This window comes from Pseudomonas sp. NKUCC02_KPG (assembly GCF_019345465.1).
In the GTDB taxonomy this organism is placed as follows: Bacteria; Pseudomonadota; Gammaproteobacteria; order Pseudomonadales; family Pseudomonadaceae; genus Aquipseudomonas.
On the sequence record NZ_JAHKRC010000012.1, the window covers coordinates 1 to 56818 of the forward strand.

Consider the following 56818-nt stretch of genomic DNA (forward strand, 5'->3'; position numbering starts at 1 on the left):
GGCTGCGAGCTTTTCAACATCAAAAGCTCGCAGCCTGCGCCAGCGACTACCGGTTTAGTAACCGCGTTCGAAATCCACTTCGCCACGCAGTGCTTCACCCGCCTGAAACGCCCGCAAGTTATCGACAAACAGCTGCACCATCATCGGTGGCGAGGTGGGTGCCGAGCTGTGGCCTGTCAGCAGCAAGCCCCATGCAGTCCAGAACGGATGCTTGGCCGGCAACGGCTCCTGACGGCAAACATCAATCACCGCGCCCGCCAGATGCCCCACTCGCAAGGCTTCGACCAAATCGGCATCCACCACCGCTACGCCGCGTCCGGCATTGATGAACACGGCATTGGGATTGAATTGCGCAAACAGCGGCGCATCGTAGACGTCATGGGTGTCTGCGGTATTGGGCAGCAGATTGATCACGTAATCCATCTGCCCGACCATGCGCGGCAAGTCGCTCAACACACCCACTTCCTTGAACGGCGCCAGTTCACGGGCGGTGCTGGCAATGGCATACAGCTCAACACCAAAGGGCAACAGAAACTGAGCCACGGTCTGGCCGATATCCCCGGCCCCGACGATCAAGACCTTGCGCCCGACCAGGCTCTGGCCCATGCGGTTATCCCACTTGCGCTCGACCTGGCTGACCAGGCGGGCCATGACTTCGCGCTCGTGACCGAGCATGTAAGTCAACACGTATTCAGCCATCACCTGACCAAAAATACCCACCGCGCGAGTCAGACGGTATGAACGGGGCAAACCTTCAGCCAGTAACGGCGTGATCCCCGCCCAGGTCGACTGCAGCCAGTCCGGCGTGTGGCCCTGGCGCAACAGGGTCGCCAACAGGTCCGGCTGCCCCAGCCACACCTGGCACTCGCCAGCCATGCGCGACAATTGCTCGGAGTCGCCGCTGGACTGAACCTCCAGATCCGGCGCGATGCGTTGCAGAAGTTGGGTGTAGAGCGGGTAGTCTTTCTCGGCGATCAGGATGCGCATGTTTCTAACCTTTCTAAACCGCTGCCAGCACCCGTCGCCGAGGTTTGCCTCGGAGCGTTCGGCCACCGCCAATCTTAATGAGTTCGTTTAAGACAGGTGCCCGGAACCGGACACCTGGCGCTGCACTTACATCGGATCGTTGCGACGCAGCAGCTCTTCGGGCAAGTGCTCGATATATTCGTCTTCGGCCGGAGGCATTTGCAAGTGGTAGCCCTGGGTTTCCAGGTTTTCCAGCACCTTGTGAATGTCCTCGCGCGACAGGGTACGCTCAGGGCTCAGTACCAGGTCAAAGGCATGGAATGGCTTGCCGAAGGCAGCCAGCAAGGGTTCCGGCACGCGCTCCAGGGCATCGGCCTTGAGTACATAAAGATACATTTCGTTGCGTTTGGTGCTGCGATAAATAGAGCAAATACGTTTCAAGACTGTTCTCCAGCGGTGGCCAGGCAATCGAGCAAGGCCTGGCCCATCAGCTCACGGCGCCAGCCGCGCAGTGATTCCGGCAATTGGTAAGGGCCATTGGGAAAGCCGCTTTTCAGCAGGGCTTCCAGGGTTTTCTTGCGCAGCATCAGTTCCGGCGCAATGTTCAAACGCTCGGCCTGGGCCTGACCGATGGCACGCAGACGCTTGATCTGCAGCGCCGCCTCGACCGGTAACGGCTCGGGTACGGCGGGCGGCCATTGCTCTGGCGGTAGACTGCCAGCACGCTTGATCAGATCAAGCAAAAACTCGCCATCCTGACGCACGGTACGCGGGTGCATGTCTTCGATCCGCGCCAGCGCGACCAGATTGTCGGGCTGCGTCTTGGCCAGAGGCCATAACGCGTGCTCACGTATCACACGGTTGCGCGGCAGATCCCGGGCACGGGCTTCGTGCTCGCGCCAGGCGCAAATTTCACGCAACACAGCCAACTGATCCCGTGACAATTTCCAGGCCAGCTTGGCTTCGCGGTACACCTCGTAAGGGTCTACTTCGCGGCGCAGGTTGGCGACAAGCTCGGCACCATCTTCCAGCACCCAGCTGTATTTTTCGTCAGACAGGCGTGGAAACAGCAACTTGTAGACTTCAGCCAGATGCACGGCATCTTCTGCGGCATAGCTGATCTGGGTTTCAGACAGCGGACGCTGCAGCCAGTCGGAGCGGGTTTCACCCTTGGGCAGGTCGATATCCAGCACTTCCTTGACCAGGCGTGAATAGCCCATGGAGAAGCCAAGGTTCAGGTAGGCTGCTGCCAATTGGGTGTCGAACAAAGGCACCGGCAAGCTGGAAGTCAGACGCAGCAACACCTCAAGATCTTCGCTGCACGCGTGCAGGACTTTGACGACCGACGTGTTTTCCAGCAAGTCAGCCAATGGCTGCCAGTTGTCGATGGTCAACGGGTCAATCAGGTAAGCCCGCGTGCCGTCGCCAATCTGGATCAGGCCGGCAATGGGGTAAAAGGTATCGACCCGCATAAATTCGGTGTCGAGGGCTACGAACGGCAATTGTTGCCATTCGGCGCAATGTTGGCCGAGGCTATCGTTGTCGCGAATCCAGTGAATATCGATGGCCACACGGCTCTCCCTTGAAGAATGGCGCGCAGTATATATCGCCCTCAAGTATTTCCGGACATCGACTCGTCATGTTGTGTGCGAAAAAACTTACAAAAGTTAAGTCAAAAACCTGCATCCACTTACCGTTATTACCGGTAGGTTGCCTGACTTCACGCCCATACGATTTGTTACAACACATTATGTGACAAGCCGACAGGACCGGATCGTGACGACACGAGTAGATTTGCGCCCTATAAAAACCGAGGAAACTCCAATGAAAATGTCCTGCAAACTGTCAGCAATGACTCTCTCGCTGGTAGGTCTTTGTGCCTTTGCCAATGCTGCACTGGCTCAAAACCCTGAGCCCGCGCTGGATGCCGCAGTGCAAGACGGCGCCAGAAAGGTGATGCAAGCGTACGCAGTACCCGGTCTGGTTATCGCCGTGAGCGTTAACGGCAAACAACACTTTTACAACTTCGGTGTAGCGTCAAAGGCCACCAAAGAACCCATGAGCCCGGACACTCTCTTTGAAGTCGGCTCCATCAGCAAAGTGTTTACCGCCACCCTGGCCACCTATGCCCAAGCCAAAGGCCAGCTATCACTTAACGACACCGTTGCCAAATACGAGCCTGAGCTCGAAGGCACGCCCTTTGGCAAGATTACGCTGACCCATCTGGCCACTCACACGGCTGGCGGATTCCCGTTGCAGCTGCCTGACAGCGTGCAGAACCAAAGCCAGTTGATGAGCTATTTCAAAGACTGGAAGCCGGTTTACCCGACCGGCACGCAGCGCAGCTATGCCAACCCCAGCATTGGCATGCTCGGCCAGATTGCAGCCAAAAGCATGAACATGCCGTTTACCCAGGCGATGGAGCAGCAACTGTTCCCGGCACTGGGCCTGCAAAGCACCTACCTGACGGTGCCCGCGGACAAAATGGGGGTGTATGCCCAGGGCTACAACAAACAGGATGAACCCGTCAGGCTCAACCCCGGCGTTCTGGGCAACGAAGCCTACGGCGTAAAAACCACTGCCCGCGACCTGATTCACTTTACCGAGCTGAGCCTGGGCCAGGGCGATGCCAGCCCCACCATTCGCCAGGCATTGGCTGACACCCGTGTCGGTTACTATCGCATCGGGCCTGTGATTCAGGACCTGATCTGGGAACAGTACGCTTACCCTGTCGAACTCAAATCGCTGCTGGTGGGCAACTCGGACAAAATGGCCTACGAGAACAATGGCGCCATCGCCCTCAACCCGCCCCTGGTGCCACAGCAGGCGGTGTGGATCAACAAGACCGGGTCAACCAACGGTTTTGGCGGGTACGCGGTGATGGTGCCGTCCGAGCAGAAATCGATTGTCATCCTGGCCAACAAGAACTACCCGAACAGCGCACGTGTCGAGTTGGCGTACGAGATCTTGAAAGCGTTGAACTAAGTATCTTTGCGCAAGATATAGATGCTGCCCATGCCAAAACCGGGCAGCACCTCATACTGCTTGAGGATGCTGAAACCTGCCTGTTTGAACTGAGTTTCAATTTCGCCCCTGCTGACCACGATACGTTGCGGGTCATTGACCGGCTCTGTCCCACGACCAAGAGGCACTGACAGGATCAGGCTGTCGCGACTGACCCGGTGCAGCTCACGCAAAATGACCAGTCGATGGTCACTGTCGCGCACGTGGTGGAACAGCTGCATGCAAAAAATGCAGTCCACCGCGTTCTCGGAAATATCGATGGAGAACACCGAGCTTTGAAACAGCTTGATGCGCGCCAGCAAACTGGCTGGATGGTGGGTCTGGGCGTGATTGAGCATGTCTTGCGACGAATCCGAGGCCAGGATCACCCGATTGCCGTGCTCGGCCAATACAGGCCAGAAACGCCCGGCACCGCAGGCCAGGTCCAGGACCAGCCCGGGTTCCCCCGCCACTTTCAACGCACGGCGAACCAGACGCTTCTCGCGCCACAACGCCAACCTGCGAACAAACCCCTGGGGCTGAGCCTGCAGGCAAACCTTCGCATGCTCGCGGTCATAACGCTCGGCGAACTCATGCTCAATATGGGTAGAAGGTGGCTGCGATGACATGGCCCGCGAACTCTTGTGTTTGATGATGTTCGACACGGAGGTTAGCGGGACACCAGTGAAAAAATTGTCACAGAAGCATGAAAACCACAGGGATGAAGCAGTTTCGTTGTAGCCGCTGTCGACCCTGTGTTCACGCCTGCTGCAAATACCAACGCCAGTCCTGCTCACCCACCTCACCCATGAACTGTCGGTACTCCGATTTCTTCACGGCCAGGTACACCTTCAAGAAGGCTGGCCCGAACGCCTCTTTCGCCCACTGCGAGCCATCCAGCGCCCGCAAGGTGGTCAGCCAGTCGTTCGGCAGCATTTCGGTGGCCTGGGCATACCCGTTGCCTTCAATCGGCGCGCCCGGATCGAGCTGCTCGCGAATGCCACGATGAATACCGGCCAGAATGGCGGCGGCGGCCAGGTAGGGATTGGCGTCGGCGCCACAAATACGGTGTTCTATATGCCGCGAGTACGCCGGACCGCCCGGGACCCGCAAGCTCACCGTGCGATTGTCCACGCCCCAGGTCGCGGCCAGCGGCGCATAGCTGTTGCTTTGAAAACGGCGATACGAGTTGGCATTGGGGCAAAACATCAACAACGAGTCGAGCAAGGTACTGAGCATCCCCCCAACCGCCTGCCTGAGTAATGGCGTACCGTCCGGCGCCTCACTGGCAAACAGGTTGTTGCCCTCCTTGTCGGCCAGGCTCACATGCATGTGCATGCCGGTTCCGGCCAGATCATCGAATGGCTTGGCCATGAAGCAGGCAACCATCCCGTGCTTGTGCGCCACGCCCTTGACCAGGCGCTTGTAGCGCACGGCCTCGTCCATCGCTTGCAGCGCGTCGCTGCGGTGCTCCAGGGTGATTTCCACTTGCCCCGGTGCGTACTCGGAAATCGCCGTGCGGGCCGGGATCCCTTGCAGCTTGCAGGCGCTGTAAAGGTCGGCCAGAAACGGCTCGATTTGCTCCAGCTCACGCAGCCCGTACACCTGGGTAGCGCGCGGACGCTGACCATCGGCATCGCGCGCCGGTTGCGGGCGGCCATTGCTGTCACGCTGCTGATCGAGCAGATAAAACTCCAGCTCTGCCGCCATCACCGGGTAGTAACCGTCCGCCTTGAGGCCGTCGATCACCTTGGCCAGCAAGTGCCTGGGGTCGGCCACGGTGGCGGGCATTCCCTGCTGCGGGTGCATGCTGACTTGCACTGCCGCCGTAGGAATCAAGCGCCACGGCATGCGCTGCAAACTGCCGCTGACCGGGTAAGCGCGGCAATCGATATCACCCACATCCCATACCAGCCCGGTGTTTTCCACATCATCACCATTGATGCTCAACCCCAGAATTGTGCTGGGCAGCGGCCGTCCGCTCTCGTACACCGCCCGCAATTCGTCGCGGTGCAACAACTTGCCCCGGGGCACGCCGTTGTTATCGATGATGAACAGCTCGAACATCTCGATGTCCGGGTGCTGTTCCAGAAAATCCAGGGCTTCTTGTAGCGGGGCAAACGTGGTGGAGGCACTCATGGCAATACTCGTAGATTCGTATCAGGCAGGCGCCCCCCTTGAGGGTACGCGACAGTCAGGATTTAACGGCTAACGAGCATCCGGCGGGCGGGCATGGCGGCAGTGAAACAGGGCCCAGAAAGCCAGTTCTGAGGGCAGGCATGGCACACGCCGCACGGCAGGAGCGCGCGACTGCCGTTGGCACTGAATACTGCTCAGACCACGCCTCATACCTGCAACCGTTGCCAAAAAGGGAACCCAGCCTCACACGGCTGGCCCGCTTGTTTAAATGCAGGGTTTTATACCTTTGGTTACACCTGCGCTAAACATTCCCATCCCGCAGGCCGGTGAACGTTTCAAAGACCGGCAAGGTCGCATGCAGTGTCTATCCTGCTTGATCCACCTTACTGCTTCGAGGAGCCAGCCCCATGACCAGAACGGTTGCCGATTTCATCACCGAAACCCTGCAGCAAGCCGGCGTAAAACGCGTGTTCGGCGTGGTGGGCGATTCACTCAACGGTTTTACCGATGCCCTGCGCCGCCAGGAGCAGATCGAGTGGATCCATATGCGCAATGAGGAGTCCGCTGCTTTTGCCGCCGGGGCCGAGGCCCATTTGACTGGCGAGCTGGCGGTATGCGCCGGCAGTTGCGGGCCGGGCAACCTGCACTTGATCAATGGCCTGTTCGACGCCCATCGCAGTGGTGTACCGGTACTGGCGCTGGCCGCCCATATTCCCGGCAGTGAGATCGGTATCGATTACTTCCAGGCCACCCACCCCGAAAGCCTGTTCAAGGAATGCAGCCATTACGTCGAACTGGTGTCCCACCCCGAGCAGTTGCCGCAGATTCTGCAGCGGGCCATGCGCGTGGCCATCGCCAAACGCGGGGTCGCGGTCGTCGTGATTCCCGGCGATGTGGCGCTGCAAGTCACCGAGGCCAAAGTGCCGCAATGGATAAAGCCTGCCCAACCGCTGATTTGCCCTGCCCCGGCCGATATCGACCGGCTGGCGTCGTTTCTCAATGATGGCAAGAAAGTCACGCTGCTGTGCGGCGCAGGCTGCGCCGGTGCCCATAGCGAAATCCTGGCGCTGGCCGAGCGCTTGAACGCGCCCATCGTGCATGCCCTGCGCGGCAAGGAACATGTCGAATACGACAACCCCTATGACGTCGGCATGACCGGACTGATCGGCTTCGCCTCGGGTTACAAGGCGATGATGAACTGCGACACCTTGTTGATGCTCGGCACCAATTTTCCGTATCGCCAGTTTTACCCACAGCACAGCTACATCGCGCAAATCGACTTGCGCCCCGAAGCCCTGGGCAACCGTTGCCCGCTGCAATTGGGCCTGCTGGGTGATGTGAAGCTCACGCTACAGGCGGTGCTGCCCAAGGTGATGCAAAATCCCGATCACGAACACCTCGATGCCGCCTGCGCCGACTACAGAAAAGCCCGCGAAGACCTCGATGCGCTGGCTGAAAGCAGCCCCAACAGTTCGATCATTCATCCGCAGTACCTCAATCGCCTGGTCAGTGAACTGGCGGCAGAGGATGCGATTTTCACCTGCGATGTCGGCACGCCTACCGCATGGGCTGCCCGTTATTTGAAGATGAATGGCAAACGGCGCCTGATCGGCTCGTTCAATCACGGCTCGATGGCCAATGCCATGCTGCAGGCCATCGGGGCGCAAGCGACATTTCCTGATCGTCAGGTCATTTCAATGTCTGGGGATGGCGGATTCACCATGATGATGGGCGACTTTCTGACCCTCAATCAGGTGGGTTTGCCGGTCAAGGTCATCGTACTCAACAACGGCACCCTGGGCTTTGTGGAAATGGAAATGAAAGCCGCGGGCTTCCCGGATGTGGGCTGCGACCTGAAAAACCCGAACTTTGCGGCAATGGCCCAGGCCATGGGCGTGAAAGGGATACGGGTTGAGCACCCGGCACAGCTGGAAGCCGCACTGCGAGAAGCTTTCAGCCATGATGGCCCCGTGCTGGTGGACGTAGTCAGCGCCCGCCAGGAGCTGGTCATGCCGCCGACCAAAACCTTCGAGCAGGCCAAGGGGTTCAGCCTGTTTATGCTCAAGACAGTGATGGACGGCCGCGCACGGGAGCTGATCGATCTGGCCAAAGTCAATTTGTGGCGTTGAGCAACTCTGTGGGTACTCTGTTGCCGGTCAAACGCGTTCCTCTAGTGGCTGCGCGTAAAACAGGTATTTCGAGTACATCTCCAGCGTTTGTGTCCAACTGAAATATGGGTTTCGCCCCTAGGGCGAGGTGGGTGGTACTCGCGATCCGTAGCATCTGACGACGAAACCTGTAGTCGCTGAGGAGCGAAGCGAGGCTGCGAGGGGTTGCGCAGCGACCCTGCTTGAAGGTCCTTCGGCCCTTATCGCAGCCTGCGGCAGCGACTACACGTGGTGTTCAGGCCTTGGAAATCAGTCATTTCGTACGACGTTTCGCTTTCATTCTCATGAAACATCCGAGAAGATTCCGCTCGCTTGCGCCTGTCCATTTCGGGGAATAGTCTCGGCCAATCGCTGCAAAATCAGCGGTCGGGTTTAGTCGCCCGGTTTAGTACACGGCGCAAGGCGCCACCTCCGCAAGGCGCTTTTTTTCGGCCTGCAAATTATGGTGGCCGTGCGCAGGGCGCCCTTGTGGCGCGCCGGGTTTTCCGTGTACTCCGGTCGACTAACCTGCGCATGGCTGCCACCCATTCGTTTAGTCGCGACAAGTGACAGCTCCCTAAAAAATACGGAGTTGTAACGATGAAAAAAATCACCCCCGATCCCCCTGCTTTACCCCTCGATGCTGCTGACAGTCACGACCCGTTGCTGGACCGTGCCGCCGTCGAACGTGCGCTCAATTACTACCTGCAAAACCATAAGCCTTATCGCCCTATGGGCACGGCCATGCTGGCCATCCCGAACAGTGTCAATTCAGAAGCGGCTTTGGCCCAGGCGTCAGACTTGTTGCGCTGTGCGGGTGCCTGCGCGAATGAGGCGGGGAATGGCTTGAGCGGGCCTGCGCGCGATTTGGTGTTGTCGGTCATGCACCTGGTGGAGCTGGCCAAGGGCTATGTCGACAAGTCGCTGGACACACTGGCAACGCACTGAAGCAGCACGCGCCTGATTGGCGACAGGCGCGTCATTGCTCAATGACGGAAGGGTTTCTGCAGCAGCTGGCGCAGGAACACGGCTACAGCTGCCACGGATTGCGCTAGTAAATGCTTCGGTAAATGGCCTCCACGTCTTGCTCGGTCATGTCACAGGGATTGCTGTCGATCAGCCGACGAATGCCCACCACCACGTCACTGGCCATCACCGGCAATGATGCTTGATCCACGTTCAAATTCGACAGGCGCTGCTCCAGCCCACTGGCTTTGACCAGCCCCTCGACGGCCTGGACAAACGCTTCGGCGGCGCTGGCCTCATTGTCAAAATCCTGGCCTGGCAGCAGGTGCGCGGCCAGTTCGGCGTAGTGGCGCTGAGCGCTGGCCAGGTTGAAACGGATCACCGGCGCCATGACCAGGGCATTGGCGTGGCCATGAGGGATATGAAAACGTGCCCCCAGCGGGTATGCCAGCGCATGGATGGCCGCCACCGACGCATTGACGAACGCCATGCCTGCCATCAATGAACCTTGCAACATGGCGGTACGCGCTTCCAGGTCCTGTCCGTTGGCCAGAACCTTGGGCAAGTTGGCACCCAGCAGTGCCAGGGCCGCGGTCGCCAGACCATCGGAGATCGGGTTTTTACGGGTGCGACTGGTGTAGGCCTCGATGGCATGCACCATCGCATCCAGCCCCGTAGCCGCTGTCACTTTCGCTGGCAGGCCGAGGGTCAGTTGCGGGTCGAGAATCGCCACATCCGGCAGCAATTGAGGCGAATAAACCGCCTGTTTACGCTGTTGCACGTCGGTAATCACCGAGACCCACGTCACCTCGGAACCGGTGCCCGAGGTGGTAGGCATCAAGACCAGCGGCGTGCGTTGGCCCAGGGCCTTGTCGGTGCCGTACAAGTCTTCCAGGGGTTGCTCGCTGTTGATCAGCAACGCCACCAGTTTGGCCGCGTCCAGGGAACTGCCACCGCCCAGTCCCAGCACCCCATCGGCCTTGAACCCTTGCGCCTGTTTCACTGCCCGTTCAACCAGCGCCGATGACGGATCGGGCGCGACCTGGTCAAACACCGCCACTTCGCAACCTGCCGCCTCAAGCACTTTGCAGGCCTGCCCGGCAAAGCCCAGGCTGACAATGCCCGGGTCACACACCAGCATCACACGCTGTGCGCCCAGGCCTCTGAATACGTAACCGACTTCCTGTAATGCCCCGACTTCACAGACGATACGCGGCACACTTCTGAATTCATGATTCATGACTAACTCCTGTAATAAGCGTGCCTACAGCACCGAGGCGTAAATGCCGTAGATGTCGTCGCGGTCAAGCGGGCGCGGGTTGTTGATCAGCAGTCGCTCGACTTTCAGCGCATCATCGGTCAACCGGTCAAGGTCCTCAGCCGTGACACCCACTTCATGCAGGCGCTGGGCAAATGGCATGCGCGCCACCAGACCGGTCATGAAATCGATAAAGCCATCGCAAGCCTCGGCCGCACTGGCAAACCGCTGGCCCGGCAACACCGCCGCGGCCAGTTGTGCATAGAGCGACTCGGCAGCTGAGCGATTGAAGTTCAGTACGGGCACCAGCACCAGGGCATTGCTCAACCCGTGGGGCACATGGAAATGTCCGCCCAATGGATAGGCCAGCGCGTGCACCGCCGCCACCGGGGCATTGGCGAATGCCATGCCGGCGAGCATCGAGCCCAGCAGCATGTCCGATCGCGCCTGCAAATCACCGGGTTCGGCCAGCACCCGGTCCATGTTGGCCGCCAGCAAGGTCAGGGCCTGAACGGCCAGCCCGTCGGACAACACGTTCTTTTTGTGCACGCTGGTGTAAGCCTCGATGGCATGCACCATCGCATCGACCCCGGTCATGGCGCTGACCGCGGCGGGCAGGCCAACCGTCAGCCGTGCATCGAGCAAGGCGATGTCGGGGTACAACAAGGGGCTGACCACGCCCTTTTTCTCATGGCTGGGGGTGGTGACAATCGCCACCGCCGTCACCTCCGAACCTGTCCCTGCCGTGGTCGGAACCTGAATCAGCGGCAGCCGTGGCCCCTTGGCAAGGCCAATGCCGTAGATGTCCTCCAGGCACTGTGTCTGACCGCAGAGCAAAGCCACCAGTTTGGCCGTGTCCAGGGAGCTGCCGCCGCCCAGACCGATAACCGCCTGAGCACGACATTGACGCGCAACATCAACCGCGTCCTGCACCGATGCCGCAGGCGGATCGGCCTGCACTTCACTGTACAACGTGACCTGCAATCCGCTGTCGCGCATGGCCTGCAGCGGTGCATCCAGCAGCCCCGCACGCAGCAGGCCCGGGTCGCTGATCAGCAGCACGCGCTCGGCTTTCAGTTCGCGGCACAGGGTGCCAAGGCGCAGCGCACCATCGATTTCGCAGATCACCCGCGGTGTGGTTTCAAAGATGAATTTTGACATTGTGGTCCCTACCCTACGGTCACGCTGCCGCGCTCGATGCGAAACAACGCATCGACCAGATCGGCAGAGTGAGTGTCATCAGATTCAGAAATCAGTACGCACAATCCTTCCTGACCCAGCTTGGCAATCACCTCGCTCAAACGCCGGGACAGCACCGGCGCCACACCTTCGAAGGGCTCATCGAGCAGCAGCAACTTGTTGCCCGGCATCAATGCCCGCGCCAGTGCCACCAGCTTTTGTTGCCCGCCGGACAATTGCATGGCCTTGCGGTCACGAAACTGGGCGATTTCCGGGATCAGGCTGTAGACCCACTCCAGGCGGCGCTGGCTGTCGGCCAACTTATTGGCCCAGACCGGCAGCAGGATATTTTCTTCCACGGTCAACGACGGGATCAGGCGACGGTCTTCGGGCAGGTAGCTGATACCGGCACCGGCGCGGGTAAACCCGGGCAGGCCGCGCAGGTCCTGACCGGCAAAGGTGATCGAGCCGGAATCGGCGTCGAGCAGGCCCATGATGGCGCGGATCAGGGTGGTTTTGCCGGCACCGTTGTGACCGATCAGGCCAACCATCTGGCCGCTTCCCACCTGCAGGGACACGTCATGGAGGATGGGCACGCCTTCGATCGAAACGTGCAGATTGCGAATATCCAGACTCATTGCGCTGCCCTCTTGTGAGCGTTCGGGCCACCGGTCACAAACTCTTGCACCCGCGCGTTGGCCAGCACGGCCTCGGGTGCGCCATCGGCCAGGACTTCACCGCTGTAGAAAGCCAGAATCCGCGACACATAGCGGCGCACCACGTCCATGTCATGTTCAACGAACAGCACCGTGACCTGATGCTGGGCGACAACCCGCATCACCGTGTCCATCAATGCGGTTTTTTCCTCGGCGCTCACCCCGCTGGTGGGTTCGTCGAGCAGCAGCATTTGCGGATCACCGATCAGCGCCATCGCAATGTCGATCAGTTTGCGCACGCCTTGGGGCACGGCGGTGACCGGCGTGTCGCGCCAGCGGCTGATGTCGAATTCAGCGAGAATCGCATCTGCCTGGGCGATGCGGGATGCATTGCGCATGGGCGCCAGCAACGACGGAAACGGGCTTTGTGCGGCCGATACGGCGATGAGCAGGTTGTCCAGCACGCTCAATTGCGGGAACAACTGCGCCACCTGGAACGAACGGGCCATGCCCGCCCGGGTGATTGCCCGAGGGGTGTGGCCGATGATGGACTGGCCGTTGAACAGAATCTCGCCACTGCTGGGTTTCAGGTAGCCGGTGACCATGTTGATAAACGTGGTCTTGCCCGCGCCGTTGGAACCGATCACGCCGACCACTTCGCCTTTGTGGATGCGAACATTCACATCCTTGGCCGCCGTGACGGCGCCGAACGATTTGCACAGGCCCTTGGTTTCGAGGATGCAACTCATGCTTTTGCTCTCCGTGCTTGCCCGGTGAACAGGCTCCACAAGCCTTTAGGCAGAAATACGATGATTGCCAGCAGGGTGAACCCCAAAATCATCTGCCAGCTGTGTGGCACCAGTTCGATGGCGTAGGTGCGCACCACGGCAAACAGAATGGCTGCAATGAACGGTGCTGCAACATGGGCGGTACCGCCCAGCAGCGCGATAAAGACGAATTCGCCCGAAGTGATCCAGTAGGCCATTTCAGGGTCGATGTGCCCGGCAGACAAGGCCATGAAACCACCGCCCAATGCCGACACCGCGGCAGCCGCAACGTAGTTCATGTACAGCACCCAGCGTGGGGACTGGCCCAGGTATTCAACCCGCACTTCGTTTTCACGAATGGCTTCGCACATCATCCCGGCGCTGCTGCGGCTGTAGCGATGCAGCAACACCGCCAGCACTGCCGAGCAGGCAACGATGATGACAAACAACGCCAGCGGCGCCTGCCCTGAAGCCGGGGTCCAGCCGAACAGGGTCCAGGCCTTGACGTTGAAGCCGTCGGTGCTGCCCAGCGCCGAGCTTTTTACCAGCACGCCGTAGAGGATCATCGAGAACGCCAACGACAGCATGGCGAAGAAAATCTCGCGGTAGCGGGTCATCAACAGCCCCAGCAGCATGGCCAGCAACACTGCGGCGCCCACTCCGATCAGCAACAGCACGGCCAGATCGGTGATGTCCAGAAAATGCCCGCTCATGCCCACGGCATAGCCGCCCACACAAAAGAACAGGCCCTGGCCAAACGTCACCAGCCCGGCGCGCATCTGCATCACCACGCCTTGCACCACCATGGCCTTGGCCAGGGCCATCGTCAGCAGGAACACCAGCCATTGCGGCGCGATTAACCCGCCCGCCGCCAGCAGCACGGCAACGCCGAGCAGAATCAATTCGGTTTTACTCAGGCGCATATCAAATTTTCCTCGCCAGTACACGGCCGAACAGCCCTTGGGGACGCACGGCAAGTACCAGCGCCATTACCCCGTAAATCACAAAGAGTTCGAACTCCGGGGCGTAATGCACCGCCGCGGCCCGGCTCAAGCCCACCAGCAATGCGCCCACTGCGGCGCCTTCGATGCTGCCCATGCCGCCGATCACCACCACGGCAAACGCCAGCACGATGATTTCCACCCCCATGCCCGGCACCACCGAAATGGCCGGAGCGGTCAAGGCACCCGCCAGCGTGCCGAGCATGGTGCCCAGCACAAAAACCAGGGTGAACATGCGCCGCACGTTGACACCCATGGCCATCGCCACTTCGCGGTCGTGAATTACGGCGCGCAGCACCTTGCCCTGGTGTGTGCGCTCCAGCCACAACCACAGGCACAGCCCCAGCACGGCGGAAACGCCGACCAGCATCAGGTCGTAATTGGAGACTTTCAGTCCGGCCAGGGCGCTGCGGCCCATCTCGGCGTAAGGCTGATAAGCGAAATAAGGGTTCACGCCCCAGATCATCTTCATGGTGTCTTCAAGCACCAGCAGCAGGGCGTAAGTGATGATCACCATCAGCACTTCGTCGCGCCCGTACATAAAGCGCAACAGACCTCGCTCGATGATCAGGCCGACGATCAGGCCCGCCACCAGCGCGCAGCCCAGCATCAGCAGATACCCGGCCCAGACCGGGCCGATGCCGTTGTTGAAATACCAGCCCACGAGCGAGGCAGCGGTGTAGGCACCAATGGCATAGAAACTGCCATGAGCCATGTTCAGGATGCGCATCACCCCGTAAATCACCGTGAGCCCGGCGGCGACCAGAAACAGCCACGAGGCATAGATGGTGCCGTCAATCAGCACCGCGAAAAGACTCATCATAGAGGTCCTACCTTGGGATCAATCACGCAACCGTTGCTGTAGTCGCTGCCGCAGGCTGCGATCAGGCCCGCAGGGTTCGCGCCTTGTGAGAAGCGAAGGTCCTTGGGCCCTTATCGCAGCCTGCGTCAGCGACTACAGGTGTGTGGGGATCAGTTGCACTGAGCGCCAGGGAAGCCCGCCTTGATCCACTCCAGCGCAGTGGTGCCATCAGGCGGGGTCACGCACTCACCGGAAAAGGCGATGACGTTTTGCACGCTGCCCTTTTTATTCGCCGGGTCGTACTGGTACTCGCCGTAGGCAATGCCCTGCATGGCCTGATGACCATCGGCGCGAGCCATTTGCACGGTGCCGGACACTGACTCGAAGGTTGAGCCCTTGAACGCCGTGGCGATTTGCAGCGGGGTCGGGATTTTCCCGGACTCGACCTTGGCGTTTTCAGCCGCGTGCTTGAGGCCAAGGATCGCCTGGGCCATTTTGCTTGCCGGGTAAGTCGGGGCGGTCTTGTAGGCCGCCACGTACTTGTCCTTGAACCAGCGATTGAGTTCGTTATCCGGGGCAAAGGCGCCGAACGGACCACGACCGCCGATGATCATGCCGTTGGGTGCCTGATCCTTGTAGCGGTCGATGGCCGACTCGCCGCAGGTCAGGACAGCCGTTGCATCTTCGAGCAGGCCACGGGCGTTGGCTTGCAGCACCAGGGCCTCCATGTCGCCACCCCAGAAGCTGGAGTGAATGATGTCCGGACGCTTGACCGAGATCGCCGAGATCTCAGCGCCATACTGCCCCTGGAATACCTTGGGCATCTGCGATTCGACCACCTTGGCCTTGGGCATCAACTGCTCCATGGAGTGGGTGAAGTCATTCCAGCTGTCCTGGCCCCAGGCGTAGTTTTGCTGAATGCCGGCGACTTTCTGCGCGTCGGGACGAACCTTGGCCAGGTATCGCGCCGCGCCGATGTTGTCCACGGCCGCATCAAGGCTGGTGCGGAACACGTACTGCGGGGTTTTGTCTTCCTTGAACAACTGCGACGTACCGCAGTCGTAGAACACCGTCATCGCGCCCAGCTCTTCCGCCACCGGCGCGATGGCCAGGCAGTCGCCGGACGAGATGTAGCCCACCACCGCATCGACTTTCTGGCGCTGCACCAGATTGCGGAACTCCTCGACCTGCTTGGCGGCCCCACCCGCCTCGTCGATGATCACCACCTCGATTTCAGCGCCATTGATCCCCAGCTTGTCGTAGGGCGCAGGAAGCTGGCCCTTGTTCAGGCCTTCGACCAGCACCTTGGCCGCATTGGCCGACGGTTCGCCAAACGGCCCGGCAGCCGGGCCAGACAGGAAGGTCACGATACCAATGCGGAACTTGCCGTTTTCAGCCGCCTGCACACCCGTACTCAAGGACAGGGCCAGACCGGCAGCAGTGATGGCGTATGCCAAAGGGTGTTTCAACATGCTTTTCTTGGAATTATTCATGCTTGGTTCTCAATGGATGAGTGAGCGGCTAAGGCTCGTCAACGGGTTTTCGTGCGGCCAGTCGCCGCTTCAGCGTGGCGCTGTCGAGCTGTAGCTCTTGCGCCGAGTACACCGACCAGTTACCCAGCATCAGTTGGGCAGGCGGGTAAGCGGTCGTGGGCACCGGCGAGCCAATGGCCTGGCTCTGCTGGATCTGATGGGTGACGGGATCGATGCGCGAGTACGTACCGGGCGGATCTTCCGGCAAGGCGATTTCCAGGCCTTCCAGTGCACGGATCAGCGCCTGGCTGTCGGTCACGCCCCCGGTCTTTTCAAAGGCTTTGGCCAACACCATGACGCCGGTGTAGGCGCCCTGTGCGGCATAGGTTGGATAGCGTCCGCTCAACTGATGAAAGCGCTCGACAAACGAGCGGTTGCGTTCGGTTTGCGGCCAGTTGTTGTGGTGCCGGGCAGACAGGATCAGCCCCGCCGGGGCCTTGTCACCCAGGGCAACCAAAAAGTCGAAATTGGCCCCGGTGTCGAAGTTGGCCAGGCGCGAGGTCTCCAGCAAGCGGGAACCGGCCGCCTGCTTGACGAATGCGTGGAAGTCGCCGCCCCAAATGGCCGAGACGATAATGTCGGGTCTGGATTGCTCCAGCGCGGTGATATAGGGCGAGTAATCCGGCTCATACAGACGCGGCCATAGCTCGATCACGTCGTCGAACTTCACGCCCAGCTGGTTCAGGGCGGTGTGCAGGTCATCCCGCGACACGTGACCGTATTCGTAATCGGGGCCGATAAAGGCCAGGCGCTTCCAGCCGGTCTTTTTCTGCAGTGCCTGCAGATAACGGGCTCCGGCCGCCATTGAGGTCCAGGTGTCGTTGGTCACACGGAAGTAGTAAGGGTGGCCGTTTTCCAGGGTCATGCGCGAAGACGCGTGATCGGTGCCGATCATCAGCACTTTTTCCTGGCGGGCCAGTTGGCTGACCGCCAGCGCCACCCCCGACGAGACCATGCCGCACAGCACCTGCACGCCGTCCTTGTGGATAAAGCTTCTGGCCAGGCTGACACCGTACGAGGCCTTGGACTGGTCATCATCAATGATCACCCGCAAACGCGGCACGGGCTCACCGGCCTGCTGGCGGGCCTGCAATTCATCGAGGGCGACCTGAATCCCGACAATGCTGTCTTGCCCGTAGATGGCCGCACGTTCGGTCATCGGATACAGGCAACCCATGGTCAGATCGGCCTGGGCCGCAGGCACGCCGAGCTCCAGCCGACCGACCTCGGCACAGGCAGACGAACCAATCAGCAGACCAGCCAAAGCCGGGGCGCAAAAACGCCATGAACGCATCGGGTGCATAAATTCCTTGGGGCGTTGAAAACGCCTCTTGTTGAGCAGCCAGAGGGATAGAGCAAAGGGTGTGCCAAGCGCCACCCTGTAGCCGCAGCAGCCGGACACAGCCTTCGGCAGCGGCTACGGATGGGGTGTTTGATGCCTGTTGAGCGCTATCCGCTCAACATGCGCGCAACCCTGAGCGGTTAGCGCTCGGGTGAGCGCTCAATGCCCAGGCGTTGCAGGCGGCGCTTGAGGGCGTGCCGGGAAATCCCCAGCAATTGCGCGGCCAGGCCTTTGTGGCCCGCCGTGCGGGTCAGGGCATCAGTGACCAGTTCACGCTCGGCACGTTCGAGCTGATCACCCAGCACCAGGGCCGTGTTGTCGGGCAATGGGGATTCTTGCAACTGCGCCGGCAGCATCCCGGCACTGATCCCTTGCCCCGGCAAAAGAATGGTCAGGCGCTCGACCAGGTTCTTCAACTCGCGCACATTGCCCGGCCAGCGATGACGGCGCAGCCGCTCGACGCAGTCAGGCAAAAACCGGATCGGACTCACGCCCTCTTCCAGCGCCTGGCGCTGGGCAAAGTACTGGGCCAGAAGCAGCAGATCATCTTCGCGTTCACGCAAGGCCGGAATATCCACGGTGATCACGTTCAGGCGATAAAACAGGTCTTCACGAAACCGTCCCAGGCGGACATCGTCGGCCAGGTCCCGATTGGTGGCAGCCACCACCCTGACATCCGCGCTGCTGGCCTGGCTGGCACCCACGGCGCGGTAGTTTCCGTTCTCCAGAAAATGCAAAAGCTTGGCTTGCAGACTCAACGGCAGTTCACCAATTTCATCCAGAAACAGCGTCCCGCCATTGGCCTGGCTGACCAGCCCGGCACGCTTTTGATGGGCACCGGTGTAGGCACCCTTTTCGGAGCCAAACAGTTCAGCCTCAATCAACTGTTCCGGCAAGGCCGCGCAGTTGACCTCGATAAAGGCGCAGCCAGCACGTGAGCTGTAGCCGTGAAGGGCCTGGGCCACCAGGGTTTTGCCCGTGCCGGACTCGCCCAGCAGCAGGATCCGCGTTGCCGAACTGCGGGCAATCCGCTGCACGGCCCCATGCAATGCCAACATGACCGCGCTCTGGCCTTGCAGGCCTGCCGCCAACTCCCCACTGGCGACCGGCTCCGGCCCATCAAGGGCCAGGGTGCTGCTGATGGTGGCGAGCAAGTCATCCAGTTCAAACGGCTTGGTCAGGTAATCGGTCGCACCGCCCTTGACCGCCTGAACGGCCGCACGGGTATCCCCATGGGCAGAAATCATGATCACCGGCAGCAGCGGGCTGCGCAGGCGCAAGCCGTCCAGAGTGGCCATGCCGTCAATCCCCGGCAGGCCAAGATCGAGCAGGACAATGTCGATGTCATCCAGGGCATGCTGCAGTGCCGCTTCGCCACTGCCGGCCGTGCTGATGCGCATGCCCTCCTCACGCAAGGCATAGCTGAGCGAGCGCACCAGCGCTTCTTCATCGTCGACGATTAAAACGTGAACATCGGACATCAGCGACTCACTTCAATTCGTACTCTGTTGGGACGTGTCCTGCTAGCAGGGGGGATGGCGGCATCGGGCAATCCAGTATCACCCGAGTGCCCTCGCCCACGGTGCTGGCGATTTCCATTCGGGCGCCGTTGGCCTCCAGCAACTGCTGGCAAATGCTTAGCCCCAAGCCGGTGCCACGGGCCTTGAGGGTGAAAAATGGCTGGCGGATATTCTGCAAGTCAGCGGCCGATATACCGCAGCCCTGATCAGTGACCACCATACGTACCCGCCCTTGCCAGGGCTCGGCGTCAAGCCGGACAACCTGCCCCTCGCTGCTGGCCTGCAAGGCGTTCAAGCATAAATTGAGCAACACCTGCTGGGCCTGATCCGGGTCGATATACACCTGCAAGTCCGGTGGCGCAGCGCACTGAAAATCAATGTTGCGTGCCTGCATCTGGGGCCCGACCACGTGCGCGGCGTGGGCAAAAAGCTGCGCCACCGACACCTCTCGCGGCTGAGCCGGGCGCGGCCTGCCGTACTCCAGCAAGTCATTGGTGACCCGTGACAGGCGGTCGATTTCCTTAACCAGATCACTCAGCAGCAGGCGTCGTTGCGGCTCTTGCTCCCGGCGCAGCAGGGCCTGAACGGTAGTTTTCATGGTTGCCAGCGGATTGCGCACCTCATGGGCAACACCGGTGGCGAATGTACCGAGCACCGCGAGGTTTTCGGTGCGCACGGTTTTTTCCATGACCTGGGCCAGGCGCTCGGCCATCACGTTGAACGCCCGGGCTACATGGCTGATTTCATCGTCACGGGGCTGCCGGGCCAGACGGTAGGTCAGGTCGCCCATGGACAGCTGGTGGGCACCTTGAAGCAGCGTACTGACCCGTGAACGCAGTTGCCGGGACAGGGTGAAAAACACGATCAGGATAAAACCGATGAAACCCGCAGCGACCCAGTACAGCCACCACCGGGCATCGTTGAGCGGCTTGAGGATTGCTCCCGGCTCCACGCTGAACACCAACTGCCAGCCCGGCAGAATGACCGGTCCTTCATGCCATTGGGTCGGGGCCTTGACCTGACGGCCAGTGGGGTCGACAAACTCGCCTCCGGGCACGCGCAACAGCGGCGCAACCACACCGCTCATGCCTGCACTGACCAGCAGTTCGGTCAAGGACGCCAGGCGTAGATGCAGCGCAATCCGTACCCGCTGGTTGGTGCGGCCGTTGCGCACGCTCTTGCGGATCAGAAAGCTGCCCGAACCTCCCGCCTTGGGCAGCAGCGGGCCAATGACCTCCACATCCCCCACCTTTTGCACCGCCAGACCCGCGATGGACCAGTGCTCACTGCCCCAGTAAGGCTCACCGGAGGCAGACTGGCCTGGCAATACCTTGACCAGCCGGTCCTGCTCATCGAAAAACAGCACCCCGTACATGAAGGGCAAGTCCCCCTCCAGCTTGAGCAACGAATCCACGTCACTGATCAGGGGTGACGGGTCGGCGATAAAATCCGGCATGTTGGGGTGATTCGACAGGGCCGAGAGCTGGTAAAAGCGGTCATCCAGAAACGATGACAAGCGGTTTGCCGTCGACAGCGCCTGAGCGTCGAGCCGCTCACCGGTCAGGCGGTTGAGCAGATCCTTGGCCAATTGCTCGTAAAGAACGGCAAGGGTGATCAGCGCAATGCTCATCACAAAAACCGAAAGCAGGGTATAGCGCGCCACCAGGCTTCGGTGTGGCCGGGCCAGCCAATGGAGCAGCGCATGGAAAGAGGCATTGAGGGTCATGGTGTGCTTGATTGTTTTTTTAATGGCACCAGCATAGGGATCGACCCTGCGCGCTGTCCATGACAAACAGACCTTTGAGTTGCGATCGGGCACCCCTCTCGATTAATATACGTTTCATATACATTTCATATTGAGCATTCAGATGGGCATCGTAAAGATCTCGGACGCCACCCATGAAAACTTGCGGGTCGCCAGCAACGCACTCAACCGTTCGATCAATGCACAGGCAGAGCACTGGATGCGTATCGGCATGTTGACCGAATTGCATCCCGACCTGGATCACAACCAGATCTGCCGCTTGCTGATACAGGCCGAACTGCAAGGCGGTCTCGATTTGAAGCACGTGTGCGAACTGGCTGATGCCACTGCGGGAGCAAATCAATGAGAAACAACGTCGTTATCAATAGCCCGGCACAGATTGCCCAGTCCAAGGTGGCGGGCAAACTGGCCGCCGAGGTGCTGGCCATGATCGGCGAACACGTGAAGGCGGGCGTTACCACCGACCAGCTCGACCAGATCTGCCACGACTACATCGTCAATGTGCAGAAGGCCATTCCGGGCAACGTGGGCTACCACGGCTTTCCGAAAACCGTGTGCGCGTCGGTCAATGAAGTGGTGTGCCACGGCATTCCTTCGAACCGGGTGCTGCAGGACGGCGACATCGTCAATATCGACATTGCGGTGGTCAAGGATGGCTGGTTCGGCGACACCAGCCGCATGTACTTCGTCGGCGAACCCAGTGCCGCCGCACGGCATCTGGTCAAGACCACCTACGACGCCATGTGCGCCGGTATCCGCATGGTGCGCCCCGGAGCAACCCTGGGCGATATCGGCCACGCCATCCAGACCCTCGCCGAGAAAGAAGGCTTCAGCGTCGTGCGCGAGTACTGCGGCCACGGCATCGGCAAGGTCTATCACGACGAGCCGCAAGTGCTGCACTACGGCTATCCGGGCCAGGGCATGAAGCTCAAGACCGGCATGATTTTCACCATCGAGCCCATGCTCAATGCCGGCAAACGCCATGTCAAAACCCTGCCCGATCACTGGACCGTGGTCACCAAGGATGGCGCGCTATCGGCTCAGTGGGAGCACATGGTCGCCGTGACCGACGAAGGCTTTGAAGTATTGAGCCCGTGGCCGGACACGATGGCCGACTACCCCGCCATCGTTTGACGGGCACTGCATAGGGACGGCGATATGGCGGTTGAAAATTACGAGCAATTGGCAATCTTCTCGGTCGTCGCCCAAGAGCGCAGTTTTACGCGCGCCGCGGCCCGGCTCGGCATATCGCAACCAGCACTCAGCCGGGCCATGCGCCAACTGGAGGAGCGGCTGGGGGTCAGGTTGCTGGCGCGGACAACCCGCAGCGTTGCCCCCACGCAAGCGGGGGAGCACCTGTTGCAGGTGATTGCGCCACGCTTCGACGAGATCAACAACGAACTGGCGCTGCTCAGCAAGTTCCGCGACAAACCTGCGGGCACATTACGCATCACGGCAGGGGAGCATGCCTCGATCGCGGTCCTGCAACCGGTGCTGGCTCAGCTGTTGCCTGACAACCCCGACTTGAACATTGAAATCATCGTTGACTACGGCCTGACCGATATTGTCGCCGAGGGCTTCGACGCTGGCGTGCGTCTGGGCGAACAGGTAGCCAAGGACATGATTGCCATGCGCATCGGCCCCGATATGCGCATGGCCGTGGTCGGTTCCCCCGCGTACTTCAGTCGCTACCCCACGCCGGTGACCCCGGCCGACCTGGTGTCACACAACTGCATAACGCTGCGCATGCCCACCCACGGCGGCCTGTTTATGTGGGAGTTCGAGAAAAACGGCCAGGCGCTCAAGGTGCGGATAGAAGGCCAACTGGTGTTCAACAACATTGCCATGCGCCTGGAGTCGGTCCTGCAGGGGCTGGGCCTGGCCTATATGCCGGAAGATGTGGTGCGGCCCCATGTCGAGCAGGGCCGTTTGATCCGCGTGCTGGAGGACTGGTGCGAACCCTACTCTGGCTACCACCTCTATTACCCGAGCCGTCGTCAGTCTTCCCCGGCCTTCACCCTGTTGCGCGAAGCCCTGCGCTACCCCGACTGACGCGCTGCCAGTTGCGCGTCCAGCGCCTCGACGGCGCTCCGGGCGGCATCTCCATCACCGCTTTCGGCCAATACCTGGCTCACCTCGCGCAGTTGCGCCTCGCTCAGACCCACCCGCAGGCTTGCGCCCATGTGTGAGCGCAGTTGCGGCTCAACCCCGGGCGTGGCAGCCAGTGCTCCGACGGTCGCCAGCTCGCGGCTTTGCCAGTCCAGATTGTCGCGTTCAAAAATGTCGCCGAACAAATGCGCCTGCAGGTACTGGTTGATCACCGGAGCAAAGTCAAACAACGGGCCCTGTACCGGTGCACCTGAAATACGGGTCTGGTTGGCCTTGCCCGCCGCCAGTAACTCGTCGCCGGTGGGGATCACACGTTCCGGCTCACGCCCCGGCGCATCTTCAATGCCACGTTGCTGACGGGCCTGCAGCACCTTCATCAACTCACCTAGGGCGTTGAGGCTGCGCGGAAAACCGGTGTAGGCATATAACTGCACCAGGATCTCCCTCACCTCGCTGACCGTCAGACCCGCATCGAGCCCCTGATTCAGGGCACGATCAAGCGCTGGCATATTACTGCTGGCCATCGCGGCGGCGATCAGGGGAATCGCGCGCTGGCGGGGCGACAGGCCCTGCTCGACCACCCCGCCGGCAGCGGGCGAATCCCCGGCCGGTTGGGCTGCTTGAGCCCAGGAGGTGGCCAGGCCCAGGCTGAAGGTAAACGCCACGGCCAGCATCGCAGATGCCTGGAATTTAACGGGCCCGGTATTGTTCATCCGTGACTTTCTCCATCCAGGTCACGTTTTTGCCGTCCACCGTGCCGGTGACGGCCAGGTGGGTCATGGCACCGTCTGGCGCTGCGCCATGCCAGTGTTTGATGCCCGGCGGGCAGACCACTACGTCGCCCGGGTAAATCTGCTGCACCGGCTTGCCCCACTCCTGCGTCAGGCCTGCCCCGGAAACCACCACCAGCCGCTGCCCGGCTGGATGAGTGTGCCAGGCCGAGCGTGCTCCAGGCTCGAACGTGACATAGGCACCCGATGCACTGATTTCATCGCTGGCAGCAAACAAGGGATCGACGCGCACCACTCCTGAAAAATAATCCGCTGGCCCCGGCGACGGGGCCTGAGTGTCGCCACGGGTGATCTGCTGCGTGCGGGCCCTGTCACTACCGCCAGCGGCGGCGTCAGTCAGGGGCACCGCTGCACACAGCGCAAGCGTCCATAGTGTCCTGTTCATGCCTGCCTCCCGACTCAGAGTGTCCTGGCGTAAAAATCGGCCAGCTGGTTGATGGCTGCGTCGACATATTCAGGCACCCAGTAGGTCTGGATATGGGTCGCGCCCTCGATCTTGAACAACGTCTTGTCCTGGGTGCCCGTAGCCTTGGCGAACGCCTGCTCGGTCATGTACAGCGTGTCGGCCTTGCTGCCGGCAATCATCAGCAGCGGCGTGTTGAGCAGTTCGAGCTGGTTGGTGGCATCGAAGCTCATCAGGTCCAGCAGGCTGCTCAGGGTGTATTTGAAGGTCGAGTTGGGGTGGGCATGGGTCTTGCCGTAATACTCGAAGCCTTCGCGATACAGGTCGAAGGGCAGCTTGGCGATTTGTTCGTCGGTGAGTTTGACATCACCGGTGTACACCACCTCCCCGCCTGCCGCTTCCTGGGCACGGGCTGCGGATGCCTGTTGCAGACGCTCCTGGATAGTGTCCAGTTGCGAATCCATGAAGCCATTACGGCGAACCAGCCCGGAGTTGAACATGCTCACGGTGGCAATCGACTGGAAGCGTTTGTCGCTTTGCCCCGCCTTCAAGGCATAGCCACCGCCGCCGCAGATGCCCAGCAGGCCAAGACGCTGAGGATCAACACCGGGGTAACGGGCGATGAAGTCAGCCATGCCATGGATGTCTTCAACGCGGTTGGCAGGTTTATCCACATTGCGCGGCTGACCGCCACTGGCCCCCTGATAGGCGGCATCCGCAGTGATGGTGATGTAGCCCTTTTCAGCCAGGCGCTGGGCATACAGGCCCGCCACCTGCTCCTTGACTCCGCCGTTGGGGTGAGCAACAACAATGGCCGGGTATTTTTTGTTGGCATCGTAGTTCGCCGGAGTGTACACATTGGCGGCAATATCCAGGCCGTTGAGCGTGTAGGTAACCGGATGAATGTTGACCTTGCCCGGCTCGTTGCGGGTGATTGCGCCAGCGTAGGTCAAGGTAAACGGGTTCGCTTTGTAGTCGCCCGCCTCGGCGGCGGACATACCGACCATTGCGGCCATTAGCGTGGCTTTAAGCACCGTAAACGTCATAAAAATCTCCCCGTCAAAGTGAAACTTCTGTAGGAAACGGCCGCCATAGACGTGCGCGTATTCAATATAGAAGTAACTTAGCGGCTGGGAGTTAATTGATAAACGGCGCTTACCGGATAGCACTTATATCAAGCATGCATAAATGCCCCACCCTGGCCTGATCTGCACAATGGCGCTACAACCCTCCTTGCACTTGATCCAGCCGCTCGCGCAAGAACTCGATCAATGCCTGCACCGGCTGCGAGCGCTGGCGGTGCTGCGGATAGACCGCCGATAACGCCAGCGGCGCGCAGCGGTAATCGTCCAGCACCCGGACCAATTGCCCGCTCTCCAGCGCCGAGCCGACGATAAAGGTCGGCAGGTAGGTAATCCCCAGCCCGGCGACGGCCGCATCCTTGAGCAACTCACCATTATTGACCCGCATGCGCCCGCTGACGTTGAGGGTCAGGGGCTTGCCCTGCCCTTCGAAACGCCACTGCACTTGACGGCCATGACCGTAGGGCAGGCAATCATGCTCGTGCAGCTCCTGGGGTTTGAGCGGTGTGCCCCGCTCGGCCAGGTAGGCCGGGCTGGCACAGTACACGCGATCGATGCTGGCGATACGGCGGGCAATCAGGGTCGAGTCTTCCAGCACGCCGATGCGCAAGGCCAGGTCATAGCCTTCGCTGAGCAAGTCCACTGGCCGGTCGCTGAGGTCCACCTCTACGGTCACGCCGCTGTAGCGCTGCAAAAACAACGGCAGCAGGCAGCCCAGATGGGCCATCGCAAAGGACAGCGGCGCACTGACCCGCAGGGTGCCGCGCGGCTCGCTGGTCTGGCCGGCGATGCCCTGCTCCATGTGCTCGACGTCGTTGAGCAAGCGCATGGCCGACTCGTAATAGGTCTGCCCCAGGGGCGTGACGTCCAGTCGCCGGGTAGAGCGGTTGAGCAGGCGCACGCCCAGTCGCGCCTCCAGTTGCATCAATCGTCGGCTCACGAATTGCTTGGACAGGCCCAGTTGGTCGGCCGCCGCCGTGAAGCTGCCGGAGTCCATGACCTGGCAAAAAATACGCATGTCTTCAAAGGGGTTCATTGTCACTACCTGGTGGACAGTTAAACCCTTTATAGCGGCTTTTTCCCTTTTCAACACCCGTCTATTCTCTGTGCACGGTCCCCCTCTCTCGCCTGCTTTCTGAAACTGGAGTTTGCCCATGTCCTTTCTCCTCGATCACCCGCTGTCCTGGGGTGCCGTGCTGTTGGTGATCGACACCGCACTCTGGCATCTGGCGCCGTTCAAGCAACGTGTCACCCGGGTGGGAGTGCGTCTGGCGCTGTTTGCGATGTTCAGCGCGTTGATCATCAACGCTGGCGTCAGCCCGTTGCAGGCCCCGCTGTTTACCGATGACCGGGTGGAGCAATTGGGGGCGACGGCGCTGGGAATTGTGTGGTGGCTGTACGCGGCGCGGGTGCTGACCGAAGTGATCGGCCTGGTGCTGATGCGCCGCATCGGTCACAGCGGCCGCCTGCTGCAGGATGTGATTGGCGCCCTGGTGTTTCTGGCGGCCATCGTCGCCGCAGCCGGGTACGTGCTGGAGTTGCCGGTCAAAGGATTGCTGGCGACGTCCGGGGTGGTCGCCATTGTGGTCGGCCTGGCCTTGCAGAGCACCCTCAGTGACGTGTTTTCCGGCATCGTGCTCAACACCACCAAGCCGTATCAGGTGGATGACTGGGTGGTGATCGACGGTGTCGAAGGCAAGGTGCTGGATATCGACTGGCGCGCCACCCACCTGCTGACCAGCGCGGGCAGTACGGCGGTCGTGCCCAACTCGGTGGCGGCCAAGGCCAAGATCGTCAACCTGAGCCGGCCCACGAATCTGCATGGCGTGTCGATCAGCATTCAGGTGCCCAACCATGTTCGCCCCCGCCGGGTGCTCGATGCACTGGAGCGCACGCTGCAGGGCAGCAGCAGCCTGCTGCTCAATCCTGCGCCCAAAGCGGTGCTCAAGGAGGCTGGCGAGATCATGTCCGAATACGTGGCCAGCGGGTTCATTGCCGACTTGGCCAGAAAAAGTGAAGTGCGCAACCAATTGTTTGACCTGGCCCACCGACACCTGGAAGCGGCGGGTATTTCACGCCAGCCTGACGCGATAATCGAACCCGCGGGCCGGGCGCGGGCCTTGCTCGACGAGGTGAAAGTCTTCCGTTCCCTGAGTGAGCAAGAGCGGGACCAGATCGCCCTCTCCATGGTTGCCCAGCAATACGCGGCCGGTCAGGTGGTGCTGGCGCTGGACGAGGTGCCGGACAGCCTGATGGTCATCGCCACCGGAGTGGTCAGCGTGACCGTGCCCGACGCAGCGGGGCCTGTTGAAGCCGGACGCATGGGGCCGGGAGAGATCATGGGCGAGGAAAGCATTCTCACGGATTCGCCGTCCCAGGCGACCTTTACCACCTTGACCTCAAGCATCATTTATCGGCTCGACAAGTCTGTGACCCGCGAATGCATGGCGCAGCGCACAGAGGTAGGACGGGCGTTGAACAGGTTGCAGGCCGTGCGCCAGCAAAGTAGCCGCATGGCGCTGATGGCCGCGCCGGCACCGGCCATCAAAGGCGGTTTTTTGAGTTGGTTGCACAGGCGCTGAGAAGTGAGGGTGATATCTGTAGCCGCTGCCGCAGGCTGCGACGGGTTGCGAAGCGACCCTCGTTCCAAAACCAAACGAAGGTCCTGCGGCCCTTATCGCAGCCTACGGCAGCGACTACAAAAGCAACGGAGCTGCCTTACTTGGCGGTCAATACCGAATAGCTGTTCATCAGGTTGCGGTAGTTGGGAATGCGCGGCGACAGCAGGTTCGCCAGGCCTTCCATGTCATTGCGCCAATCCCCTTGCAGCTCGCACGCCACCGAGAACCAGTTCATCAACTGTGCACCCGCTGCCGTCATTCGCGCCCAGGCAGCCTGTTGTACGGTTTCGTTGAAGGTGCCCGACGCATCCGTCACCACAAACACTTCATAACCTTCAGCCAGCGCCGACAGCGTCGGGAAAGTCACGCATACATCCGTCACCACACCCGCAATGATCAGTTGCTTGCGACCGGTCGCCTTGACCGCCTTGACGAAGTCTTCGTTGTCCCAGGCATTGATCTGGCCAGGACGCGGGATGTACGGGGCGTCCGGAAACTGTTCCTTAAGCTCCGGCACCATCGGGCCGTTGGGGCCGTTTTCAAAACTGGTGGTCAGAATGGTCGGCAGTTTGAAAAACTTGGCCACATCGCCCAACGCCAGCACGTTGTTCTTGAATTCGTTTGGCGAGAAATCCTGGACCAGCGAAATCAGACCGGTCTGGTGGTCAACCAGCAACACCACAGCATCATCTTTGTTCAGGCGCTTGTACGGAACAGTGCTCATGTGAAACTCCTCGATAGATAGGTGTTACGGGATCAAAAGGCGAAACAGGAGCAGCCAAAGGCGCCCCAGAATCCGGCAAAGTCGCTGACCGGTGCATTCGACAAACGTGCTTTTTCATGGCCATGGGCATGCACCGCGCATGGCCCGCTGCATTGGTGGACCTGTGCCTGCAGCGGCGCACCCGGGCGCCAGTGGCCGGGGACTTTCACCACCGGCGACCAGTCGGGCAACACCGGTACGCGGGCCGGGCCAAGTTTTTCGAAGTCGCCGGCGGCATACACCACCTTGCCGCCCACCACGGTCAGCACGGACTCGATCCACTTGATGGCTTCTTCGTCGACGCTGAAAAAGTCCGCGCTCAGGGCCGCCACGTCTGCCAACTGGCCGACCTTGATCTGACCCTTTTTGCCCTGTTCGGATGAAAACCAGGCGCTGCCGTGGGTGAACAGCTCCAGCGCAGTGAGCCGGGGCAGGCCTTCGGCGTGCAGCTCAAGACCACCGACCGTGCGACCGCTGACCATCCAGTAGAGCGAAGTCCACGGGTTGTAGCTGGACACGCGGGTGGCATCGGTGCCCGCCCCCACCGGCACGCCTTCGGCCAGCATGCGCTTGATGGGTGGCGTGGCTTCGGCCGCTTTGGCGCCGTATCGCTCGACGAAATACTCGCCCTGGAACGCCATGCGATCCTGAATCGCAATGCCGCCGCCCAGGGCCCTTACCCGCTCAATGTTATGGGGGGTGATGGTTTCGGCATGGTCGAAAAACCACGGCAAGCCATTGAACGGGATATCGCGATTGACTTTCTCGAACACGTCGAGCATGCGACTGATGGATTCGTTGTAAGTGGCATGCAGGCGAAACGGCCAGCGCTGCTCCACCAGGTGGCGCACCACGGGCTCCAGTTCGTCTTCCATGGTTTGTGGCAAGTCCGGGCGCGGCTCAAGGAAGTCCTCGAAGTCCGCTGCCGAGAACACCAGCATTTCCCCGGCGCCGTTGTGCCGCAAAAAGTCATCGCCCTGGTGCAGGGTGACACTGCTGGTCCAGTTCTTGAAATCGGTCAGTTCTTCCTTGGGCTTTTGCGTAAACAGGTTGTAGGCAATACGGATGGTCAATTGCTGGTCTTTGGCCAGTTGCTCGATGACCTGGTAATCATCTGGATAGTTCTGGAAACCACCGCCCGCATCAATCGCGCTGGTGAGGCCCAGGCGATTGAGTTCGCTCATGAATTGGCGGGTGGAGTTGACCTGATACTCCAGCGGCAGCTTCGGCCCCTTGGCCAGGGTCGAGTAGAGGATCATCGCGTTGGGCCGCGCCACCAGCATGCCGGTCGGATTGCCGTTGGCATCGCGCACAATCTCGCCACCCGGCGGGTTCGGGGTATCGCGGGTATAGCCAGCCACTCGCAGCGCGGCACGATTGAGCAGCGCCCGGTCGTACAAGTGCAGGATAAAGACCGGAGTGTCCGGGGCCGCCTGGTTCAGTTCCTCCAGGGTGGGCAGGCGCTTTTCGGCGAACTGGAATTCGTTCCAGCCGCCGACCACGCGCACCCATTGCGGAGTCGGCGTGCGATCGGCCTGATCCTTGAGCATGCGCAACGCATCGGCCAGGGATGGCACGCCTTCCCAGCGCAGTTCGAGGTTGTAGTTCAGGCCGCCACGGATCAGGTGCAGGTGCGAGTCATTAAGGCCCGGGATGACACAGCGCCCCTTGAGGTCGATGACTTGCGTGCCCGTACCGCGCAGGGCCATGGCCTGAGCATCGGTGCCGACGGCCACAAAGCGGCCGTCGCGGATGGCCACGGCACTGGCATGGGGGTTTTCGCGATCGACGGTATTAAATTGACCATTGAATAAGATCAGATCGGCGTTCATCGCGGTTCCTCGGGTTCAGTGGCAGCAGTCAGCCAGGGCGCGAACACACGCGTCGCCATTGGCATAAACAGATAAACCACCGAAACAACGATGGTCAGCGTGATCACAAAGGTGGCGACCACGTACTGGGAGAAAAAAGGGCTCAAGCCCAGCAAGGGCTTCCAGATCAGCGGCACCAGCAAGGTATGGGGAAAAATCACCATCAGCGTCAGCACGGCCTGCTTCCAGCGGGGTGGTGGCGTTCGGGACTCGGTGTGGGGCGCGAACCAGAATTCGTTGACCGGATTGACCTCGGTCTGGTCACCGTCCGCCAGCATGGGAGTGGCTTCGTTGACCAGTTCGCGGCGTTGCGACGAGTCCAGCCAGCGCTGCATGGCGTCAGTGGAGCAAAAGCGCAGCACGCAGGTATAGGTGTCCAGACCGGCACTCTTGCCGGGCACGACATCCACCCCCAGATGCCCGTCCCACTGCCCGGCGATGCGCACGATCTTGCGCAGCCACGCGTTGTAGGGCACTTCAAAACCGGCCTTGACCCGATGCTTGACCACCAGGGTCACAACCTCATCGAAAGCCCGGGTCGGCGGATTGATCTCAGTGGATTCAGACATGACGCAAGGCTCCAACCCTATCCAGTCGACTATTCCCTGCAGACACTTCAACCGCGGGAACGAGAGGCTCGCTCCCACGGTGGATCGCTACAGAGTTGAAGTGAAGCAACGCGTATCAGCCCTTGAGAAACGCCAGCAGATCGGCATTGAGCTGATCCTTGTGGGTATCCGTCAGCCCGTGGGGGGCACCGGGGTAGATCTTCAGCGTAGAACCTTTGACCAATCCTGCCGACGCAATGCCCGCAGCTTCGATAGGCACCACCTGGTCGGCGTCGCCGTGGACCACCAGGGTCGGTATGTCGAACTTTTTCAGGTCTTCGGTAAAGTCGGTTTCAGAGAACGCCTTGATACAGTCGTAGGCGTTTTTGTGGCCGCTGGTCATGCCCTGCATCCAGAACCAGTCGATCATGCCCTGGGAGGGTTTGGCCCCCGGTTTGTTGAAACCAAAGAAAGGGCCGCTCGCGAGGTCGATGTACAGCTGCGAACGGTCCGCCAGTGACGCCTGGCGAATCCCGTCAAACACCTCAAGCGGCAAGCCGCCAGGGTTGGCCTGGGTCTTGAGCATCAAGGGCGGCACCGATGAAATCAGCCCCGCCTTGGCCACCCGGCCCGTACCATGACGACCGATATAACGCGCCACTTCACCGCCGCCGGTGGAAAAACCGAACAGCACGGCATCCTGCAGGTCCAGCAGCTCGATCAACTGCGCCAGGTCATCGGCGTAGGTATCCATATCGTTGCCTGCCCACGGCTGGCTGGAGCGCCCGTGGCCGCGGCGATCATGGGCGATCACCCGATAGCCCTTGGACGCCAGGAACAGCATCTGCGATTCCCAGCTATCGGCGTTCAGCGGCCAGCCGTGGCTGAACACCACGGGCTGCCCCGTGCCCCAGTCCTTGTAGTAGATTTCGGTGCCATCGCGGGTGGTGAACGTACTCATGGGGCGGTCATCCTTGTGCAAGTGCAAAGAGTTCTCATCTATCTTGGCAGGCATCGATGACAGCACAACTGCTCTGGTAGGAGCGTTACGGCCATATCGGTGCCCACCACGGACAGTAGAGGCTAGCTGAACTGCTCGCGGTACTGAGCCGGGGTCAGACCAAGCTTTTCATTGAACAGAAAACGCATGTGCCTGACGCTGCCGAAGCCACTTTTGAAAGCGACTGTTTTCAGGGGCAACTCACTGGTCTCCAGCAGGTTTCTGGCCCGGTCTATACGCGCGCCCTGAAGAAAATCCATGGGCGTCATGTTGACCTCACGGGCAAAAACCCGGGCAAAGTGTCTGGCACTCATACTGGCCAGGCTGGCCATGGATTCAATGCTGAAAGCCTGATCGAGGTGTTCGAGCATATGGTTCTGAACCCGGGTTATGGGGGTTTCCTGGGGGCCAACCGAGGCCATCAGTGGACTGAACTGCGCCTGGCCGCCCTGACGCTTCATGACCACCAGCAGGACTTTGGCCACGTCCAGGGCGATTTTTTTGCCGTGGTCATTGGCGACGACCGACAGCGCAAGATCGATACCGGCCGTGACGCCGCCAGAGGTAATGAGATTGCGGTCCTGCACGAAAATCTGGTCGACCTCTACCCGGGCCGAGGGGAAGGCCTTGATCAGCCGCTCGGTGTAATGCCAATGGGTCGTGACGCGATAGCCATCCAGCAAACCGGCAAAGCCCAGCAAGAATGCCCCGGTGCAGATGGACCCGTATTGTCCGGCCCGGGTCACGGCGCCCTTGAGCCACTCCAGCAATGCCTGCGGTTTATCGTTGTAGGCCCCTGGGCCACCGGGTACCAGCAGCAAGTCATAGTGCCCGCTGGCCTGGTCAATATGCCGATCCGCCTGCAGCTTTACGCCATTTGAGGCGCGCAGCAGGCCGGGCTCGGTAGCCAGAGTGGTCAATTCATACTGCTGATCCGGCTGTAGATAGCGGTTGGCAATCGAGAACACCTCCATGGGCCCCGCCATGTCGAGCAGCAGAAAGTCTGGAAACAACACCATCGCCACGGTTTTCATAAGATAGATTTCACTGTAGGCAGCTGCATGAGCGAGTCCGCTGTGGATAAACAATAGTGCGCCGCATCCGGGCCACTGCAAACGCGCAGTTCATGAGCGAGCGTCGGAAAAATCATACGTGATAAATCCGCTAAAATTGTCAACTACAGAGAGACACTGTTTCAGTTTACATCTACTTAATTTACTGATCAGTAACCATTAACCTTCTCCTCACTCGGACGAATCAACGTCCACACAGGAGATGTCATCATGCTGACCCTTCGCAAAGCATCCGATCGCGGCGCCGCCAACCATGGCTGGTTGAAATCGTTCCACACCTTCTCATTTTCCAACTATCGCAACCTGGATGAACAAGGCTTCTCCGACCTGTTGGTGATCAACGACGACCGCGTGGCAGCGGGTAAAGGGTTCGGTCAGCACCCCCATCGCGACATGGAAATTTTCTCCTACGTGCTCGACGGTGCGCTGGAACACAAGGACACCCTGGGCACAGGTTCAGTGATCCGCCCGGGTGACGTGCAATTGATGAGCGCCGGCAGCGGCGTGGCGCACAGCGAGTACAACCACTCGCACAACGAGCCTGTGCACTTTTTGCAAATCTGGATCGTGCCTGACGTCGGTGGCGCCAAACCCCGCTACCAACAAGAGCACTTCACCACGCAAAAGAAACGCGGACGCCTGCAACTGATCATCTCGCCCGATGGCGCCGATGGTTCGCTCCACGTACGCCAGGATGCCCGGGTGTATTCAGCCCTGATAGACGGCCAGGAAAGCGCCACGCTGGAACTTGCCGCCGACCGCTACGCCTATGTGCACGTGGCACGTGGTAGCGTCGAACTCAACGGCATGGCACTGCAGGAAGGCGACGGTGTGCGCGTGCGCAAGGAGCAACGGCTGACCTTGGACAATGGCAGTGACGCCGAGGTGCTGGTATTCGATCTGCGGGCGCAGGAATTGCCGCAGATGCCTTGACGGGCTGAAGCTGGGTTATGCGTACGATCAATGGCGTCGCTAACAAGTCGTCTGGGGTGCTGCCGGTGATAAAACACGCTGGCGGTACCATCATTCGAGCATTGCTTGCGAAGGAGAGTGCTATCAAACATTCTTATAGCAGCAGGCGCACGGCTTATTAACAATCCAGCCTACCTAAACTCGTCTCTTTATAGCCGCACGACAAGACGGTCAGCACTGCAACTTCATTTCTTACTCTGCCAATTCACGATACTTCTGAGGCGTCATACCAAACCAACGCAACGACGCCTTGTGGAAACTGCTCTTATCACAAAAACCCAGAGTCGCGCATATATACTTCAAGTTGTAAGCCGAATCCTTCAACAAATGACGCGCCAGCTCTTTTCGAGAGGCCTCAAAAATAGCCGTAAAGGTAGTTTCTTCACGCTGCAAATAGTTTTGCAGTGTTCTAGCGCTCATCTTCATGGCTCTCGATACCGTTTGAACGGTAGGAATACAGCCAACCAACAACCCATCAGATACGATTTTTTTAATCCTGGATGACATGAGCCCACTGATTGAATTTTGCAAATAAACATTCAGCACATCCGTGTGCACGACATTCAATGTCGGCGAGGCAGATATCAAAGGATAATCATACACTTCCCTCCTGAAAAGCAGACTATTCGACGCTGAAGAAAAGGTAATATTTTTCCCAAATATTGCTTTTAATGCATTTAAGCCCACCGGCTCAGCATATGTAAATTCCGCAGCGACTGGTTGAACAGCCTGATTGGGGACTAGCCACTGCATCAAGCCTAAGAACACTGACGCCCCTGAATCAATGAACACTCTTGGTGGTTTATCACCCACTTCAAAACCTAGAACCTTAAGGTATTTTCCGCGAAACTCGACTTTCAAAAAAGAGCCATTGCTAATTAATGGATGGTACGTCACCAACCGCTCCAGCGCATGCCCTAATGTTGAACATGACATCACCGCGTACCCGAGAACACCCAACATTGCGGGGTGTGCATTACCGAATGCTTTCAAACCAAGATCTGGATCCTCCACCTTGGCCGTCAAATCATTTAACCATTCATACACCCGTACAATATCTATATATTCACCAGGCCCCAGCACATCCACATCAAAGCCGTCTTTACTCGAAAAGTGATAACCAAGTGCATGACCAAGTAACCGCACATACGCCTTACTAATATTAAACATCTACGACACATCCCTGATATAAAATACTGCAAGCTCAGAGCAGAGCAGCTTACATGACACATTAAATCTTTGATGACGGGGTCTTGGACGTCAATAGTGCATGCGCTCATGGACACCACTCTATCGCCCCAGAACACTTATCATCCAAACAGAAACGTGCCACTATACCGTTGATAAAGCTGGATCCAATACTTTAATTTAAGTAGCTCATATTAACGATGACACTCAATCCAAAGCGAAATCAACACAAAGGATGGGTATGGGCCTTCAAAAAGATAAGGTCCTATCAATTCTCAATCACCACCGCTTTTTTTCGAGCGACTCTCTACCTCTTGACAGGCGACACCGGCATATTTGGACGCAAGGACAGCTACACAAAGTTTCGAATAAAACGGTGAATGTTCAATCCAGATAACGATTTGCACAGTGACACAAACCACTTAGAACTTATCAAACGGCGCACTTATAATGAGCCAACACCCTCAAGTCATAGTGATTGCGAGTGGCAAAGGTGGGACGGGCAAAAGTACCTTATCGATCAACCTCTCAATGGCGCTGGCAGACCTTGGAAAACGCGTTGCAATTCTCGACGCTAACCTGGAACTTCCCAGCATTGCTACGCTTTTGAACATTTCACCTGACTATACCATTACAGATTTAATCGAAGGGAATAGCTCCCTTCGAGAGGTCATCTATAACGGACCTAAAGGCATCAACTTGATTCTCGGCAGCAGCCTGCCGAAATCGATGAAACATTTATCGACGGCTCATCACTTTGGCATCGTCAACGCGCTCAGCACAATTTCCAAAGAACTCGACATCCTTGTCATTGACACAGCGCCCGGCATTAACAAGTGCACGCTTAACTTCATCCGCGCCTCACAAGAAATTTTGCTTGTCACCTGCAGCGAACCAACGGCCATCGCCAGCACACAGGCCCTTATACATATACTGCACAGCACTTACGACTTACACAACTTCAGAATACTGATCAACAAAGCCCTTGACACACATGAAGGTCAAAAAGCTTTCAACACCCTTCAACAATTAAACAAGAACAACGATGTATTTCTGAGTTACGCCGGGTACGTTCATGAACATAAATCATCCCGAATGGCAGCCAGTAAAGGCAAGGCTTTATATGACATGTTTCCCAAATCAGACTTTGCTCATGACATTAAAAAAATAGCCAAATCAATTGAAAAATGGCCCCTGCGCGAAACACCCACAGGCCACATAGAATTCTTTTTGGAATCCCTCATCCAAAAATCCCAGACCGTATAAACACACCGTAAAACACAGACTTTTTCAGGATGAAAACTCACATGACATGGACGTTCAAAGACCGCTTCAACTCTGACAAATTTATTACGGTTAACGATGATTTTCCCAGAATTTTAAAACTACTGGGAGAAACGTTTCAAGACTTTCGCCACCACAACTGCATGGGCAGGCCAGCACAAAAAAAATTAATATCCAGCCGAGGCAGTGGGTTTGCCAAGGCTATCTATATCCACACACAGATCAGTTACTGCCTGGGCACCCATGACTGCCTGGAGGACGCTGAATATGAACACTACTGCACGACCGTCAAGAAGCACTTCATTGACGTTCATCCCCTGTTTGCCATGAGAGCATATGCTGAATGCATCTCACTCATCAGCAGCGATAATGAATCAATTAAACAGACACCACTAAATAAATAACTCAACCGCCTCACTGATCACATATGAAAAGCATCTGACTCCATTCCGGAATGGTCTGTGGTGCGCCGCAATATCAGACGCTCATTGATGATGTGCTCATCGCGCTCTTCAAGGTGACATACACTTTAAATGCTCATCTTACGGCGCGGTCGACATGGCGCCCGGTTTTCTCGCCGCGTGCGATAGCCGTTTCAACCGTGTCAAGGTGCCTTGGGGTAAAGAACGTGTGGACTCTCTTGAGTTGAGGTGACGCCAAGGGGGATATGGGCCAGAGTAGTGGCTGGCTTCGCTTTTGAATGTCCTGCCGCTTAGTTGCTCGCCAGTGCATCTATGAACGCTTTAGCCAACATTTCGCTGGAGCCGCTATGGCTCAACAGCAGCTTTGATTCTCTGCACGCTGAGTGCTTTTTTGTCGGAGTTCTGTGACATGTCTGGTTCCAATATCGATAAATTCAATGAGCTGACCGGCAAGGTGCTGGGTGAGCTGTATCTGAACTTCCCTGTGCCCTTCAACCTGACCGCAGAGCATTTTGTTGAACCGGCAATGGAGTGGAGTGAAGAGCGTCAAATGGATCTGCCCAGCAAAGAGGCTGAGTTTTTTATCGCGACAACGGGATGGCTGATCAACGCGGGGTACATCAGCGGCGGGCTGTTTTCCAACACCCATGTCTCGGATGCCGTACTCACTGTGAAAGGCCTCGAAGTTCTAAACGCAACCCCGCGCAGCCTGACTCATGCCCACTCCCTGCGCGAGCAATTAGCCGAGATTGCCAGAGAAGGCAGCAAGGAAAGCGTTAAGGGGTTGCTTGCCGAGGAACTCATCACGGGTGCAAAAATCATCGCCCCTGCCGTTGGGCTCCTCTGACTTCAGCGCCGCTTGAGATAAACGCGGCTTGAGCTGCGTCGTTGAGGAAGCCGAGAGCCATCATCACGTTGTAGACCTTGGCTTCATAGCTCATTAATAGCGCCTTCCATTGGCACATGCAGCGCTAGCCCAAAGTTGGCAGGTAGTTATTTGAGCTTTTTGCCCTCAAAAGGCCCCTACTTTATACCCGCCCACGAAAAAGCCCCTGAAATGTTTGACCATTTCAGGGGCTTCGTCTTGTTCAATAATGGCGGAGAGATAGGGATTCGAACCCTAGGTACTGTCGCCAGTACAACGGATTTCGAATCCGTCCCATTCGGCCACTCTGGCATCTCTCCAACGGCGCGCATCATAACGCGGTTTCTGATTATGGCAAAGCCTTTTTTCAAAAAAACCGCGTGCTATCAGTTGCTTGCGCGCCTTTACTGCTTAAAGCGGGACGCCGAGGCGGTTTGCAACTTCTTCGTAGGCTTCAATGACGTCGCCCAAACCCTGACGGAAGCGGTCCTTGTCCATTTTCTTGCCAGTGGCCTTGTCCCACAGACGGCAACCGTCCGGGCTGAATTCGTCACCCAGGACGATGGAGCCGTCATGGAATACGCCGAATTCAAGCTTGAAGTCCACCAGCAGCAAGCCAGCGTCGTCGAACAATTTGTTCAGTACATCGTTGACCTTGAGCGACAGTTCTTTCATGCGAACCAGTTGCTCGGCAGTGCCCCAACCGAATGCCACGACGTGGGATTCGTTGATGAACGGGTCGCCCTTGGCGTCGTCCTTGAGGAACAGTTCAAAGGTGTACGGGTTGAGCTTCATGCCCTCTTCGACACCCAGGCGCTTGACCAGGCTGCCTGCCGCGTAGTTACGCACAACACACTCGACAGGGATCATGTCGAGCTTTTTGACCAGGCACTCGTTGTCACCCAGCAGTTTGTCGAATTGGGTCGGCACGCCGGCTTCTTCGAGTTTCTGCATGATGAAGGCGTTGAACTTGTTGTTCACCATACCTTTGCGATCAAGCTGTTCAATACGCTTGCCGTCGAACGCCGAGGTGTCGTTGCGAAACAGCAGGATCAAGCGGTTTTCGTCGTCGGTCTTGTAAACCGATTTCGCTTTACCGCGATAGAGTTCTTCACGTTTTTCCATGATGGGCTCCGCATGCTAAGTAGGTGGGCTAGGCGATTGTGCGCCAGTCGAGCCCTGAATCTTGATCGGCCAGTTGCAGCCAGTCCGGGTCGCACCCTAGGGTGTCGACAAAACATTGCCGGGCCAGCTGCGGCAGGTTGTTCTTGCTGCTGAGGTGTGCCAGTACAAGGTGTTGCAGATCTTGCCAGCCCAACTCGGCCACCAGGCTTGCAGCCTGATGGTTGTTCAAATGTCCTTCCTGGCCCCCTACCCGCTGCTTGAGAAAAGCAGGGTAGTGACCACGGGCAAGCAGGTCGCGGCAATGGTTTGCCTCGATCATCAGCGCATCCAGGTTGCGGTAGCTGTCCAGTACCCCCGCGCAATACGAGCCCAGGTCGGTCAGCAAGCCAAACCGCCGCTTGCCGTCACTGAACACGTACTGGGTGGGTTCCTGAGCATCATGGGCCACAAGGGTCACACTGATAGTCAACGCCCCGACTTGCAATGTCTGGCCACCGGCAACGTATCCGGCCGGCTCCAGGGGCTTGCGCATCCCGCGCTGAGTGCCACGACTCATGTACACCGGCAAATTGTAGCGCCGAGACAGCAAACCCACGCCATGCACGTGGTCGGCATGTTCGTGGGTTACCAGAATCGCGCTCAGCTGGTGGGCGCTGACGCCCAACCTGGCCAGGCGACGCTCGGTTTCTCGCAAGGAGAAACCGCAATCGACCAGTACATAAGTGTTGTCGCTGGTTATCAGCGTGCCATTCCCTTGGCTACCACTGCCGAGAACGGCAAAGCGCATGCAATCAACCCAGGTTGTCTTGGATAACGCCCAACACTTTGCGCGCCACTTCTGGCGAGGCAACGGTGTTGATGTTTTCTTCGACAGTCACTTGTACGCTGTCACCGACCTTGCTCAGGCGAACCTGATAGCGCTGGGCACGGGCTTCAACTTCTTCCTTGTCCGGCTTGCTGCCGAAGAGACCGGAGAAGAAACCAGGCTTCTCGTCCTTCTTCTCGGCTTTTTCGGCAAGGTTGATGTAGTACAGGCCCAGGGTGCGGTTGATATCTTCAACGCGCCATTCGCCCTGCTCAAGCGCGCGACCCACACTGGACCAGGCGCGATCGAGGTCTTCGGTCAGCGTCAGCACCGGGTTGCCGCTGCCGTCTTCGCTCAGGCTGACGCGCGCCGGGGTGTCGAAATCACGTGCTGCAAGCAACGATACCGAACCGCCCTTCTCGGCGTTACGGTTCATGCTGATGAGCATCTCATCAACCAGGGCTGCATCCAGACCGGTGTTGACCGAACGGGTGGCGAAATCGACGTCGGCAGTGCTGCCGGCCGGGCGGTTGGCACTGACGACATAGATTTCACTGGTGTTGCGCTGCACACCCGGCTCGATGCGAACCCGCAGGCGGGTCTCGCTGTCGGCGGCCAGGCCGCTGCTGCCCACATGGCGGGCCATTGGAGCCGAAAGCTCGTCAGCACGCTGCCAGGTGGTTGTGAATTCGCCGGTTTGCGGGCGCTGCTCGTCAATGCTGAAACCGTTGTCCTGGAAGAACTGCATTGCCACCGGCCAGACTTCGGACGGAGAGCGCTGCGCCATCACCCAACGGCTGTCGCCGCTTTTTTGAAGGCTGAAGTCACTGGCACTGGCGGTTACAGCCAATGGCTGTGGACGCGGCACCTCAAATTCGCCCTTGACGTTGTCGTCAGGCACGTTGCCAGGGATCGGCAACAGCGGGACCAGGCGTTTGTCAGTCTGGACACCGGGTGGCAACTGCATGGGAGGGGTTTGACGCGCCTCCAGATAATCGCTGCCACGGTCACGGAAATACCCGTCTTGACCCCACAGCCAACCGCAGCCGCTGGTGCTGGAAATAATCACGGCTAGTGCGGAAAGTCCGGCCAATCGCTTCATGCGTAGTGCTTCCTCAATTAAACCAAGACACCGGACTGGCGCATTGCCTGACGCAGTGGTTCGTGGCAAGGCTCGCTGAGCCAGGTGAGAGGCAGACGGATACCGTCCGACATCAAGCCCATTTCATGCAGCGCCCATTTCACGGGGATAGGGTTGGATTCGATAAACAGGGTTTTATTGAGCGGCATCAGCTTTTCGTGGAGCGCGCGAGCAGTGACGGCATCGCCACACATCGCAGCGGCGCACAGGTCGCTCATGTCTCGTGGCGCAACGTTGGCGGTCACCGAGATATTACCCTTGCCGCCGAGCAGGATCAGCTCGACTGCGGTCGCGTCGTCACCGGAGTACACCAGGAAGTCGCTGCTGACGCCTGCCAGGATGGTCGGTACGCGGGTCAGGTCGCCGGTGGCTTCCTTGATGCCGATGATGTTCGGCACCGTCGACAGGCGCACAACGGTTGCCGGCAGCATGTCGCAGGCGGTACGGCCCGGAACGTTGTAAAGGATCTGCGGGATATCGACCGCTTCGGCGATGGCCTTGAAGTGCTGGTACAAGCCTTCCTGGGTCGGCTTGTTGTAATACGGAGTCACCAGCAGACATGCGTCGGCGCCAGCGGCCTTCGCATTGGCGGTCAGTTCGATCGCTTCACGCGTCGAGTTGGCGCCCGTACCGGCAATCACCGGAATACGTCCTGCAACCTGTTTGACAACGTGACGAATCACTTCGATGTGTTCGTTCACATCCAGAGTTGCCGATTCACCTGTGGTGCCAACGGCAACAATGGCGTTGGTGCCCTCTTGCAGGTGAAAGTCCACCAGTTTGCTCAGAGCGTCCCAATCAAGACGACCTTGTGCATCCATGGGTGTGACCAGTGCCACCATACTGCCCGCAATCATGCAACCGCTCCTGCCGGAAAAAGAGAGCCGTAATGGTACTGGCGCCATGACCCTTGCACAAGCAACAGCGCGCCCGATGAGCATTCCCCTTAGCGTTGCTTTTCGCTACCCTTCAGCCTTTGATTGGTACTGATGTGTGCGCAAGTCTGTTTCACAGGCCTTCAGCAAGCGCCCAAAGCCCCGCCCAAACGCCGCCGAGCGCGGTTTGCAGAGCCTGCAAACCGCCTGTAACGCTGTATTGGCGGGCTTCGGCGCTCAAGTGTCGGCTGATATTCAGCTCGCTCCCCATCGACCGTACTGACCGCTCATCGTTTTAGGAAGGCTGCATGTCCACCCCCACAGTCCGCGAACAATTCCTTGTCATCAGTGCCCTTGGCGCCAACCCAATGGAGCTGACTAACGTCCTGTGTCGCGCCAGCCATGATAATCGCTGCGCCGTCGTAACCTCGCGCCTGACTCGCCACGGCGAATGCAGTGCGCTGATCCTGGAAATAACAGGCAGCTGGGACGCCCTGGCGCGCCTCGAAGCCGGCCTGCCCGCGCTGGCCAAAAAACATGCGTTCAGCGTCAATGTTGTGCGCAGTGCCGCCCTTGAAACTCGCCCGCAAGCACTGCCCTACGTAGCCTATGTGAGCTCGGCCTACCGCTCGGACATCATCAACGAGCTGTGCCAGTTCTTCATGGACCACAACGTAGAGCTGGAAAACCTGACATGCGACACCTATCAGGCTCCACAAACCGGCGGCACCATGCTCAATGCCACGTTCACCGTGACCTTGCCGGCCGGCATACAAATCAGCTGGCTGCGTGATCAGTTTCTGGACTTCGCCGATGCGCTGAACCTGGATGCACTGATCGAACCGTGGCGCCCACAGAACCCGATGTAAGGAAACCGACTCAATGGCCGTTGCAATTGACCAACCCGTAGACGACTTCCAGATCCCGGCAACCAGCGAGCAGACCGTCACTTTGGCGGGGCTCAAAGGCAAGCAGGTGGTGATTTACTTCTATCCCAAGGACAGCACGCCGGGCTGCACCACCGAGGGCCAGGGTTTTCGTGACCATTACGCCGAGTTTCAGGCGGCCAACACCGAAGTGTTCGGTGTGTCCCGCGACAGCCTCAAGTCCCACGAGAACTTCAAGGCCAAGCAAGGTTTTCCGTTTGAGTTGCTGAGCGACAAGGACGAAGCCCTGTGTCAGCTGTTTGATGTGATCAAGCTGAAAAAACTGTACGGCAAAGAGTACATGGGCGTTGATCGCAGCACATTCCTGATCGACAAGGACGGTGTGCTACGCCACGAGTGGCGCGGCGTGAAAGTGCCGGGGCATGTCGAGGCGGTACTTGAGCAGGCCAAGGCGCTGAATAACGGCTAAGCAAAACTCTGTGGGAGCGGGCTTGCTCGCGATTCAGGCGACGCGGCTTGTCAGGCAAACCGCATAGACCTGTCGCGAGCAAGCCCGCTCCCATATGAATCACAGCGTATTACTGACGCACCAACCGCACATTCTGGAACTCGACCGCTTCGGTGCTGCGGTACGGGTTGATATCCAGCCCGCCACGGCGCACATAGCGCGCATACACGGTCAACTTCTCGGGCTTGAGCAAACGCTGCAAGTCGAGAAAGATCCGCTCCACACATTGCTCGTGGAAGTCCGAGTGCTGGCGAAAGCTCACCAGATACGCCAGCAAACTGGCGTGATCCAGCGCCGCTCCACGGTATTGCACCACGACAGTGCCCCAGTCAGGCTGACTGGTAACCGGGCAGTTGGATTTGAGCAAGTGGCTGTAAACGCTTTCTTCCACGACCTGTGAGCCATCGCACTGGAGCAACTCAGGACGGGGCTGTTCGTAATCGCTGACCGAGATATCCAGGTCATCAATGCAGATACCCGGCAAAACGCCTACGCCATCGGCCTGGACATCATTCAAGCTACGTACGCGCACGCTGACAGGCTTGCCGGATGCTGCGGACAAATCTGCCTGCAATGTGGCTTCAAGGCTCGGCGTATCCGCAAAAACGCTCTGGTTCAGGGAGTTCAAGTACAGCTTGAACGACTTGGACTCGACGATATTCGGTGAATCGGCGGCAAAGCAGAACTCACCAATGGCGACAACCGGCTTGCCCGATGGCAACAGCCACGACAGCTCGAAGCAGGTCCAGAAATCCACCCCGACATAAGGCAGCGTTTCGGCGCTCAGCCCCAGCTCTGCCCATTTCGCCGCACGCGGGATCGGGAACAGCAAGGACGGGGTGTAGGTGCTGATGTATTCACTGGACTTGCCCAGCGGGGAATGTTCGGCGGCGGGATGCATGACAAAAACCTGGCTAGAAAAACCCGGTAATTCTATCGGGTTTGAGCCAGGCTTTCAGCGTTCACTGACGATAAGGGTGTTTTAAGGCGCTACGTTGACCTTGCCGACCATGCCAGCCTGGTAGTGACCGGGCACGTTGCAGGCGAATTCCAGGTTATCGCCCCGGGTGAAGGTCCAGGTCAGCTCGGCGGTTTTACCCGGCTCGACCAGCACGCTGTTGGGGTCATCATGCTTCATACCGGGCATCTCCTTCGAACCGTGCCCCATGGATGAGTGATCCATGCCCCCATGTCCCATGCCCGTCGGCGTGAGCATGCCGCTCTGCTGCATTTCGAGCATTTCTTTCTGGTGCGCCGCGTGCATCGCCGCATTGCCCAGGTTGAACTCATGGAGCAACTGCCCTTTGTTGACCAGTACAAAACGTACGGTCTCACCGGCTTTCACGTCCAACGACTTGGGTGTGAAAGCCATATCGGTCATGTCGATCTCCACCGTGCGCGTCGCACTGGCGGCGGGCGCAGGCTGGCCAAAATCAGAGTGCCCCGCAGGCGACGCCATGACAGGCAAGCTCAGGGCCAACAAACAGCCCGCGAGCGACAAACGGATACGTACAGTCATACTTACTCCCAGAAACCAAAGGTGAGGCTTTGCGCCACTTTAAAACCCCGGTACTGGCATTCAACTGACCGTAAGATTACAAATTTGTCAGCTTGAACCTGCATCACCAGCACCAAGGTATAAGACCGAGGTTAATTTTTACGATGAGTCAACCATGAAACTGCTGATTGTCGAAGACCAGGTCAAAACCGGACAGTACTTGCGCCAGGGCTTGAGCGAGGCCGGGTTCACCACGGAACTGGCCGCCGATGGCATTACCGGACAACACCTGGCATTGACCGGCGATTACTCGCTGCTGATTCTCGACGTCATGCTGCCGGGCCGCGATGGCTGGCAAATCCTGCAAGCGGTGCGCAGCGCAGGACTGAGCTTGCCGGTGTTGTTTTTGACTGCACGGGATGCGGTCGAAGACCGAGTCCACGGTCTGGAGCTGGGGGCCGACGATTATCTGGTCAAGCCGTTTGCATTTTCCGAATTGCTGGCACGGGTGCGCAGCCTGCTGCGCCGGGGCAACAACGCCCCCCAGGAAACCAGCCTGCAGCTGGCCGACCTGCGCCTGGACCTGATCCGCCGCCGCGCAGAACGCAACGGCCAACGCATAGACCTCACCGCCAAGGAGTTTTCCCTGCTGGAGTTGCTGTTGCGTCGTCAGGGTGAAGTCCTGCCCAAGTCATTGATTGCTTCGCAGGTGTGGGACATGAACTTTGACAGTGACACCAACGTCATCGAAGTCGCGATTCGCCGCCTGCGCCTGAAAATCGACGACAACCATGAGCAAAAGCTGATCCACACCGTACGCGGCATGGGCTACGTACTCGAAGAGCGCAGCAGTTGATGCGCAACCTGTCACTGAGCAGCCGCCTGGCACTGCTGTTTGCGGGCTGTACCGCGGTGGTGTCGCTGTTTGCCGGGGTGCTGTTCGGACGGGCCAGTGAAGTGCATTTCGTCGAGCTCGACCAGCAACTGATGGAAAGCCGTCTCGCGGTCTTGCGCAGCACCCTGCAAGGGGCGGACACCCTGGAACGTTTCACCCTGCGCCTGCCGGCACTGCTACAGGACCTGGCCCACCAGCCGGATCTTGCAGTACGGGTCCGCGGCCAGGACGGGCATCTGTGGTTTGACAGTTCGCCGCGGCTACCCCTGGAACTTTCGACGCAACCAGGGCTGGGCAGCCTGCAAATCAATGGCACCGATTACCGCGTACTGGTGCCGCAGGACAACACCCCCAACACGCCGCATCTGACGCTGTTACTGGACATCACCCACCACCAGCACTTCCTGCAGCGCATGCAACGCCTGATCTGGATGACCGTCGGCCTCTCGGCGCTGGCCACGGCGATCCTGGGCGCCTGGGCGGCCCGTAGCGGCCTGCGGCCCTTGCGTCGCATGAGCGCGATTGCAGCCAGTGTTTCGGCGGACTCACTCAACGCCCGCCTGCCCCAGGAACAAATGCCTGCCGAGCTGGCAGACCTGGCAACGGCCTTTAACGCCATGCTGGAGCGCCTGGACGATTCTTTTCAGCGACTGTCGGCCTTCTCCGCCGATATTGCGCATGAACTGCGCACACCACTGTCCAACCTCCTGACCCACACCCAAGTCACCCTGACTCGCCCAAGAGACATCGAAGAGTATCGCGAGACCCTGCACAGCAACCTTGAAGAACTGCAATGGATGGCGCAGTTGGTCAACGACATGCTGTACCTGGCCAAGGCCGATCATGGTTTGCTCACACCGCGCCGCGAACCGCTGGACCTTGGCAGGGAAGTCGATGCGTTGCTGGAGTTTTACGCGCTACTGGCCGAGGACTCGCAGATCGAACTGACACGCCAAGGCAGTGCGCACCTTGCAGGCGACCGCAGCATGCTGCGCCGCGCCCTCTCCAACCTGCTGGATAACGCCCTGCGCTACACGCCGGGTGGCGGTGCGATCAAGGTGCTGATTGAGGCTTTGCCGGGCAGTGTGCGCATCCGCATTGAGAACACTGGTCCGGGGATTCCTGCCGAACTGCTGCCGCGCCTGTTTGACCGGTTTTATCGGGCAGACCCTGCCCGCCGCGAAGGCAGTAGCGAACATGCAGGGTTGGGGCTGGCGATCACCCAATCGATCATTCGCGCCCATGGCGGGCAGATCAAGTGTGAGTCGCAGGAGGGGCTAACGCAGTTTGTGATTGAGTTGCCGGTCTGACCGGTTTACTTAACTGTGGGAGCGGGCTTGCTCGCGATGGCATCGACGCGGTGTGACTTAAACACCGCGCAGCTTGCATCGCGAGCAAGCCCGCTCCCACCTGTCAGGAATAACGCAACGCGTGGGCCGGCTGGATTTTCGCCGCCCGGTACGCAGGATAAAGCGTGGCCAGAAAGCTCAGCACAAAGCCCGCACCGCAGATCAATGCCACATCGCCGCCTTGCAACTCTGATGGCAAGTTGCTGACGAAGTACACATCGGAACTGAAGATGTGCTGCCCGGACACCCGCTCCATCCAGCCCACCAGTTCGCTGACATTCAACGCCGCGATCACCCCCAGCACACCGCCAATCAAGGTGCCGACAATACCGATCACCGTGCCCTGAACCATGAAGATGGCCATGATCTGCCGCGGCGTGGCACCGATGGTGCGCAGGATCGCGATATCCGCCCCCTTGTCATTCACCACCATGATCAGCGTGGCAATGATGTTGAACGCGGCAACGGCAACGATCATCAGCAGCAACAGGCCGATCATGGTTTTTTCCATTTTCATGGCACTGAACAGACTGCCCTGGGTGTGGGTCCAGTCATCTGCCTTGTAGGCCGCGCCCAGGCCGGTTGCGACCTGCTGTGAAACCTGCGGCGCCGCGTACAGGTCCTTGACCGCCAGACGCACGCTTTGCACCTGATTGGGTTCCCAGTGTTGAATGGCGGCAGCATCTTCCCTATGGATCAGGCCCATGGTGCCATCCAGCTCGGCACCGACCTTGAAGATGCCCACCACATTCAGGCGCTGCAAACGCGGGGTAATCCCGCCCGGTGCGGTACTGGCCTCGGGCACGATCAAAGTGATCTTGTCCCCGACCGCCAGACGAAAGCGCCGTGCGGTAATGTCACCCAGCACCACGCCAAACTCACCGGGCTTCAAGTCTTCAAGACTGCCCTGCACGATGTTCTGGGTCACGATCGAGACTTTGCCTTCCTGCGCCGGATCGATACCGCTGATCTGGATCGGCTGCATCGAACCCTTGAAGGACAGCATGCCGTCCAGCTCGGTAAACGGCACGGCTGCCGTGACCTCGGGGTTCTTCATCGCGGCATCGGCCACCGGGCGCCAGTCATCGATCGGCTTTACGCCAACGATGGTCGCGTGGGGCACCATACCCAGGATGCGGTTACTCATTTCGCGCTGAAAACCGTTCATCACCGACAACACCACGATCATCGCCAGCACGCCCAGGGCGAGGCCGATCATCGAGGTCATGGAGATAAACGAGACAAAACGATTGCGGCGCTTGGCGCGGGTATAGCGCGTGCCGATAAAAATCGATAACGGTCTGAACATTCGCGGGCACCGTATAAAAATTGAAGACCCGACGCCCGTTTGCAGGCGTCGGGTTCTGGCCGATCAGATCGGGGTCAGACGACCGTCCTGCAGGTGCAACACGCGGTCCATCTGGCGGGCCAGATTCATGTCGTGAGTCACCACCAGGAACGCAGTGCGCATCGAAGTGCTGAGTTCCAGCATCAGGTCCTGGATACCCTGGGCGGTGTGGGAGTCAAGGTTGCCCGTAGGCTCATCGAGCATCACCAGACCCGGCTTGTTGACCAGTGCGCGGGCAATCGCCACACGCTGACGCTCGCCACCCGACAGTTCCGACGGCTTGTGCTCCAGTCGATGACCCAGGCCAACACGGGTCAACAGTGCTGTCGCACGTTCGCGCGCCTCGGGGATCGCCGTCTTGCCGATCAACAATGGCATACAGACGTTTTCCAGTGCGGTGAACTCGGGCAACAAGTGGTGGAACTGATAAACGAAACCCAACGAACGATTGCGCAACAGGCCGCGGGCCTTTTCGCCCAGCGCCGACAGCTCTTCACCGGCCAGCCAGACGCTGCCGGTGGTCGGGGTATCGAGGCCGCCGAGCATATTGAGCAACGTACTTTTGCCCGAACCCGAAGTACCGACGATCGCCACCCGCTCACCGGGGTGCAGCTCAAGCTGCAGGCCCGACAGCACCACCACCGACTCAGGGCCTTCCTCGTAGGACTTGCCCAGGTCGCGGCAACTCAACACTGCTTGATCTTTCATGCCCAACTCACTCATAACGAAGCGCCTGCGCAGGCTGGGTGCGCGCAGCACGCCAGGCCGGGTACAAGGTCGCGAGGAAACTCAGAACCAATGCCGCACCGCACACCATCAACACGTCCTGCGCCTGCAATTGCGAAGGCAGGTAGTCGATGAAATACACGTCGGCATTGAGAAACTTGTGCCCGATCAGGCCTTCGAGCGCAGAGATTGCGGCGCTGACATTGAGCGCCGCAAACATGCCGACCACCGCACCGATCGCGGTCCCGACCACGCCGATAACAGTGCCTTGCACCATAAAGGTCGCCATGATCGTGCCCGGGGTCGCACCCAGGGTACGCAGGATCGCGATATCGCCTTTCTTGTCATTGACCACCATCACCAGCGTGGAAATGATGTTGAACGCGGCCACGGCCACAATCAGCAGCAACAGCAGGCCGATCATGGCTTTTTCCATGCGGATGGCCTGGTACAGATTGCCGTGGGTACGGGTCCAGTCACGGGCGTAATACTGGCTTTCACCCAACTGCTGGGCGATTTCCCACGCGGTACGTGGCGCCTCGAACAGATCATCGAACTTCAGCCGCAGGCCTTGCACCTGGTCAGGTTTCCAGCGCTGCAGGCGCGCCAGGTCCTGCAAGTTGGTAATACCCAGGTAGCCGTCGATCTCACCGGCGCCGACATGAAAAATGCCCTGCACAGTGAATCGCTTCATGCGCGGGAACATCCCGGCCGGCGTCACCGTGACTTCGGGCGCGACAAACGTCAGCTTGTCGCCGACGGCCACACCGAGTTTTTTCGCGGCCTTGTCGCCAATGATGATGCCGAAGCTGCCGGGGGTCAGCGAGTCGAGCTGCCCCTGCTGCATGAATTGATCGATGATCGAGACATTGCGCTCCTGCGCCGGGTCGATGGCATTGAGCAGTACCTTCTGCACATTGCCGTCATTGGTCAGCAAACCCTGCATCTGGGTGAATGGCGCCACGGCCTCCACTTTGGGGTTTTGCTTGACCCTGGCGGCCAGGCTTTGCCAGTCGCTGATCGGTTGATCGCCGACGATGGTCGCGTGGGGCACCATGCCCAGCACGCGGGTGCGCATCTCATGATCGAAACCGTTCATCACCGACAACACCACAATCATCACAACCACGCCGAGGGCGAGTCCGATCATTGAAGTCAGAGAAATGAACGACACAAAATGATTGCGGCGCTTTGCACGGGTATAACGCGTGCCGATAAATAAAGAGAGAGGTCTGAACATGTCGGGGCTTGTTCGAGGGAAAAGAAGACGTCCTTGTGGCGGGGCCTGATAAGCAGCTTTACACTCAGACCACAGCCGCCATCACGGGTTCGCCATGTCGACATTAAATGACGCAGATCGCCGCGAATACTACCGTATCGAGGATATGATCGCACTGGAAATAACCCCGCTGTCGGCCCTCGAAGCCGCGAGCGGTGAAGTGTTGCAGGATGCGTCGCCATTGTTCAATTTGCTCAGTGAATTACACCTGAGCGAATTCGAGTCCCAACACTTGCTGCGCCAGATCAGCGAACGTGACCGCACGCTTTCCAGCTACCTCAAGACCCTGAACAAACGCGTCGAGCTGCTCAGCCAGATTGTCGCGCAAACCGTACTGGGCAAGATCGGTGAACTGCAGCCGGTAAAACTGTCCGAGGGCGGTATCGAGTTTCATCATCCCCAGGCCTGCCTGGCGGGCAGCCACCTTTCGCTCAAGCTGGTACTGATGCCACAAGCTCTGGGCTTGTTGTTGCGCGCCCGCGTCATCGAGTGCCTGGCGCAGGATGACCGCTTCACGATCATCGCCGAATTTGAATCCATCACCGATACCCAACGCCAGCTGCTGGCGCGCTACATTTTGCAAAAACAGGCTCAGGCACGCCGCCTGGCCCGCGAACAAAACGAATCCGCGCCCGAGTAACCACCGGGCCGCGAGCACTCTTTACAAGGAGCAATTGTGACTCTGATTTATGGCCATCGCGGCGCCAAGGGCGAAGCACCGGAAAACACGCTTGCCAGCTTTGAGCAATGCCTCAAGCATGGCGTGCGTCGTTGTGAACTCGACCTGCACTTGTCCAAAGATGGCGAGTTGATGGTTATCCACGACCCCACTCTCAAGCGCACCACCGACCGACGCGGCAAGGTGATCGAGCATACCGCTGCCGACCTGGTGACTTATGACGCACGCAAGGGCGGCCCGGGCTGGATGCACCCGTGCCCGATCCCGCGCCTTGAAGAACTGTTTGAAAAGTGCGATTTCGAACACTGGCAACTGGAAGTCAAAAGCGCATCGCGCACCCGCGCAGCAACGACCGTGCTGGCGATTCGAGAAATGGCAGTACGTCACGGCGCGATGGACAAAGTCACCGTCACTTCAAGTTCGCGCGAAGTGCTCAAGGCTGCGCTGGAATTGACCCCGGACCTGTCACGGGGACTGGTAGCCGAATACGCCTGGCTCGACCCGATCAAGGTCGCCCAGAGTTATGGCTGCGAGATGCTGGCACTCAACTGGACACTCTGTACGCCTGAACGCCTTGAAAAAGCGCAGCGCCAGGGCTTGCATGTGTCGGTGTGGACAGTCAACGAACCTGCGCTGATGCGCAGGCTCGCCGACTTCGGCGTAGATAGCCTGATTACAGACTTTCCCGGTTTGGCCACTGCCACCCTCGGGAATGGCTGAAATCGGTCTCCCCGGCCGGCTCAGGCCACCGGCCGGAGCCGCTTAAAAAAGCCGGTTGAGGCCATCGTAAGCCGCTACCCGATAGGCTTCAGCCATGGTCGGGTAGTTGAACGTGGTGTTCACAAAGTACTTCAGGGTATTGAGTTCACCCGGCTGGTTCATGATCGCCTGACCGATATGCACGATCTCTGACGCTTGATAGCCGAAGCAGTGAACACCCAGCACTTCCAGGGTTTCACGGTGGAACAGGATTTTCAGCATGCCCTGAGGCTCACCGGCAATCTGCGCCCGCGCCATGCTCTTGAAGAACGCCTTGCCCACTTCGTACGGCACCTTGGCCTGGGTCAGCTCTTGCTCGTTCTTGCCGATCGAGCTGATCTCGGGAATGGTGTAGATACCGGTCGGCACATCATTGACGAAGCGCCAGCTGCCGTTATCGACGATGCTGCCCGCTGCCGAGCGCCCCTGGTCATGGGCGGCACTGGCCAGACTTGGCCAGCCGATCACATCGCCTGCGGCATAGATGTTCGGCACGGTGGTGCGGTAGTTTTCATCAACGGTGATCTGGCCACGGCCATTGGCCTTGATGCCAATGTTTTCCAGCCCAAGCTGGTCGGTGTTGCCCGTACGGCCATTACACCAGAGCAAGGCATCGGCCTTGATCTTCTTGCCCGACTTGAGGTGCAGGATCACGCCGTTTTCAACGCCTTCAACCCGCTCGTACTCTTCGTTGTGGCGTACGGTGATGTTGTTGTTGCTGAAGTGGTAGCTCAACGCCTGCGAGATCTCGGAGTCGAGGAAGCTCAGCAGTTGTTCGCGGTTATCCACCAGCTCGACCAACACACCCAGGCCGCTGAAGATCGACGCGTATTCACACCCGATCACGCCAGCACCGTAAACAATCAGCTTACGCGGGGTGTGGCCCAGGCTCAGGATGGTGTCGCTATCGTAGATACGGGAGTGGCTGAAATCGATATCGGCCGGGCGATAAGGACGCGAGCCGGTGGCAACGATGATTTGCTTGGCCATCAGGGTTTCGACTACGCCATTGGCGCAGACCACTTCGATGGTTTGCTCGTCGGTGAAGCTGCCGGTGCCGAAGAACAGGTCTACGCGATTGCGGGCGTAGTAGCCGGTGCGCGAGGCGACCTGCTTGGAGATGACTTTTTCGGCGCTTTTCAGTACGTCCGGAAACGAGAACCAGCGCGGTTCGCCAATGGCCCGAAACATCGGATTGGTGTTGAACTGCATGATCTGGCGAACCGAGTGACGCAGGGCTTTGGACGGGATAGTGCCCAAGTGCGTGCAGTTGCCGCCGACCTGACGTCGACTGTCGACCATCGCTACCTTGCGCCCTGCTTTTGCGGCGTTCATTGCCGCACCTTCTCCTGCCGGGCCGGAACCCAGTACCACTACGTCGTAGTTGTAGACAGCCATGCGTACTCCTCAGAACAGGCCGTGGCACCCCTGTGGGCACCTGCGGCTAAATCATGTCGCGGCCAGCGCCATGAAGGATCAAAACGTGGGGCACAGTCTATAGAAGCCTGAACGCCGCGAACATTAACCCTTGGTCTGGTCGTTGGCTATTTTTGTATTCACTACATCGGCGATTGAGCTTCACTCTCCGATGTAGTCGCTGCCGTAGGCTGCGAAGGGTTGCGCAGCAACCCGTATTCCTGGAAACGCCACTGAACCCCTCGCAGCCTTCGGCAGCGACTACAGCCCGGCGATCAAACCCATCGATCAGAGCACATCCATCATGCGCAAGTTATTGATCGTATTGTTGCTGCTCCATAGCGCCGCCAGCCCGGCAGACGAGACTGCACGATTTAAGGAAGCCAACTTCCCCGCCCTGGCACAAGCCAACACAACACCAATGGTACGTAAAGGCCAGATCGTACTGACCTATCTCTGGGCCGACATCTATGCCGCCGCCCTGTTCACCCCTCCCGGCATCAGCCCTGAGCAGGCGTTTAACGAACAACGCGACTTGCGTCTCGAGTTGTTCTATCTGCGGGATCTGGATCACAGCGATATCACCCAGGCGTCTGCCACCATCCTGAAACGCCAACACCCCGCCACCACCCTGGCCAACCTCGACGCCCCGTTAAAAAAACTGCAAGCCAGCTTCGGCAACATCAAGCGCGGCGATCGCTATGCCCTGGACTACAACCCCCAACGCGGTCTGAACGTCGAGCGTAATGGCGCCGTTATTTTCAATAGCCAGAATCAGGAACTGGCCAAGGTCTATCTGGGAATCTGGCTCGCACCTCAAGGTTTGCCCGACAAACTCCGCCTGGCTTTATTGGCGCAAGAGCCCTAGCCCGCCCGTGTAGCGACAACAAATGTTGCCTACAATTTCTGATACACATATGGTTACAAAACTGTTTTGCACAATGGCGTACGCCTTGATCTTGCAGTGAGGACGAGTAAAAACACGGATTGCGCATAAAAACAGATAAAAGCGGGTGATTTCTGATGGCCTCCAGTACGGGCAAAGGCAAGGCGATTTTTCGCGTTGTCAGCGGTAACTTCCTAGAGATGTTCGACTTCATGGTCTTTGGCTTTTACGCCACGGCCATTGCCAAAACCTTCTTTCCAAGCGATAGCGCCTTTGCCTCTCTGATGCTCGCCCTGGCGACCTTCGGTGCGGGCTTCCTCATGCGCCCACTGGGTGCGATTTTCCTCGGCGCCTACATCGACCGTCATGGCCGCCGCAAAGGGCTGATCATTACCCTCGCACTAATGGCGATGGGCACGGTGCTGATTGCCTGCGTGCCGGGCTACGCCACCCTGGGTGTGGCGGCTCCTCTGCTGGTATTGCTCGGTCGCTTGCTGCAAGGCTTTTCGGCGGGCGTGGAACTGGGCGGGGTGTCGGTGTACCTGGCTGAAATCGCCACTCCAGGGCGCAAAGGCTTCTTCGTCAGCTGGCAATCTGCAAGCCAGCAGGCTGCGGTGGTATTTGCCGGCTTGCTCGGGGTTGGCCTCAACCACTGGCTGAGCCCCGAAGAAATGGGTGAATGGGGCTGGCGCATCCCGTTCCTGCTGGGGTGCATGATCGTCCCGGTGATCTTTGTCATCCGACGCTCAATGGAAGAAACCCCCGAGTTCGAAGCCCGCAAACATCACCCTACCCTGGGGGAAATCATGCGCTCTATCAGGCTGAATTTTGGCCTGGTACTGGGTGGCATGGCACTGGTGGTCATGACGACCGTGTCGTTCTATCTGATCACCGCCTACACCCCGACATTCGGCAAGGCAGAGCTGCACCTCACCGACCTTGAAGCCTTGCTGGTGACGGTGTGCATTGGCCTGTCGAACTTCTTCTGGCTACCGGTCATGGGCGCGCTGTCAGACAAGATTGGGCGCAAGCCGCTGCTGCTGGGCGCAACCCTTCTCGCGATCCTGACGGCCTATCCGGCGCTGTCATGGCTGGTGGCCAACCCGAGCTTCAGCCACCTGCTGATTGTCGAGCTGTGGTTGTCCTTCCTGTATGGCTCGTACAACGGTGCAATGGTGGTTGCCCTGACCGAAATCATGCCGATTGAAGTGCGCACCACCGGATTTTCACTGGCTTACAGCCTGGCGACTGCGACCTTCGGCGGCTTTACCCCGGCGGCCTGCACCTACCTGATCCACGTACTGGACAACAAGGCCGCTCCCGGCCTGTGGCTGACCGGCGCAGCAGTGCTGGGGCTGATCGCGACTGTGGTGTTGTTCCGCGGCGACAAGCACCAGTTGCGTACGGCGGTACCGACCAATGCCTGACCTGTAGTCGCTGCCGCAGGCTGCGTTTGGGGCTGCGGTGCGTTGAAGAAAACGGGTTGCTCCGCAACCCTTCGCAGCCTGCGGCAGCGACTACATGGTTTTTGCAGCACACATAAAAACGCCCCGAACCAGTCGGGGCGTTTTCAGTTGCGGCGCTTACTTAGCGTGGGAACGCTGGCGGGTTAACCCCGGCCATGTCTTCCATCACGCGTACTACCTGGCAGCTGTAACCGAATTCGTTGTCGTACCAAACGTACAGCACAACGCGGTTGTCATTGCAGATAGTGGCTTCAGCATCCACTACACCGGCGTGACGCGAACCCACGAAGTCAGTGGAAACCACTTCCTGCGAGCTCACGTAGTCGATTTGCTTGTGCAGATCGGAGTGCAACGCCATGTGGCGCAGGTACTCGTTCATTTCTTCACGGGTAGCCGGTTTCTCAAGGTTCAGGTTGAGAATGGCCATCGAAACGTTTGGCGTCGGAACGCGGATCGCGTTACCGGTCAGCTTGCCGGCCAGCTCAGGCAAAGCCTTGGCAGCAGCGGTAGCAGCTCCCGTCTCGGTGATAACCATGTTCAGCGCGGCGCTGCGACCACGGCGATCGCCCTTGTGGAAGTTGTCGATCAGGTTCTGGTCGTTGGTGTACGAGTGAACCGTTTCAACGTGACCGTTGACGATGCCGAACTTGTCGTTGACAGCCTTGAGCACCGGCACGATGGCGTTGGTGGTGCAGGATGCCGCCGAAACGATCTTGTCGTCAGCAGTGATTTCGCCGTGGTTGATGCCGTGAACGATGTTCTTCAGCTTGCCCTTGCCCGGAGCGGTCAGGACAACGCGGTCGATACCAGGGCACTGCAAGTGCTGGCCCAGGCCGTCTGCGTCACGCCAAACACCGGTGTTGTCCACCAGCAGGGCGTTCTTGATGCCGTACTGGGTGTAATCCACCTCGGTAGGGTTCTTCGCGTAGATCACCTGGATCAGGTTGCCGTTGGCAGTGATGGTGTTGTTGACTTCATCGACAACGATGGTGCCATCAAACGGGCCATGTACCGAGTCACGACGCAGCAGGCTTGCACGCTTGACCAGATCGTTGTCGGCGCCTTTGCGCACAACGATGGCACGCAGACGCAGACCGTCGCCACCACCGGTTTTCTCGATCAGGATGCGCGCCAGCAGACG

At 59.1% G+C, this 56818-nt stretch carries 53 protein-coding genes, 1 tRNA gene and 1 pseudogene (1 of these 55 cut by a window edge); 19 read left to right on the forward strand and 36 right to left on the reverse strand.

Annotated features, from left to right (window positions below; all coding sequences use genetic code 11):
• Window positions 1-54: 54 nt before the first annotated feature.
• The 3 genes from KO536_RS16435 to rnd form a co-directional block, all read right to left on the reverse strand.
• Window positions 55-987, reverse strand: coding sequence for a D-2-hydroxyacid dehydrogenase (locus tag KO536_RS16435; RefSeq protein ID WP_219262455.1), 933 nt, complete (start codon window positions 985-987; stop codon window positions 55-57).
• Window positions 988-1113: 126 nt separating this feature from the next.
• On the reverse strand, window positions 1114-1407 hold the full coding sequence (locus KO536_RS16440) for a YcgL domain-containing protein (RefSeq protein WP_133079337.1): 294 nt from the start codon (window positions 1405-1407) through the stop codon (window positions 1114-1116).
• Window positions 1404-2537: a ribonuclease D gene (rnd, locus tag KO536_RS16445; protein ID WP_219262456.1), complete on the reverse strand. Its 1134-nt coding sequence runs from the start codon at window positions 2535-2537 to the stop codon at window positions 1404-1406. The genes KO536_RS16440 and rnd overlap by 4 nt, the downstream gene beginning before the upstream one ends.
• Before the next feature lie 253 nt (window positions 2538-2790).
• Here rnd and ampC point away from each other — a divergent pair, with 253 nt between their 5' ends.
• A complete protein-coding gene (ampC, locus tag KO536_RS16450) occupies window positions 2791-3951 on the forward strand; it encodes a class C beta-lactamase (protein ID WP_219262457.1) in 1161 nt (386 codons plus the stop codon).
• Here the strand turns inward: ampC and KO536_RS16455 are convergent.
• The gene (locus tag KO536_RS16455; RefSeq protein WP_219262458.1) at window positions 3948-4598 is read right to left on the reverse strand and encodes a class I SAM-dependent methyltransferase; all 651 of its coding nucleotides are present in this window, start codon (window positions 4596-4598) and stop codon (window positions 3948-3950) included. The two genes, ampC and KO536_RS16455, sit on opposite strands and share 4 nt — an antisense overlap.
• 130 nt (window positions 4599-4728) lie before the next feature.
• Entirely contained in the window at window positions 4729-6108 is a 1380-nt protein-coding gene (locus KO536_RS16460) for a glutamine synthetase family protein (RefSeq protein ID WP_133079333.1), read from the reverse strand.
• A 407-nt stretch (window positions 6109-6515) separates the two neighbouring features.
• Here KO536_RS16460 and poxB point away from each other — a divergent pair, with 407 nt between their 5' ends.
• On the forward strand, window positions 6516-8237 hold the full coding sequence (gene poxB, locus KO536_RS16465) for a ubiquinone-dependent pyruvate dehydrogenase (RefSeq protein WP_133079332.1): 1722 nt from the start codon (window positions 6516-6518) through the stop codon (window positions 8235-8237).
• Between the two features lie 618 nt (window positions 8238-8855).
• Window positions 8856-9203 (forward strand): DUF6124 family protein, encoded by a 348-nt coding sequence (locus tag KO536_RS16470; protein WP_219262459.1) that lies wholly within the window; start codon window positions 8856-8858, stop codon window positions 9201-9203.
• A 103-nt stretch (window positions 9204-9306) separates the two neighbouring features.
• Here KO536_RS16470 and KO536_RS16475 read toward each other — a convergent pair whose 3' ends face one another.
• The 10 genes from KO536_RS16475 to KO536_RS16520 all read right to left on the reverse strand — a co-directional run bounded on the left by KO536_RS16475 (window position 9307) and on the right by KO536_RS16520 (window position 21004).
• Window positions 9307-10461: an iron-containing alcohol dehydrogenase gene (locus KO536_RS16475; RefSeq protein WP_219262460.1), complete on the reverse strand. Its 1155-nt coding sequence runs from the start codon at window positions 10459-10461 to the stop codon at window positions 9307-9309.
• Between the two features lie 24 nt (window positions 10462-10485).
• Window positions 10486-11640, reverse strand: coding sequence for an iron-containing alcohol dehydrogenase (locus KO536_RS16480; protein ID WP_219262461.1), 1155 nt, complete (start codon window positions 11638-11640; stop codon window positions 10486-10488).
• A gap of 8 nt (window positions 11641-11648) precedes the next feature.
• Window positions 11649-12296 carry an ATP-binding cassette domain-containing protein gene (locus tag KO536_RS16485; protein WP_133077785.1) on the reverse strand — a complete coding sequence of 216 codons (648 nt, stop codon included), beginning with the start codon at window positions 12294-12296 and terminating at the stop codon, window positions 11649-11651.
• Window positions 12293-13063 (reverse strand): ABC transporter ATP-binding protein, encoded by a 771-nt coding sequence (locus tag KO536_RS16490; RefSeq protein ID WP_133077786.1) that lies wholly within the window; start codon window positions 13061-13063, stop codon window positions 12293-12295. The genes KO536_RS16485 and KO536_RS16490 overlap by 4 nt, the downstream gene beginning before the upstream one ends.
• Window positions 13060-14004 (reverse strand): branched-chain amino acid ABC transporter permease, encoded by a 945-nt coding sequence (locus tag KO536_RS16495; protein ID WP_133077787.1) that lies wholly within the window; start codon window positions 14002-14004, stop codon window positions 13060-13062. The genes KO536_RS16490 and KO536_RS16495 overlap by 4 nt, the downstream gene beginning before the upstream one ends.
• Before the next feature lies 1 nt (window position 14005).
• Window positions 14006-14905 carry a branched-chain amino acid ABC transporter permease gene (locus KO536_RS16500; protein WP_133077788.1) on the reverse strand — a complete coding sequence of 300 codons (900 nt, stop codon included), beginning with the start codon at window positions 14903-14905 and terminating at the stop codon, window positions 14006-14008.
• A 149-nt stretch (window positions 14906-15054) separates the two neighbouring features.
• Entirely contained in the window at window positions 15055-16377 is a 1323-nt protein-coding gene (locus KO536_RS16505; protein ID WP_133077789.1) for an ABC transporter substrate-binding protein, read from the reverse strand.
• Window positions 16378-16405: 28 nt separating this feature from the next.
• Window positions 16406-17710 (reverse strand): ABC transporter substrate-binding protein, encoded by a 1305-nt coding sequence (locus KO536_RS16510; RefSeq protein ID WP_133077790.1) that lies wholly within the window; start codon window positions 17708-17710, stop codon window positions 16406-16408.
• Window positions 17711-17898: 188 nt separating this feature from the next.
• Window positions 17899-19239 (reverse strand): sigma-54 dependent transcriptional regulator, encoded by a 1341-nt coding sequence (locus KO536_RS16515; protein WP_133077791.1) that lies wholly within the window; start codon window positions 19237-19239, stop codon window positions 17899-17901.
• 7 nt (window positions 19240-19246) lie between these two features.
• Window positions 19247-21004 carry an ATP-binding protein gene (locus KO536_RS16520; RefSeq protein WP_219262462.1) on the reverse strand — a complete coding sequence of 586 codons (1758 nt, stop codon included), beginning with the start codon at window positions 21002-21004 and terminating at the stop codon, window positions 19247-19249.
• A gap of 142 nt (window positions 21005-21146) precedes the next feature.
• Here KO536_RS16520 and KO536_RS16525 point away from each other — a divergent pair, with 142 nt between their 5' ends.
• From KO536_RS16525 to KO536_RS16535, 3 genes are read left to right on the forward strand one after another with little or no spacing between them, the layout of a single operon-like run.
• The gene (locus KO536_RS16525; RefSeq protein WP_133077793.1) at window positions 21147-21389 is read left to right on the forward strand and encodes a ParD-like family protein; all 243 of its coding nucleotides are present in this window, start codon (window positions 21147-21149) and stop codon (window positions 21387-21389) included.
• Window positions 21386-22177 (forward strand): type I methionyl aminopeptidase, encoded by a 792-nt coding sequence (gene map / locus KO536_RS16530; protein ID WP_133077794.1) that lies wholly within the window; start codon window positions 21386-21388, stop codon window positions 22175-22177. Before KO536_RS16525 ends, map begins: the two co-directional genes overlap by 4 nt.
• Before the next feature lie 24 nt (window positions 22178-22201).
• Window positions 22202-23095, forward strand: coding sequence for a LysR family transcriptional regulator (locus KO536_RS16535; RefSeq protein WP_219262463.1), 894 nt, complete (start codon window positions 22202-22204; stop codon window positions 23093-23095).
• On the opposite strand, the pseudogene KO536_RS24345 reads toward KO536_RS16535, so the two are convergent.
• The 3 genes and pseudogenes from KO536_RS24345 to KO536_RS16555 all read right to left on the reverse strand — a co-directional run bounded on the left by KO536_RS24345 (window position 23083) and on the right by KO536_RS16555 (window position 26464).
• A pseudogene (locus tag KO536_RS24345) lies at window positions 23083-24328 on the reverse strand (carboxymuconolactone decarboxylase family protein). The gene KO536_RS16535 and the pseudogene KO536_RS24345 sit on opposite strands and share 13 nt — an antisense overlap.
• Window positions 24329-24342: 14 nt before the next feature.
• Window positions 24343-25392, reverse strand: coding sequence for an alpha/beta hydrolase (locus tag KO536_RS16550; protein WP_133077797.1), 1050 nt, complete (start codon window positions 25390-25392; stop codon window positions 24343-24345).
• Window positions 25393-25567: 175 nt separating this feature from the next.
• Complete coding sequence (locus KO536_RS16555; protein WP_219262465.1) at window positions 25568-26464, reverse strand: LysR family transcriptional regulator; 897 nt, start codon at window positions 26462-26464, stop codon at window positions 25568-25570.
• A gap of 118 nt (window positions 26465-26582) precedes the next feature.
• Between KO536_RS16555 and KO536_RS16560 the strand changes: the two genes are divergently transcribed.
• A complete protein-coding gene (locus KO536_RS16560; RefSeq protein WP_219262466.1) occupies window positions 26583-28010 on the forward strand; it encodes a mechanosensitive ion channel family protein in 1428 nt (475 codons plus the stop codon).
• A gap of 136 nt (window positions 28011-28146) precedes the next feature.
• On the opposite strand, the gene ycaC is transcribed toward KO536_RS16560, so the two are convergent.
• The 5 genes from ycaC to KO536_RS16585 all read right to left on the reverse strand — a co-directional run bounded on the left by ycaC (window position 28147) and on the right by KO536_RS16585 (window position 33265).
• Entirely contained in the window at window positions 28147-28773 is a 627-nt protein-coding gene (ycaC, locus tag KO536_RS16565) for an isochorismate family cysteine hydrolase YcaC (RefSeq protein ID WP_219262467.1), read from the reverse strand.
• A 32-nt stretch (window positions 28774-28805) separates the two neighbouring features.
• Entirely contained in the window at window positions 28806-30644 is a 1839-nt protein-coding gene (locus KO536_RS16570; RefSeq protein ID WP_219262468.1) for an amidohydrolase, read from the reverse strand.
• On the reverse strand, window positions 30641-31252 hold the full coding sequence (locus KO536_RS16575) for an antibiotic biosynthesis monooxygenase (protein ID WP_219262469.1): 612 nt from the start codon (window positions 31250-31252) through the stop codon (window positions 30641-30643). Before KO536_RS16575 ends, KO536_RS16570 begins: the two co-directional genes overlap by 4 nt.
• A 115-nt stretch (window positions 31253-31367) precedes the next feature.
• The gene (locus KO536_RS16580) at window positions 31368-32192 is read right to left on the reverse strand and encodes an alpha/beta fold hydrolase (protein ID WP_133077803.1); all 825 of its coding nucleotides are present in this window, start codon (window positions 32190-32192) and stop codon (window positions 31368-31370) included.
• Between the two features lie 122 nt (window positions 32193-32314).
• Window positions 32315-33265 carry a GlxA family transcriptional regulator gene (locus KO536_RS16585; RefSeq protein ID WP_219262470.1) on the reverse strand — a complete coding sequence of 317 codons (951 nt, stop codon included), beginning with the start codon at window positions 33263-33265 and terminating at the stop codon, window positions 32315-32317.
• A 249-nt stretch (window positions 33266-33514) separates the two neighbouring features.
• On the opposite strand from KO536_RS16585, the gene KO536_RS16590 reads away from it, so the two are divergent.
• Window positions 33515-34237, forward strand: a complete 723-nt coding sequence (locus KO536_RS16590) for a pirin family protein (protein ID WP_219262471.1) — start codon at window positions 33515-33517, stop codon at window positions 34235-34237.
• A 231-nt stretch (window positions 34238-34468) separates the two neighbouring features.
• On the opposite strand, the gene KO536_RS16595 is transcribed toward KO536_RS16590, so the two are convergent.
• Window positions 34469-35446 carry an AraC family transcriptional regulator gene (locus KO536_RS16595; RefSeq protein ID WP_219262472.1) on the reverse strand — a complete coding sequence of 326 codons (978 nt, stop codon included), beginning with the start codon at window positions 35444-35446 and terminating at the stop codon, window positions 34469-34471.
• A 468-nt stretch (window positions 35447-35914) separates the two neighbouring features.
• Between KO536_RS16595 and KO536_RS16600 the strand changes: the two genes are divergently transcribed.
• The 3 genes from KO536_RS16600 (at window position 35915) to KO536_RS16610 (ending at window position 38017) form a co-directional block, all read left to right on the forward strand.
• Window positions 35915-36730, forward strand: a complete 816-nt coding sequence (locus tag KO536_RS16600) for a P-loop NTPase (RefSeq protein WP_219262473.1) — start codon at window positions 35915-35917, stop codon at window positions 36728-36730.
• Window positions 36731-36771: 41 nt separating this feature from the next.
• Window positions 36772-37152, forward strand: a complete 381-nt coding sequence (locus tag KO536_RS16605) for a hypothetical protein (protein ID WP_219262474.1) — start codon at window positions 36772-36774, stop codon at window positions 37150-37152.
• 427 nt (window positions 37153-37579) lie between these two features.
• Window positions 37580-38017 (forward strand): hypothetical protein, encoded by a 438-nt coding sequence (locus KO536_RS16610; RefSeq protein ID WP_133077810.1) that lies wholly within the window; start codon window positions 37580-37582, stop codon window positions 38015-38017.
• Between the two features lie 248 nt (window positions 38018-38265).
• Here KO536_RS16610 and KO536_RS16615 read toward each other — a convergent pair.
• The 5 genes from KO536_RS16615 to dapA all read right to left on the reverse strand — a co-directional run bounded on the left by KO536_RS16615 (window position 38266) and on the right by dapA (window position 41963).
• Window positions 38266-38355, reverse strand: a tRNA-Ser gene (locus tag KO536_RS16615).
• A gap of 91 nt (window positions 38356-38446) precedes the next feature.
• Window positions 38447-39160, reverse strand: a complete 714-nt coding sequence (gene purC, locus KO536_RS16620) for a phosphoribosylaminoimidazolesuccinocarboxamide synthase (protein ID WP_019410660.1) — start codon at window positions 39158-39160, stop codon at window positions 38447-38449.
• 28 nt (window positions 39161-39188) lie between these two features.
• Complete coding sequence (locus tag KO536_RS16625) at window positions 39189-39947, reverse strand: MBL fold metallo-hydrolase (RefSeq protein ID WP_133077811.1); 759 nt, start codon at window positions 39945-39947, stop codon at window positions 39189-39191.
• Between the two features lie 4 nt (window positions 39948-39951).
• Window positions 39952-41067 (reverse strand): outer membrane protein assembly factor BamC, encoded by a 1116-nt coding sequence (bamC, locus tag KO536_RS16630; RefSeq protein ID WP_133077812.1) that lies wholly within the window; start codon window positions 41065-41067, stop codon window positions 39952-39954.
• 17 nt (window positions 41068-41084) lie between these two features.
• Window positions 41085-41963: a 4-hydroxy-tetrahydrodipicolinate synthase gene (dapA, locus tag KO536_RS16635; RefSeq protein WP_219262475.1), complete on the reverse strand. Its 879-nt coding sequence runs from the start codon at window positions 41961-41963 to the stop codon at window positions 41085-41087.
• A gap of 326 nt (window positions 41964-42289) precedes the next feature.
• On the opposite strand from dapA, the gene KO536_RS16640 reads away from it, so the two are divergent.
• Together KO536_RS16640 and KO536_RS16645 are read left to right on the forward strand one after the other, a co-directional pair.
• A complete protein-coding gene (locus KO536_RS16640; RefSeq protein ID WP_133077814.1) occupies window positions 42290-42850 on the forward strand; it encodes a glycine cleavage system protein R in 561 nt (186 codons plus the stop codon).
• A 13-nt stretch (window positions 42851-42863) separates the two neighbouring features.
• A complete protein-coding gene (locus KO536_RS16645) occupies window positions 42864-43337 on the forward strand; it encodes a peroxiredoxin (protein WP_133077815.1) in 474 nt (157 codons plus the stop codon).
• Between the two features lie 109 nt (window positions 43338-43446).
• Here the strand turns inward: KO536_RS16645 and queF are convergent, their stop codons facing one another.
• Window positions 43447-44277, reverse strand: coding sequence for an NADPH-dependent 7-cyano-7-deazaguanine reductase QueF (gene queF / locus KO536_RS16650; protein WP_219262476.1), 831 nt, complete (start codon window positions 44275-44277; stop codon window positions 43447-43449).
• A gap of 81 nt (window positions 44278-44358) precedes the next feature.
• A complete protein-coding gene (locus KO536_RS16655) occupies window positions 44359-44895 on the reverse strand; it encodes a plastocyanin/azurin family copper-binding protein (protein WP_219262477.1) in 537 nt (178 codons plus the stop codon).
• Window positions 44896-45049: 154 nt separating this feature from the next.
• Between KO536_RS16655 and KO536_RS16660 the strand changes: the two genes are divergently transcribed.
• Window positions 45050-45730, forward strand: coding sequence for a heavy metal response regulator transcription factor (locus tag KO536_RS16660; protein WP_219262478.1), 681 nt, complete (start codon window positions 45050-45052; stop codon window positions 45728-45730).
• Entirely contained in the window at window positions 45730-47079 is a 1350-nt protein-coding gene (locus KO536_RS16665; RefSeq protein ID WP_307876326.1) for a heavy metal sensor histidine kinase, read from the forward strand. The genes KO536_RS16660 and KO536_RS16665 overlap by 1 nt, the downstream gene beginning before the upstream one ends.
• A 103-nt stretch (window positions 47080-47182) precedes the next feature.
• On the opposite strand, the gene KO536_RS16670 is transcribed toward KO536_RS16665, so the two are convergent.
• The 3 genes from KO536_RS16670 to KO536_RS16680 form a co-directional block, all read right to left on the reverse strand.
• Complete coding sequence (locus tag KO536_RS16670) at window positions 47183-48427, reverse strand: lipoprotein-releasing ABC transporter permease subunit (RefSeq protein WP_133077820.1); 1245 nt, start codon at window positions 48425-48427, stop codon at window positions 47183-47185.
• Window positions 48428-48490: 63 nt separating this feature from the next.
• Window positions 48491-49174, reverse strand: a complete 684-nt coding sequence (gene lolD, locus KO536_RS16675) for a lipoprotein-releasing ABC transporter ATP-binding protein LolD (RefSeq protein WP_219262480.1) — start codon at window positions 49172-49174, stop codon at window positions 48491-48493.
• A 7-nt stretch (window positions 49175-49181) separates the two neighbouring features.
• On the reverse strand, window positions 49182-50432 hold the full coding sequence (locus KO536_RS16680) for a lipoprotein-releasing ABC transporter permease subunit (protein WP_219262481.1): 1251 nt from the start codon (window positions 50430-50432) through the stop codon (window positions 49182-49184).
• Between the two features lie 94 nt (window positions 50433-50526).
• Between KO536_RS16680 and KO536_RS16685 the strand changes: the two genes are divergently transcribed.
• Window positions 50527-51111, forward strand: coding sequence for a PilZ domain-containing protein (locus tag KO536_RS16685; protein ID WP_133077823.1), 585 nt, complete (start codon window positions 50527-50529; stop codon window positions 51109-51111).
• A 36-nt stretch (window positions 51112-51147) separates the two neighbouring features.
• Complete coding sequence (locus KO536_RS16690) at window positions 51148-51870, forward strand: glycerophosphodiester phosphodiesterase family protein (protein WP_219262482.1); 723 nt, start codon at window positions 51148-51150, stop codon at window positions 51868-51870.
• 42 nt (window positions 51871-51912) lie between these two features.
• Here the strand turns inward: KO536_RS16690 and sthA are convergent, their stop codons facing one another.
• On the reverse strand, window positions 51913-53307 hold the full coding sequence (sthA, locus tag KO536_RS16695; RefSeq protein WP_219262483.1) for a Si-specific NAD(P)(+) transhydrogenase: 1395 nt from the start codon (window positions 53305-53307) through the stop codon (window positions 51913-51915).
• A gap of 322 nt (window positions 53308-53629) precedes the next feature.
• Between sthA and KO536_RS16700 the strand changes: the two genes are divergently transcribed.
• Window positions 53630-54193 carry a chalcone isomerase family protein gene (locus KO536_RS16700; RefSeq protein WP_219262484.1) on the forward strand — a complete coding sequence of 188 codons (564 nt, stop codon included), beginning with the start codon at window positions 53630-53632 and terminating at the stop codon, window positions 54191-54193.
• Between the two features lie 155 nt (window positions 54194-54348).
• The gene (locus tag KO536_RS16705; RefSeq protein WP_219262485.1) at window positions 54349-55638 is read left to right on the forward strand and encodes an MFS transporter; all 1290 of its coding nucleotides are present in this window, start codon (window positions 54349-54351) and stop codon (window positions 55636-55638) included.
• 160 nt (window positions 55639-55798) lie between these two features.
• On the opposite strand, the gene KO536_RS16710 is transcribed toward KO536_RS16705, so the two are convergent.
• Window positions 55799-56818, reverse strand: the 3' portion of a protein-coding gene (locus KO536_RS16710; RefSeq protein ID WP_133077828.1) for a glyceraldehyde-3-phosphate dehydrogenase. 444 nt of this gene lie beyond the right edge of the window; the window shows 1020 of its 1464 coding nt (coding positions 445-1464); its start codon lies beyond the right edge, outside the window; the stop codon is at window positions 55799-55801.

Bases quoted from the DNA above. Each gene is read 5' to 3' on its own strand.
- purC (WP_019410660.1), bottom strand. From the start codon at position 39,160: ATGGAAAAACGTGAAGAACTCTATCGCGGTAAAGCGAAATCGGTTTAC.
- KO536_RS16550 (WP_133077797.1), bottom strand. From the start codon at position 25,392: ATGACGTTTACGGTGCTTAAAGCCACGCTAATGGCCGCAATGGTCGGT.
- KO536_RS16700 (WP_219262484.1), top strand. From the start codon at position 53,630: ATGCGCAAGTTATTGATCGTATTGTTGCTGCTCCATAGCGCCGCCAGC.
- KO536_RS16645 (WP_133077815.1), top strand. From the start codon at position 42,864: ATGGCCGTTGCAATTGACCAACCCGTAGACGACTTCCAGATCCCGGCA.
- KO536_RS16665 (WP_307876326.1), top strand. From the start codon at position 45,730: ATGCGCAACCTGTCACTGAGCAGCCGCCTGGCACTGCTGTTTGCGGGC.
- KO536_RS16600 (WP_219262473.1), top strand. From the start codon at position 35,915: ATGAGCCAACACCCTCAAGTCATAGTGATTGCGAGTGGCAAAGGTGGG.
- KO536_RS16640 (WP_133077814.1), top strand. From the start codon at position 42,290: ATGTCCACCCCCACAGTCCGCGAACAATTCCTTGTCATCAGTGCCCTT.
- KO536_RS16455 (WP_219262458.1), bottom strand. From the start codon at position 4,598: ATGTCATCGCAGCCACCTTCTACCCATATTGAGCATGAGTTCGCCGAG.
- KO536_RS16660 (WP_219262478.1), top strand. From the start codon at position 45,050: ATGAAACTGCTGATTGTCGAAGACCAGGTCAAAACCGGACAGTACTTG.
- KO536_RS16510 (WP_133077790.1), bottom strand. From the start codon at position 17,710: ATGCGTTCATGGCGTTTTTGCGCCCCGGCTTTGGCTGGTCTGCTGATT.
- KO536_RS16460 (WP_133079333.1), bottom strand. From the start codon at position 6,108: ATGAGTGCCTCCACCACGTTTGCCCCGCTACAAGAAGCCCTGGATTTT.
- bamC (WP_133077812.1), bottom strand. From the start codon at position 41,067: ATGAAGCGATTGGCCGGACTTTCCGCACTAGCCGTGATTATTTCCAGC.
- KO536_RS16515 (WP_133077791.1), bottom strand. From the start codon at position 19,239: ATGTCCGATGTTCACGTTTTAATCGTCGACGATGAAGAAGCGCTGGTG.
- KO536_RS16705 (WP_219262485.1), top strand. From the start codon at position 54,349: ATGGCCTCCAGTACGGGCAAAGGCAAGGCGATTTTTCGCGTTGTCAGC.
- KO536_RS16525 (WP_133077793.1), top strand. From the start codon at position 21,147: ATGGGCATCGTAAAGATCTCGGACGCCACCCATGAAAACTTGCGGGTC.
- KO536_RS16625 (WP_133077811.1), bottom strand. From the start codon at position 39,947: ATGCGCTTTGCCGTTCTCGGCAGTGGTAGCCAAGGGAATGGCACGCTG.
- KO536_RS16595 (WP_219262472.1), bottom strand. From the start codon at position 35,446: ATGTTTAATATTAGTAAGGCGTATGTGCGGTTACTTGGTCATGCACTT.
- KO536_RS16680 (WP_219262481.1), bottom strand. From the start codon at position 50,432: ATGTTCAGACCTCTCTCTTTATTTATCGGCACGCGTTATACCCGTGCA.
- KO536_RS16610 (WP_133077810.1), top strand. From the start codon at position 37,580: ATGTCTGGTTCCAATATCGATAAATTCAATGAGCTGACCGGCAAGGTG.
- KO536_RS16495 (WP_133077787.1), bottom strand. From the start codon at position 14,004: ATGCGCCTGAGTAAAACCGAATTGATTCTGCTCGGCGTTGCCGTGCTG.
- KO536_RS16480 (WP_219262461.1), bottom strand. From the start codon at position 11,640: ATGTCAAAATTCATCTTTGAAACCACACCGCGGGTGATCTGCGAAATC.
- KO536_RS16655 (WP_219262477.1), bottom strand. From the start codon at position 44,895: ATGACTGTACGTATCCGTTTGTCGCTCGCGGGCTGTTTGTTGGCCCTG.
- queF (WP_219262476.1), bottom strand. From the start codon at position 44,277: ATGCATCCCGCCGCCGAACATTCCCCGCTGGGCAAGTCCAGTGAATAC.
- KO536_RS16535 (WP_219262463.1), top strand. From the start codon at position 22,202: ATGGCGGTTGAAAATTACGAGCAATTGGCAATCTTCTCGGTCGTCGCC.
- dapA (WP_219262475.1), bottom strand. From the start codon at position 41,963: ATGATTGCGGGCAGTATGGTGGCACTGGTCACACCCATGGATGCACAA.
- KO536_RS16475 (WP_219262460.1), bottom strand. From the start codon at position 10,461: ATGAATCATGAATTCAGAAGTGTGCCGCGTATCGTCTGTGAAGTCGGG.
- KO536_RS16585 (WP_219262470.1), bottom strand. From the start codon at position 33,265: ATGAAAACCGTGGCGATGGTGTTGTTTCCAGACTTTCTGCTGCTCGAC.
- KO536_RS16575 (WP_219262469.1), bottom strand. From the start codon at position 31,252: ATGTCTGAATCCACTGAGATCAATCCGCCGACCCGGGCTTTCGATGAG.
- KO536_RS16470 (WP_219262459.1), top strand. From the start codon at position 8,856: ATGAAAAAAATCACCCCCGATCCCCCTGCTTTACCCCTCGATGCTGCT.
- KO536_RS16605 (WP_219262474.1), top strand. From the start codon at position 36,772: ATGACATGGACGTTCAAAGACCGCTTCAACTCTGACAAATTTATTACG.
- KO536_RS16520 (WP_219262462.1), bottom strand. From the start codon at position 21,004: ATGACCCTCAATGCCTCTTTCCATGCGCTGCTCCATTGGCTGGCCCGG.
- KO536_RS16670 (WP_133077820.1), bottom strand. From the start codon at position 48,427: ATGTTCAGACCGTTATCGATTTTTATCGGCACGCGCTATACCCGCGCC.
- sthA (WP_219262483.1), bottom strand. From the start codon at position 53,307: ATGGCTGTCTACAACTACGACGTAGTGGTACTGGGTTCCGGCCCGGCA.
- KO536_RS16485 (WP_133077785.1), bottom strand. From the start codon at position 12,296: ATGAGTCTGGATATTCGCAATCTGCACGTTTCGATCGAAGGCGTGCCC.
- KO536_RS16590 (WP_219262471.1), top strand. From the start codon at position 33,515: ATGCTGACCCTTCGCAAAGCATCCGATCGCGGCGCCGCCAACCATGGC.
- KO536_RS16500 (WP_133077788.1), bottom strand. From the start codon at position 14,905: ATGATGAGTCTTTTCGCGGTGCTGATTGACGGCACCATCTATGCCTCG.
- KO536_RS16490 (WP_133077786.1), bottom strand. From the start codon at position 13,063: ATGAGTTGCATCCTCGAAACCAAGGGCCTGTGCAAATCGTTCGGCGCC.
- ycaC (WP_219262467.1), bottom strand. From the start codon at position 28,773: ATGAGCACTGTTCCGTACAAGCGCCTGAACAAAGATGATGCTGTGGTG.
- poxB (WP_133079332.1), top strand. From the start codon at position 6,516: ATGACCAGAACGGTTGCCGATTTCATCACCGAAACCCTGCAGCAAGCC.
- map (WP_133077794.1), top strand. From the start codon at position 21,386: ATGAGAAACAACGTCGTTATCAATAGCCCGGCACAGATTGCCCAGTCC.
- KO536_RS16555 (WP_219262465.1), bottom strand. From the start codon at position 26,464: ATGAACCCCTTTGAAGACATGCGTATTTTTTGCCAGGTCATGGACTCC.
- KO536_RS16560 (WP_219262466.1), top strand. From the start codon at position 26,583: ATGTCCTTTCTCCTCGATCACCCGCTGTCCTGGGGTGCCGTGCTGTTG.
- KO536_RS16685 (WP_133077823.1), top strand. From the start codon at position 50,527: ATGTCGACATTAAATGACGCAGATCGCCGCGAATACTACCGTATCGAG.
- ampC (WP_219262457.1), top strand. From the start codon at position 2,791: ATGAAAATGTCCTGCAAACTGTCAGCAATGACTCTCTCGCTGGTAGGT.
- KO536_RS16435 (WP_219262455.1), bottom strand. From the start codon at position 987: ATGCGCATCCTGATCGCCGAGAAAGACTACCCGCTCTACACCCAACTT.
- KO536_RS16505 (WP_133077789.1), bottom strand. From the start codon at position 16,377: ATGAATAATTCCAAGAAAAGCATGTTGAAACACCCTTTGGCATACGCC.
- KO536_RS16580 (WP_133077803.1), bottom strand. From the start codon at position 32,192: ATGAGTACGTTCACCACCCGCGATGGCACCGAAATCTACTACAAGGAC.
- lolD (WP_219262480.1), bottom strand. From the start codon at position 49,174: ATGAAAGATCAAGCAGTGTTGAGTTGCCGCGACCTGGGCAAGTCCTAC.
- KO536_RS16570 (WP_219262468.1), bottom strand. From the start codon at position 30,644: ATGAACGCCGATCTGATCTTATTCAATGGTCAATTTAATACCGTCGAT.